Annotated in this window: 48 protein-coding genes; 14 read left to right on the top strand and 34 right to left on the bottom strand. The window is 39.2% G+C overall.

All coding sequences use genetic code 11. The features are described 5' to 3' along the window. The first annotated feature begins 73 nt into the window (after nt 1-73). The 3 genes from DS2_RS04885 (at nt 74) to DS2_RS04875 (ending at nt 1901) form a co-directional block, all read left to right on the top strand. Nucleotides 74-973: a hypothetical protein gene (locus DS2_RS04885; RefSeq protein WP_152537543.1), complete on the top strand. Its 900-nt coding sequence runs from the start codon at nt 74-76 to the stop codon at nt 971-973. Between the two features lie 67 nt (nt 974-1040). Further along, the gene (locus tag DS2_RS04880) at nt 1041-1238 is read left to right on the top strand and encodes a YqaE/Pmp3 family membrane protein (protein WP_035013534.1); all 198 of its coding nucleotides are present in this window, start codon (nt 1041-1043) and stop codon (nt 1236-1238) included. A 15-nt stretch (nt 1239-1253) separates the two neighbouring features. Then, entirely contained in the window at nt 1254-1901 is a 648-nt protein-coding gene (locus tag DS2_RS04875; protein WP_035013533.1) for a DUF2959 domain-containing protein, read from the top strand. Between the two features lie 69 nt (nt 1902-1970). Here the strand turns inward: DS2_RS04875 and DS2_RS04870 are convergent, their stop codons facing one another. The 4 genes from DS2_RS04870 to DS2_RS04855 all read right to left on the bottom strand — a co-directional run bounded on the left by DS2_RS04870 (nt 1971) and on the right by DS2_RS04855 (nt 6872). After that, nucleotides 1971-3629: a hypothetical protein gene (locus DS2_RS04870; RefSeq protein WP_035013532.1), complete on the bottom strand. Its 1659-nt coding sequence runs from the start codon at nt 3627-3629 to the stop codon at nt 1971-1973. Continuing rightward, nucleotides 3607-4548 (bottom strand): XrtA-associated tyrosine autokinase, encoded by a 942-nt coding sequence (locus tag DS2_RS04865; protein WP_035013531.1) that lies wholly within the window; start codon nt 4546-4548, stop codon nt 3607-3609. Before DS2_RS04865 ends, DS2_RS04870 begins: the two co-directional genes overlap by 23 nt. Further along, nucleotides 4548-6167 carry an XrtA system polysaccharide chain length determinant gene (locus DS2_RS04860; RefSeq protein WP_035013530.1) on the bottom strand — a complete coding sequence of 540 codons (1620 nt, stop codon included), beginning with the start codon at nt 6165-6167 and terminating at the stop codon, nt 4548-4550. The genes DS2_RS04865 and DS2_RS04860 overlap by 1 nt, the downstream gene beginning before the upstream one ends. 69 nt (nt 6168-6236) lie before the next feature. Next, the gene (locus DS2_RS04855; protein ID WP_035013529.1) at nt 6237-6872 is read right to left on the bottom strand and encodes an XrtA/PEP-CTERM system exopolysaccharide export protein; all 636 of its coding nucleotides are present in this window, start codon (nt 6870-6872) and stop codon (nt 6237-6239) included. A gap of 262 nt (nt 6873-7134) precedes the next feature. Here DS2_RS04855 and DS2_RS04850 point away from each other — a divergent pair, with 262 nt between their 5' ends. Genes DS2_RS04850 through DS2_RS04835 form a run of 4 tightly spaced genes read left to right on the top strand, consistent with a single transcriptional unit; the run spans nt 7135 to nt 11755 of the window. Then, nucleotides 7135-8550 carry a TIGR03013 family XrtA/PEP-CTERM system glycosyltransferase gene (locus DS2_RS04850; protein ID WP_035013528.1) on the top strand — a complete coding sequence of 472 codons (1416 nt, stop codon included), beginning with the start codon at nt 7135-7137 and terminating at the stop codon, nt 8548-8550. Nucleotides 8551-8603: 53 nt separating this feature from the next. Continuing rightward, nucleotides 8604-9413 carry an XrtA system polysaccharide deacetylase gene (locus DS2_RS04845; RefSeq protein WP_035013635.1) on the top strand — a complete coding sequence of 270 codons (810 nt, stop codon included), beginning with the start codon at nt 8604-8606 and terminating at the stop codon, nt 9411-9413. 13 nt (nt 9414-9426) lie between these two features. Further along, on the top strand, nt 9427-10920 hold the full coding sequence (locus DS2_RS04840) for an EpsI domain-containing exosortase (RefSeq protein ID WP_051479632.1): 1494 nt from the start codon (nt 9427-9429) through the stop codon (nt 10918-10920). Continuing rightward, complete coding sequence (locus DS2_RS04835; protein ID WP_051479631.1) at nt 10907-11755, top strand: FkbM family methyltransferase; 849 nt, start codon at nt 10907-10909, stop codon at nt 11753-11755. The genes DS2_RS04840 and DS2_RS04835 overlap by 14 nt, the downstream gene beginning before the upstream one ends. Here DS2_RS04835 and DS2_RS04830 read toward each other — a convergent pair. From DS2_RS04830 to DS2_RS04820, 3 genes are read right to left on the bottom strand one after another with little or no spacing between them, the layout of a single operon-like run. Then, the gene (locus tag DS2_RS04830; RefSeq protein WP_051479630.1) at nt 11752-12855 is read right to left on the bottom strand and encodes a hypothetical protein; all 1104 of its coding nucleotides are present in this window, start codon (nt 12853-12855) and stop codon (nt 11752-11754) included. The two genes, DS2_RS04835 and DS2_RS04830, sit on opposite strands and share 4 nt — an antisense overlap. Continuing rightward, nucleotides 12852-13436: an acyltransferase gene (locus tag DS2_RS04825; protein WP_035013527.1), complete on the bottom strand. Its 585-nt coding sequence runs from the start codon at nt 13434-13436 to the stop codon at nt 12852-12854. Before DS2_RS04825 ends, DS2_RS04830 begins: the two co-directional genes overlap by 4 nt. Further along, nucleotides 13433-14647, bottom strand: a complete 1215-nt coding sequence (locus DS2_RS04820; RefSeq protein WP_035013526.1) for a TIGR03087 family PEP-CTERM/XrtA system glycosyltransferase — start codon at nt 14645-14647, stop codon at nt 13433-13435. The genes DS2_RS04825 and DS2_RS04820 overlap by 4 nt, the downstream gene beginning before the upstream one ends. Nucleotides 14648-14900: 253 nt before the next feature. Here DS2_RS04820 and DS2_RS04815 point away from each other — a divergent pair, with 253 nt between their 5' ends. The 3 genes from DS2_RS04815 to DS2_RS04805 are packed head-to-tail and all read left to right on the top strand — an operon-like array spanning nt 14901 to nt 18404. Next, nucleotides 14901-16199 carry a DUF5935 domain-containing protein gene (locus tag DS2_RS04815; protein WP_035013525.1) on the top strand — a complete coding sequence of 433 codons (1299 nt, stop codon included), beginning with the start codon at nt 14901-14903 and terminating at the stop codon, nt 16197-16199. Then, entirely contained in the window at nt 16171-17358 is a 1188-nt protein-coding gene (locus tag DS2_RS04810; RefSeq protein WP_081754191.1) for a glycosyltransferase family 4 protein, read from the top strand. Before DS2_RS04815 ends, DS2_RS04810 begins: the two co-directional genes overlap by 29 nt. A gap of 2 nt (nt 17359-17360) precedes the next feature. Continuing rightward, nucleotides 17361-18404 carry a polysaccharide pyruvyl transferase family protein gene (locus DS2_RS04805; protein WP_035013523.1) on the top strand — a complete coding sequence of 348 codons (1044 nt, stop codon included), beginning with the start codon at nt 17361-17363 and terminating at the stop codon, nt 18402-18404. 64 nt (nt 18405-18468) lie between these two features. Here the strand turns inward: DS2_RS04805 and DS2_RS04800 are convergent, their stop codons facing one another. The 14 genes from DS2_RS04800 to DS2_RS04735 form a co-directional block, all read right to left on the bottom strand. Then, nucleotides 18469-19929, bottom strand: coding sequence for an oligosaccharide flippase family protein (locus DS2_RS04800; protein WP_035013522.1), 1461 nt, complete (start codon nt 19927-19929; stop codon nt 18469-18471). A gap of 100 nt (nt 19930-20029) precedes the next feature. Beyond that, entirely contained in the window at nt 20030-20707 is a 678-nt protein-coding gene (locus tag DS2_RS04795; protein ID WP_051479629.1) for a sulfotransferase family 2 domain-containing protein, read from the bottom strand. Between the two features lie 50 nt (nt 20708-20757). Next, nucleotides 20758-21684 carry a polysaccharide pyruvyl transferase family protein gene (locus tag DS2_RS04790; protein WP_152537542.1) on the bottom strand — a complete coding sequence of 309 codons (927 nt, stop codon included), beginning with the start codon at nt 21682-21684 and terminating at the stop codon, nt 20758-20760. A 6-nt stretch (nt 21685-21690) separates the two neighbouring features. After that, complete coding sequence (locus DS2_RS04785) at nt 21691-23013, bottom strand: glycosyltransferase (protein WP_035013520.1); 1323 nt, start codon at nt 23011-23013, stop codon at nt 21691-21693. 24 nt (nt 23014-23037) lie between these two features. After that, nucleotides 23038-23931, bottom strand: a complete 894-nt coding sequence (locus DS2_RS04780; RefSeq protein ID WP_035013519.1) for a glycosyltransferase family 2 protein — start codon at nt 23929-23931, stop codon at nt 23038-23040. Nucleotides 23932-23940: 9 nt separating this feature from the next. After that, complete coding sequence (locus DS2_RS04775) at nt 23941-25314, bottom strand: hypothetical protein (protein ID WP_152537541.1); 1374 nt, start codon at nt 25312-25314, stop codon at nt 23941-23943. Next, nucleotides 25304-26416 carry a glycosyltransferase gene (locus DS2_RS04770; protein ID WP_035013517.1) on the bottom strand — a complete coding sequence of 371 codons (1113 nt, stop codon included), beginning with the start codon at nt 26414-26416 and terminating at the stop codon, nt 25304-25306. The genes DS2_RS04775 and DS2_RS04770 overlap by 11 nt, the downstream gene beginning before the upstream one ends. Then, a complete protein-coding gene (gene asnB, locus DS2_RS04765) occupies nt 26400-28316 on the bottom strand; it encodes an asparagine synthase (glutamine-hydrolyzing) (protein WP_035013516.1) in 1917 nt (638 codons plus the stop codon). Before asnB ends, DS2_RS04770 begins: the two co-directional genes overlap by 17 nt. 20 nt (nt 28317-28336) lie before the next feature. Next, complete coding sequence (locus tag DS2_RS04760) at nt 28337-29425, bottom strand: FemAB family XrtA/PEP-CTERM system-associated protein (RefSeq protein WP_051479628.1); 1089 nt, start codon at nt 29423-29425, stop codon at nt 28337-28339. Continuing rightward, nucleotides 29422-30417 carry a polysaccharide deacetylase family protein gene (locus DS2_RS04755; protein ID WP_035013515.1) on the bottom strand — a complete coding sequence of 332 codons (996 nt, stop codon included), beginning with the start codon at nt 30415-30417 and terminating at the stop codon, nt 29422-29424. Before DS2_RS04755 ends, DS2_RS04760 begins: the two co-directional genes overlap by 4 nt. Then, nucleotides 30417-31550, bottom strand: a complete 1134-nt coding sequence (locus DS2_RS04750) for a glycosyltransferase (RefSeq protein ID WP_035013514.1) — start codon at nt 31548-31550, stop codon at nt 30417-30419. The genes DS2_RS04755 and DS2_RS04750 overlap by 1 nt, the downstream gene beginning before the upstream one ends. Continuing rightward, nucleotides 31547-32503: a glycosyltransferase gene (locus DS2_RS04745; RefSeq protein ID WP_035013513.1), complete on the bottom strand. Its 957-nt coding sequence runs from the start codon at nt 32501-32503 to the stop codon at nt 31547-31549. The genes DS2_RS04750 and DS2_RS04745 overlap by 4 nt, the downstream gene beginning before the upstream one ends. A gap of 3 nt (nt 32504-32506) precedes the next feature. Next, on the bottom strand, nt 32507-34999 hold the full coding sequence (locus DS2_RS04740; protein ID WP_051479627.1) for a hypothetical protein: 2493 nt from the start codon (nt 34997-34999) through the stop codon (nt 32507-32509). 15 nt (nt 35000-35014) lie between these two features. Beyond that, nucleotides 35015-36079, bottom strand: coding sequence for a GNAT family N-acetyltransferase (locus DS2_RS04735; RefSeq protein WP_035013512.1), 1065 nt, complete (start codon nt 36077-36079; stop codon nt 35015-35017). A 104-nt stretch (nt 36080-36183) separates the two neighbouring features. Here DS2_RS04735 and prsT (DS2_RS04730) point away from each other — a divergent pair, with 104 nt between their 5' ends. Continuing rightward, nucleotides 36184-38925: an XrtA/PEP-CTERM system TPR-repeat protein PrsT gene (prsT, locus tag DS2_RS04730; RefSeq protein ID WP_035013511.1), complete on the top strand. Its 2742-nt coding sequence runs from the start codon at nt 36184-36186 to the stop codon at nt 38923-38925. Nucleotides 38926-38944: 19 nt separating this feature from the next. Here prsT (DS2_RS04730) and prsT (DS2_RS04725) read toward each other — a convergent pair whose 3' ends face one another. From prsT (DS2_RS04725) to DS2_RS04690, 8 genes are all read right to left on the bottom strand, one after another. After that, complete coding sequence (prsT, locus tag DS2_RS04725; RefSeq protein WP_081754189.1) at nt 38945-41683, bottom strand: XrtA/PEP-CTERM system TPR-repeat protein PrsT; 2739 nt, start codon at nt 41681-41683, stop codon at nt 38945-38947. Nucleotides 41684-41813: 130 nt separating this feature from the next. Further along, a complete protein-coding gene (locus DS2_RS04720) occupies nt 41814-42800 on the bottom strand; it encodes a PEP-CTERM sorting domain-containing protein (protein WP_035013509.1) in 987 nt (328 codons plus the stop codon). A gap of 166 nt (nt 42801-42966) precedes the next feature. Beyond that, nucleotides 42967-44058, bottom strand: a complete 1092-nt coding sequence (locus tag DS2_RS04715) for a hypothetical protein (RefSeq protein ID WP_035013508.1) — start codon at nt 44056-44058, stop codon at nt 42967-42969. 7 nt (nt 44059-44065) lie between these two features. Beyond that, a complete protein-coding gene (locus tag DS2_RS04710) occupies nt 44066-44920 on the bottom strand; it encodes a ThiF family adenylyltransferase (RefSeq protein WP_035013507.1) in 855 nt (284 codons plus the stop codon). Nucleotides 44921-44932: 12 nt separating this feature from the next. Then, entirely contained in the window at nt 44933-45763 is an 831-nt protein-coding gene (locus DS2_RS04705; RefSeq protein WP_035013506.1) for a PEP-CTERM/exosortase system-associated acyltransferase, read from the bottom strand. 152 nt (nt 45764-45915) lie between these two features. Then, entirely contained in the window at nt 45916-46647 is a 732-nt protein-coding gene (locus DS2_RS04700; protein WP_035013505.1) for a hypothetical protein, read from the bottom strand. A gap of 184 nt (nt 46648-46831) precedes the next feature. After that, complete coding sequence (locus tag DS2_RS04695; protein ID WP_035013628.1) at nt 46832-47674, bottom strand: patatin-like phospholipase family protein; 843 nt, start codon at nt 47672-47674, stop codon at nt 46832-46834. 11 nt (nt 47675-47685) lie between these two features. Then, nucleotides 47686-48474, bottom strand: coding sequence for a YdcF family protein (locus DS2_RS04690; RefSeq protein WP_035013504.1), 789 nt, complete (start codon nt 48472-48474; stop codon nt 47686-47688). A gap of 38 nt (nt 48475-48512) precedes the next feature. On the opposite strand from DS2_RS04690, the gene DS2_RS04685 reads away from it, so the two are divergent. Next, nucleotides 48513-49265: a S1 family peptidase gene (locus tag DS2_RS04685; RefSeq protein WP_035013503.1), complete on the top strand. Its 753-nt coding sequence runs from the start codon at nt 48513-48515 to the stop codon at nt 49263-49265. Between the two features lie 27 nt (nt 49266-49292). Here DS2_RS04685 and DS2_RS04680 read toward each other — a convergent pair whose 3' ends face one another. The 4 genes from DS2_RS04680 to DS2_RS04665 form a co-directional block, all read right to left on the bottom strand. After that, the gene (locus tag DS2_RS04680; RefSeq protein ID WP_051479626.1) at nt 49293-50408 is read right to left on the bottom strand and encodes a nucleotidyltransferase family protein; all 1116 of its coding nucleotides are present in this window, start codon (nt 50406-50408) and stop codon (nt 49293-49295) included. Then, nucleotides 50405-51262: an HprK-related kinase A gene (locus DS2_RS04675; protein WP_081754188.1), complete on the bottom strand. Its 858-nt coding sequence runs from the start codon at nt 51260-51262 to the stop codon at nt 50405-50407. Before DS2_RS04675 ends, DS2_RS04680 begins: the two co-directional genes overlap by 4 nt. After that, a complete protein-coding gene (locus DS2_RS04670) occupies nt 51263-51460 on the bottom strand; it encodes a hypothetical protein (protein WP_035013502.1) in 198 nt (65 codons plus the stop codon). It abuts the gene before it with no gap. 90 nt (nt 51461-51550) lie between these two features. Next, the gene (locus tag DS2_RS04665) at nt 51551-52471 is read right to left on the bottom strand and encodes a hypothetical protein (RefSeq protein ID WP_035013500.1); all 921 of its coding nucleotides are present in this window, start codon (nt 52469-52471) and stop codon (nt 51551-51553) included. A 419-nt stretch (nt 52472-52890) separates the two neighbouring features. On the opposite strand from DS2_RS04665, the gene prsK reads away from it, so the two are divergent. Next, nucleotides 52891-54918, top strand: coding sequence for an XrtA/PEP-CTERM system histidine kinase PrsK (gene prsK, locus DS2_RS04660; RefSeq protein ID WP_051479625.1), 2028 nt, complete (start codon nt 52891-52893; stop codon nt 54916-54918). A gap of 19 nt (nt 54919-54937) precedes the next feature. Continuing rightward, entirely contained in the window at nt 54938-56302 is a 1365-nt protein-coding gene (gene prsR / locus DS2_RS04655; RefSeq protein WP_035013499.1) for a PEP-CTERM-box response regulator transcription factor, read from the top strand. A 42-nt stretch (nt 56303-56344) separates the two neighbouring features. On the opposite strand, the gene DS2_RS04650 is transcribed toward prsR, so the two are convergent. Further along, nucleotides 56345-57547: an XrtA/PEP-CTERM system-associated ATPase gene (locus DS2_RS04650; protein WP_035013498.1), complete on the bottom strand. Its 1203-nt coding sequence runs from the start codon at nt 57545-57547 to the stop codon at nt 56345-56347. Nucleotides 57548-57671: the final 124 nt, after the last annotated feature.

The raw sequence follows: 57671 nt of genomic DNA, 5'->3' as shown, positions 1-57671 counted from the left end.
TAATTTTTTTGCTTATCTTAATGTAACTCGGCTGTCTTTACCACAAAGAATCATTTCGATAGTGGTGCTTTTTTTGACCCAGCACAATGCTTTAGCCAATTCGACCTCTAGTGAACATTCAGTAAAGTGGTACGACACCGTACAAGAAGACGTCACCGAGACGATTACAGATACAGCCAACTGGTTCGATGGTTTTTTTGGCCAAGATCAATTCGACGAAGATAGAGCCAGTGCTTCGGCACGCCTACGTTTAAGCTATATCCCTATTGAAAGCAATGTTGCCCGCTTCGAAAACCAATTCCGAGTCCGTGCGCGCTTGCCCAATTTAGAAGATAAATGGGATGTAATTGTCGCGGACTATAATGACTCTAACGAAGCAAAAGAGTCAGACCGAGTGATAAGTGAAACCGAAGGCCAAGGCAAAAATGAAGATGTCAGCGTCGCCGTGCGCTATATTCACTCGCAAAACAAAAGTAAGTTTATTTCAACCCGAGTGGGGTTTGCAAAAGGTGCGGATATCTATATTCGCACCCGCTATCGCAGACAGTTTGCTATCACCAACAAATTTAATTTTGAAGTTGAACCTGCGCTGTATTACTACCTGTCCAACGGAATTGGCGCACGTTTTAATTTTAAGTTTGATCATCAACTGTCAGATCATAGCTTATGGCGGCAGGACAATAGCTGGGAGTACATTCAAGACGAACAAGACCCTGAGTGGCGCCACAATTTATTGTTATACCATCAACTCAATAGTCAATCTGCGCTGATCAGCGGTATATTTGCCCATGGTTATATAAACCAAGGTTATCATCTCGAAAACAAAGGAATATTCGTTCGCTATCGACTCCAAGCACTGCGTAGCTGGTTATTTTTTGAGATTGAACCATTTATTCACTATCCAGATTATCGTGAGTTTAGCCAAACGCCTGGCATTGCATTAAGGTTAGAAATAAATTTTCAACAGCAATAACATTCGGCTAAACTTAAACACAGTTAAGAAACTATCTGAGTTCTGCAAACCATAGAGGTCTTTTGTTATGATGTATTTGTTAGCCATTCTACTGCCACCTATCGCAGTGTTATTTGTTGGTCGTCCTATTTTGGCACTGCTCAATTTAGTGTTGTGCCTATTTTTCTATGTACCAGGCATAGTTCACGCTTTATTTATGGTCCATAGCTCCAAAAACGACAAGCGCCACAAAGAGTTGATGTCTGCTGTCGACAACAAAGACTAAACAGGACCCACTTAGATGCAAATTTCAAACAAGCTAATTGTGCTATGTTTCGCGTTAACATTAAGTGCGTGTCAATCGGCTTATTATTCGGCAATGGAAAAAGTAGGCTACCATAAACGCGATATATTGGTTGACCGTGTCGAAGATGTGCAAAACGCACAACAAGAAGCTCAACAAGAGTTTAAATCAGCCCTAGAGCAATTCCAAAGTGTTATTGCATTTGATGGTGGTGGGCTACAAGCTCGATACGAACAATTAAATGATGAGTACGAAGCGAGCAAAAGTGCCGCGGAGGCAGTATCAAACCACATTGATAAAGTGGAAGATGTGGCCGAAGACCTCTTTGACGAATGGCAAGATGAATTAGAACAATACTCAAGCGCAAGGCTGCGTTCACAAAGTGCAACTAAGCTGGCTAAGACCAAATCGCGTTATAAAACCTTGTTGCGAGCCATGCGGCAGTCTGAAAGTAAAATGCAGCCGTTTTTATCTGCACTACAAGATAACGTATTATTTTTAAAACATAACTTAAATGCTCAAGCAGTTGGTGCACTTAAAGGCGAACTTGCTGGAATTGAAAGAGATGTTCAAGCAATCATTAAAGAAATTGACCGGTCAATTAAAGAGTCTGAGAAGTTTATTAATAGTTTGAATGCTAACTAATCAAGTTTAGCTGGCCGAAAGAAACTATAGTTAAAATCTAGATGTTTCTTTCGGTTAACTGAAGAGGCTTTAATTAAAAGTATAACTCACACCTAGCTGCAAGCGTTTATCTGTATACGCTTGGCCTAATCTATTGCTCTCTCGCTGACTAAGACTTGCAGTTAAGTTTAACGAAGAAGAACGAGCTGACGTGAGTTTAATTTGCCACATTTTGTTGTCTTCAACTCTGTCGGTTGCAACTCCGTCGGAATTTAAGTAGGTATTGCGACTGAGCGAGTTGCTGAGCGTAACACTGGTCTTAGAAGACATCGCATAATCGGCTGACAAGCTATACCCTTTGCTCTTTCGATTTAAACTTCCACCCACTGCACTATCTTCAAGTGCAACTCGTTCTGAATAGTTAAGGCCAGCGGAAAGCTTTAACTTACGTTGATTATCATAAGCGATAGTCACCTGGCCAGTTTCAAAACGGCTTACTACATCAACCAGTTCAATATCTCGACCAAAGATATTAACTTGCTGTTCGCCCAACGCCGGTTGATAATTTAAATCTTCGGGTACATAACACTGGGATAAATCCAACACATCATCCGGACATATAAATGAGCCAACTTGGGTAGAAATAAAATTATTCCGCGACTGAATGTCTACCCCTTCGCTGTAGGACATTTGCGTACGCACAAATCGGCTTGCTTGGGTCAAACTAAAACCATATTGCTCACCAAATTGATTTCGGTCGGCAGTTAACGACATTTGCGTGCGTGACGATAACACCCAGTTAAATTCACCACCAATAAAACTGCGCGTTTCTTGCTCTCCAGATTGAGAACGATAACCAAGAAGACTTAAATAGCTCTGTTTAGCGAAACTCCAGCGTAAACCCGCGCCGTATTGTTTATAGGTTAAACCGTCAGACAAAGCCTGATCATCAGCTATACTGTTTTTATTAACAGAACCATTGGTTGTTATCGCGAGCTCGGAGGTAACTGGCACGGTTAGTTCGCCCGCAAAGGTAGAGTTTCGGTAATTACTTGTCTGTGAGCGATCTGATTCTGTAGCCTGTCCAGATAAATTCCAAATAACTCGGCTGTTAGCTTGGCTGCTAACTGCGAACCCAGCCGAAGCACTTTTGGTATCGTATCGGCTAATGCCTTGCGAGCCAAAATCGGCTAAGTCTATGTTTTCATCCGCTTTACTGCGTTGCAATTGGACATTTGCCCGAAGCTGCAACATATTGCTATTGGCAGCAGCAAGGTTTAAACCAACACTAGAATTGGTGACACCTACAAGCTCTTCACTGCCAAATATACTGTCATTAAAGCCGCCTATTTGAGAGCTGGCAGAACGAAAACTTTTATTTATTGAACCATCTAAAGTTAACAAGTTTTCAATCAACAAAGCTTGTCCTTGCACCCCATAAGAAACAAACGAGCTGTTATGTGACTTTTGTTCACTATGAGTTGTTTTCTCAGCAACTAAATTACTCGAAACTCGCAACTTTTTACTGTCGTAAGCAGCTGAAAAACTAGGTGCAATTTTATATACAGACTCAGAAATATCGGGCTGGTCCGCTTCATCAACAAAGTCGACTGATAGATTATAATAATCAGCTGCGACAGCAGGTTGCAGGGTTATATCGCCTGCAGATGCAAGACTGCAACTCAATGCAGCGGGCAATAGTAAACAAATATTTTGAACTAACTTTTTACTCGTGGTTTGCATAAGCATAGGCGTATCCATAACCAGTAATGCCAGTATTTTTCTTAGTTTTGTTGACCACAAAACCAACCGCTTTGTCTTTGTCCAACTGTTCGATTGCCTGTTTCAGCCCTTGAATCTTGGTTGACTCTTCTTCTACAACCACTAACACCTGACCAGCGAGATTAGCTAGGACAACAGTTTCGTTAATACCTAATAAAGGCGGTGCATCCATAACCACAACTCGGTCTGGGTAGCGACTGACAAACTCGTGAGCTAGTTGAGCCATACGCTCACTGGCTAATAATTCTGTTGATAAATGGCTAGATTTACCAGCAGGGATAAATCGTAGGTTGTCTATATTAGTGCGATAGATAATATCCCTAACATCGTCCACATCACCTAACAAATAATCCATCAACCCCTGCTCTATTTTATCTTCCACTCCGAGCTTTTTGCTAACCGAAGGTTTTAAAACATCCGCATCCACTAACAACACAGTTTTGTCTTGCTCAAGCGCAATGCTTAACGCTAAATTAATTGAAGTAAAAGATTTCCCTTCCTGTGGCATTGTACTAGTAATGGCAACCAAGTTTGCGGAATCTAGAGTATTAGCCAAAGGTCCGAATGCATTCGCCAATACTTTGCGTTTAATTGCTCTAAGCTCTTCATTAATTAACTTACGTTTACTGCTCAGTGACACATAACCATCATTGTCTAGCGACTCAAGCGGCAAAACCAGTTCTTTGCCAAACTGTTTTCCATCCATATCATCTCTAGCTTTGCCCTGTTGTTTTTCCACAACAGCTGATTCAGCAATAGGTTCAGAAGTTGATTCAGAAGCACTAGGAGTTGCTTGATTGACTTCTATGGCGACGGTCTCATCGAGCTGAGATTCAGCATTCTCTTTAGCCTTTTGTTTGGCCAATGCTTTTTCAATTGTGCTCATTATATAACGCCCCCTAACTTCTCACTCACAAAGGAAAACAGCTTACCGACAAATTCAATATTGAGTTGATGACCGGTAATAGCTAACAATGTAAATCCAGCAAAGCCAGTTAAGATAAAGGCGTTTGACACCCAAAACACCATTAGTTTTTTGTTTTCAACCTTTCTTAACTGCTGGTAGTCAACATGCGATATCGTACCAAACACCGGCAACCCAGTAATCTTTGTGAGTTGCTGGGGACGAAGAATAACAGGATTTATTTGGCTGGTTAAAAACGCTAAGCCTATACCCGCACCAAAGCCGACTATCAGTACCAAGATGTTGTAAATGACTCTCGGTGGACCACTGGGTGATAACGGCACTCTAGGCGGTTCAATTACTCTAAACTGCACATCATCTGATTGTAAATCAGCCTGTTTAGACATCAACACAGACTCACGGCGTACCAGCAGCTCATCATACTTTTTCTTGGTAATGCCATAATCTCGATTCAACCCAGCCATTTCAGCTTCAATTTGCGGAATTAAATCCATTTTATCTTGCAAAGCTTGAATCTTGTTTTCAGCATTTTGTTTACGTACATTTAGTGACGCCAATTCATTTTTGAGCGTCTGCATGGTAATAACCATTTCTTGACCGACTCGACCTTGGATATTAGCGACATCCCCCTCTTCACCTATCAAGCTTTGTTGATATTCGGCAATTTCTTGTTCGCGTTGCTCTTGCAAGCGCTTGAGCATAGAGCGCGCTTCAATGACATCTGGGTGTCGAGCAGTATAACGAATTAACAAATCATCTAGTTTAGTTTGTAAACTCTCAATTCTGGCATCATATTGGGTTTCAAGAACATTGCTAGATGAAGCGGACGACGCTGCACTTTGCTTTGATGCAGATAAGGCAGACTGCACTTGCTCTAAACGAGATTCCGCTTCCTGAATTTGCAAATTAGTTGCTTCCAACTGTGATTTCAACTGTGACAGCTGACCATAAACACCACCAGTTGATTGCACAACCACGTCAGCATGACGACGTTTAAAATCAGACAAGCGAGTTTCTGCGGCAGCTAGACGTTTTTCATATTCAGCGATTTGAGAATCTAAAAATTTAGTTGCGGTATCTGAGTCTTGCCGATTAGACCCCAAAGTGGACTCAACAAATAGCGTTAATGTTTCTTCAACCACACGTTTAGCCACTTGAGGGTCTGAATGCTCAAAGTTTATAGTATAGATATTTTCTCTTCCGGAAGCTTTAAAGTTAATTTCCCGCTTGAGCATGCTGATTAAACTTTCGTACTGGGCTTCTGTTTTAGCGTTAATATCCAAATCAGTGTTACGTGCAATTTTTTCTAAATTGGGGCGAGACAACAAAGTTTTAGTCATCAATTGCAGCTCTTGATCAATATTTGTCTGCAGTGCCAAACCTCGCAATAAAGGTTGGAGAATTGAACGGGTATCGGCAAAAACCCTCGCATTAGATTGATATACATCTTGCATATTAGCGACATATAACCAAGCGATAGGACAAATTAACCAAGTGGTGATAATGATAAAACGCTTTTTTATCCAAATTCCTTTCAGATAGCCAATAATTTCATCAATCGTTTGTTGAAGATTATCCATTAGTGCACATAACTCTTATCTAAAATCTAATTGTTCTTTTACGTTATTAAATGGTTTGCTTGAGCCTAACTAAAACCAAGCTTCAGGAATAATCACTATGTCGCCAGGCAATAAATCAACATTGGCACTAATGTCACCATCATTAATTAAACTATCAATTCGAATATTGTAGGTTTGTTGCTGTCCTGACACCACTCGAACTAACTTTGCGGAATCACCATCAGCAAACTGAGTTAAGCCGCCGACTTGCACCATCAAATCTAGCAGCGTCATATTTTCTCGATAGTTTATCGCCTGTGGTGATGCAGCTTGACCTATTACTCGAACCTGCTCACTGTAAGGACCCACAAAACCACCAACACTTACAGTCACGATAGGGTCTTTTATGTAAGTTGCTAGAATTTGCTCAACATTACGTGCAAGTTCAGTCGGTGTTTTGCCCGAGACGTCAATATCTTCAACTAAAGAAGTGGTAATTTTGCCATCTGGTCGAACAACAAAAGTCCCTGAAATTTCAGGATTACGCCAAACAAAAATGTTCAGCGAATCGCCCGGACCAATTAGGTATTTGTAGTCAGAAATATCAGTTGTTTTAGAGGCATGAATAGTTGCTTGAGGTAACTGATTCGTTGCGCAACCGCCTACGCATAATAAGGCAACCAGTGAGGCCACCTTTGATAGTTTGTTTATTTTGATAAGCTGCATTGTTATTTATTCCTTTGGCCTTTTAGCTTTTCAACCAACTTAAGTCAATTCACTACGTCGACATCATAGAGCAAAGACAAATTAAATCAATCAAGCTTAGATTAATTTTAATCCAGCCGTTTCATATTGTTGTTACTTTACCATCATAGTATACTCGCCGACAATTAAGTAAAATATACTCAATAAATCGCCTACGATTAAGAGCCAGGTGTATGCAGTTACTGGCGAGGCAACTTAACATCAACGGAACACAATTAGACTTATGGCATATACTTACGCGGGGCATACACATCAAAAAATAAAGCCTCTTATTGTAATAGAAACCACCATTTTGTGTATTGCTGGCTACTTAGGTTTATATATAGCTTCTTTCGCAGACTCTTTTGACGACTTTTCTACATTGCAAGTCCATTTATCAAATGTATTAATTTTTGTTGCTTTCTCTCAACTGTCATTGCTGGCTGTTGGTTTGTACGAGCTGCGTCTGCGTGAATCCATCCGCGGGGTCGTGCGTCGAATATTAGTCAGCATAGGTATAGCCTACTTTTTACACGACGGTGTGCTACTCAATTTGTTTCCATCTTTAGAGGTAAACAACTACTTTATTCCATCTGCAGCGGTTGTTGGCATAGTCAGCTTGTCGATTTTCCGTTTTGTCATCATGGAAAACGAATGGTTTGGGTTCTCTCGCAAAGATGTACTGATTATAGGGGCAGGCGAGCGCGCCTCAATTATTGAAAAGCGCATGCGCCGTAAAGCCGACCGCCGCGGTATTAATTTGGTTGGATTTGTTCCACTTGTTGGCGACAAATTTAATGGAATACAAAACGAAACCATTATTAATTTAGAAGTCCAAGAAGAACTGGAAAAGTTTGTCTTAGAAAATGACATTCAAGAAATTGTTATTGCCTGTGACGAGCGACGTGATGCGTTACCTCTACAAGCTTTATTTAACTTTAAAATCCGTGGAGTCGAAATCACCGACATTTTGGACTTTATTGAACGTGAAACAGGTCAAGTCGCAGTTAATTTAATCTACCCAAGCTGGGTTATCTACTCAAATGGTTTTAGAACCACCAACCACCTTAGAGAATCTTTAGATTATTTATTTAATGCTTTTATCGCGGTTTTCGTTTTTGTGTTCGCATGCCCATTTATGTTAATTACTGCCATATTGATTTATCTCGAAGACGGTAGAAAAACAGGCGCCTCGGTTTTTTATAAACAAGAACGTGTAGGATTAGACGGCCGGGTATTTAAAATCATTAAGTTCCGTAGCATGCGTCCTGACGCTGAAAAAGGCGGTGCGCAGTTTGCCCAGAAAAATGATGACCGCACAACAAAAATCGGTGGCTTTTTACGTAAATACCGCATCGACGAATTACCGCAGCTATTTAACGTGTTTAAAGGTGAAATGGGCTTTGTTGGGCCACGACCTGAGCGCCCACAATTTGTAACTGAGTTTATTAAACAAATTCCGTATTACAATCAGCGCCACAACGTCAAACCAGGTTTAACAGGCTGGGCGCAGTTAAAATACCCATATGGTTCTTCAAGCGAAGACACCATAGAAAAACTAAAATTTGACCTTTATTACATCAAACACAGATCAATCTTATTTGATTTGCTTATTTTACTTCGTACTGTTGAAGTCATCTTATTTGGAAAAGGGCGTTAAACGTGCAAACAACTAACCACAACGCCCGAAAAAAATCTTCTATAATCAATGCTATGACGGTTGATGTAGAAGACTATTACCATGTGTCTGCATTTGAAAAACAATTTAGCCGCGACGATTGGGATAAATTGCCGCAACGTGTTGAGCACAACACCTACCGGCTGCTAGATTTATTTGATAACCATGGCTGTAAAGGTACTTTTTTTATTTTAGGCGCGGTTGGTGAGCGTTACCCTCAATTACTTAAAGATATTCATAACCGCGGTCATGAAGTTGCCAGCCATGGTTTTGCACATAAACGAGCAACCACTCAAACACGCGAAGAATTTAAAGCAGACGTTGAACGTTCCAAACTTCATTTGGAAGATACTATTGGTCAAGCGATAACCGGTTATAGGGCCCCAAGCTTTTCTATCGATGAATCAAATGAATGGGCTTTTGAAGTCTTGGCAGAATTGGGTTTTAAATATAGCTCTAGTACCTACCCTGTAAAACATGACCTATATGGAACTCCCCACTGGCCTAGATTCAAATATACTAGGCCAGAAGGTATTATTGAAATTCCTGTACCGACTCTAAAACTAGCGGGCAAACAGATTCCAATTGGTGGAGGGGGCTACTTTCGTTTGTACCCAACTATGCTGGCACACAAACTGGTTGACAAATATTTAGCTAAAGAACAGCAGCCATACTCATTTTATTTCCACCCGTGGGAAATCGACCCCGATCAACCCCGAGTGACTGATGCTCCGTTTAAATCGAAATTTAGGCATTATTTGAATATTAATAAAATGGAAGGTCGATTAGCAACATTGCTTGACCGCTATCATTGGTCGACTATGCAGAACGTATACTTAAAATAGAACTGGATTTCGCATGCAACATACGCTTATAAATCGCAAGGTAGACATAATTCTAGGGTTATCTACCATTTTTTGGGCCGTTGCGTTTAACCAAGGACTCATAACCGCCTATACAGTATGGATCACCTCAGACATTTTTAACCACTGCCTGTTTGTACTGCCAATCAGCCTATATTTGATCTGGCAAAAACGCACTGAATTGCAACTACAAACGATTCAACCACAATTTGTCTGGTTAACTTTGCTAATACCATGCATTTTAGTTTACATCTATGGCTATGCGGGTGATATAGCTCTCTTGATGCATATGGCCACCTTCGCTGCATTACCACTGATAGTTGTTTCTATAATGGGTTTGAAAGCAAGTAAAGTGATCCTATTTCCGCTGGCATTTATGTTGTTTGCTATTCCAGTGGGTGAGGAGCTCATCCCAACTCTACAGCAAGTAGCGGCAAGTATCGCAATATTTCTTCTCAAACTGATAGATATCCCCACCTATATAAACGGTTTGTACATCGAAATTCCTCAAGGGCGCTTCTTAGTTGCCGAAGCCTGCTCAGGTATTAGCTTTTTTATTGTATCTATTGTATTTGGGTGTTTATTTGCTTATGTGAGCTTTTATAGCCTTAAAAGACAGTTAGCTTTTGTACTAGTATCCTTTATTGTCCCCATTCTCGCTAACGGAGTTCGGGTATTTGGCATTATCTATATTGCACATTTAACCGACATGCAATATGCAGCAGGTGCTGACCACCTCATTTATGGTTGGTTTTTCTATTGTTTAGTATTGTTTATGCTGATTATCCTCGGTAACTGGATGCGGGATCTATCGCCAACAACAAATAAGCAAAAACAAGCTACTTTCAAAAAAACTGAAGCAAAACTATCGATTAACTCCCAAAAAACCAACTACCACTTCGCATTTGTCTGTGGATTGCTAATTACACAATGGTTATGGTTGAGTTTAATTGACTCCCCTAAACCTATTGAGGTAAAACAGCTAAACCTGGTGACTGCAAACGACCCTAAAGAATTTGCCGTCAGCCCTAAAATAGCTGATGCAGATAAAATCCAATTTACCCAAACAAACAGATTTGGCCACTCTGTAGAAATATTTATTGCCTATTACGCGGCAAATAGCGATGGAGAACTGGTATCAGGTGTACATAGACGTTACGACCCGACAAGTTGGAGTTTAAAAACCTCACGAACTATACCTCTTAACAATGGCAACGCATACACGGCTCGCCTGAGTGAAATAACTAGCCCACATGGTAACAATCGATTATTGCTTGATATCTATGTAACTAATCAATATACAGGCAACTCAGCAGTCAAAAGTAAATTGCTACAAACATTAGATAAATTTCTTGGCGCCGACAAACAAAGTCATAGGTTGTTGGTCTCAGCAGAATACACTGAATTAAAAGATAAAAAACAAGCTCAACAAGCGCTAATACAGTCAGCAATGAGTTTCGTAAAGCAGCTGCAACATGTTTACCAATAAACTGCTTCAGTGGTTACAACTCAATGAAGTCAGAGGTAAATATGCAATTTACCGCCTAGGTTTAAAACTTGGTTTTGGCAGAAGACTTATCCAACACAAAATCAAAGGCAAGGATTTCTATGTGCCTTGGGATCAATGGTGTTTTTGGCTAGAATATGGACCTGCAAATTATTATCCCGAAGATATCAAGCCTTTGGCCGGTGTCATCCAGCAATTTAAAGGTTCAAGCTGTTTGTTAGATTTAGGCGCAGATATTGGAACCGTAAGTGCACAACTCGATAGCCAATGCCCACTGGATAAAATAATTGCACTAGAGCCTAACCCTAATTCATTTAAGATTTTACAAAAAAATGCCGAATCTATTGGTTTTCTGCCGCTAAATTTCGCAATTTCCGATTTTAATGGTTTGGTTAACTTAAACTTTAATACCGGCTTAGGTTCAGATCACGAAGGCTATATTGACAAAAATGTCCCAGGCTCAACTCAAGTTGTGACAATTGATCATTTGTATGCAGCTTATGCTCTATACGAGTACAAAAACATTGTGATTAAAATTGATGTTGAAGGACAAGAAGTTGCAGCCTTAGCTGGAGCTAAAAGCCTATTAAAACAATGTGAAAATGTAGTCATTATGGTTGAAATACACCCGGATGTACTTAAACGCGAAAACATCACTGCAGAAGATATTTTCATAGAAGCCGAAAAACATCGTGAATTTACTTGGTTTGTTCCAAGTCAATCGAACCAAGTAATTGACCGTAACACGCCATTTTTTAAGCAGTTTACGACACATCAATATGATGTTATTGGGATTGCAGCCCCTCTTACCACCTAATGCAACCTAGGCGCAAGCCTAGCTTTTAGTGGATGTTGTTGAACAAATTGCCAAAGCTGTTGTTGGAAATAATCTTCATCATCTAACTGCTTATTATCAATTAATTGAGCCGAACCAAAATCTCTTTGTTTAATTCTTTTATTCGTTACATTATTGCTGATTAAATTTTTATCTAAGCTCCTGTATCTATATTCAATTGCATTTGCATAACCAGAGTTGAGGTAAACAAAATTCTCTATAACTTTTGTATTCGTTGAACTCTCGAGCACAATACCAACATCAGCAAAGGGTCTTTGAGTCCTTGCGTAATGACCATGGTAAATAAAATTATTGCGAATTTCTCCACCATAATGTTTGCTTTTAGCCATACCAAACCCTATGCCACGATCTGAATCGACAATTAAATTGCCAATGACTCGTGTGCCAATTGAATTACTCCAAAAGTGGATTGCATGCTCAGCAATATGTTTTCTAGGGCTAGCAATGTTAAAAAAAGCATTGTCTTTTATTAGCCAGTTTTGCGCGGTATGAACATCAATACCACCAATATACCAATTTGGACCTATACCTTGAGTATACTCAAAGATAGTATGCTCAATGATGCCGAAATCACTGGTAATTTTACCACTGCGATCTTTGGATACTTTAAATAACTGCTCATAAGCATCTTGCAGGATACAATCTGCCATATAGAAATAGTCAGCGTTTTGTTCACCCGCAACTTGAATCAGGTGATTGCCCGCAGCGCGTAAGGTTAGCGAAAGCAATTTAACATGGCTTGCGCCAATCCAAATTAAATTATCCACTTGTTTTGTCTGCTTCATCCCAGAGCCTTGTAACACAACTTTAGTCGGATCATTAGACTGAGAGCGTATGCTAATGTGAGGACGAGCTATAACTAGAGTGCGGTTTAATCTATAGACACCATCGGCCAAACATATATCTGTCACTTGCTGTGTATTTTGGGTTGATAGAGCTTGATAGAGCTGTTGTGTTGAATTAACTAAGTAACAGTCAGATTGCGCCGCGACTTCTGTACTGGCGACCATTATGCTAACAAGCACAGGAAATAAATACAGTAGCCGACGCAACATAATCATTGTCGTTGCCGAATGACTTTCGCCGGATTACCGACTGCTATTGAGTAATCTGGAATATCTTTTGTCACCACAGAGCCTGCGCCGATAATGCACTTTTTACCTATATTTGCAGTGATGATTGAACCATTGCCAATCCAACTATCCTCACCAATTGTTACTTGTGAAAAAGTGCCACCTTGTTCACGAATGGGCGTGTCTAAATCATCAAAATTGTGCTGACCTTTGCCGCTTAGTACATGCACGCCACTACCTAACAAACAATCTTTTTCGATAATACAAGCACCTATATTACACTGCGGGCCTATGTATACACCCGAACCTATACTGGTTTTTTGCTGAGAAAATAAAGTCGCAAACGATACTACAACTCTAGGATGGCAATTTTGCATCACAAAACGATAAAAATTCGCCCGCGCATAATTGCCTAGTTGACCGGGCAACATGCTATAAAACTGCGCAAAGGCACTAAATACACCATTATTCTTGCCAAACACCAAGCAGATTACAAAATATAAAATTAATAATGGTGCATTGATTAGTATGAATATTAGGTCGACACAGTTTTTTATCAGTGATTTCATGCGATAGATTCCTTACTCAGCACAATGTTTAACGCTGATAGTTTACTCTCCCACGCGTACTCAGCTTGCATCAAATCTACCGCGTTAGTGCCTAAGCCTTGCGCGAGTGTTCCCTCATTTATCAACCGAAGAACTGCATTCGCAAAATCATCTGCTTCATCCGCGACTAATAAATGTTGGCCATCTTGACAGTTTATCCCTTCTGCCCCCATAGAGGTTGCAACCGTCGGCAAACCGCAAGCAAAAGCTTGTAAAACTTTATTTTGCACACCTCTAGCAATACGAAAAGGTGCAACAAAAACATGCGCTTGGTTGTAATACGGCATAATATCATCAACAAAACCAGTGACTTCAATGCCTTGGAATTTAGTGAGCTCTTTAACCTTAGCTGTCGGGCGCATACCCGCAATGATAAATTTTGCATTAGAGCACTCTGCAATAATTTTTGGCCATACCTGCTCAACAAACCAGACAACAGCATCTACATTCGGTGCATAGTCCATCACTCCGGTAAATAACAAATTACAGCCTTGAGGTTTATCTGCCAACAGCACAGGTTTAAACTCTGAGAAATCAATGCCATTGCCAATCGCAATGCTGGTATTTTGACTATTTAACTGTTTGCCAAACAAGGTAACCTCTTGATTTGAAACAAAAAAACACTGGTCAAAATATTCATGGATACGATTCTCGTATTTGGACAATAGCCTTGCTTCACGCTGATATACCCAGCTCATAGGAAATTTAGATTTAACCGCGTATTGACGCCACTTGTCTGAATCTAAATCCATAAAGTCCATCAGTAGCATAAGCTTGTCACGATTCTTGTCCACCATAGGACTTTTGAAGACATATTCAGCGACACTTGATGCTGTACATAATATGCAATCGAATTGCACTGTTGCTAACAAACTGTCCACTTGTACCTGCAAAGCTTTGCCATAAAAATTTGCAACACTTAAACACTGATTAGCTAGCAAACCAGTGAGCAGTTTGAGTTTTCGGTTGCCAATATCCACCAGCTCAACCTTAACATTCAGTTTCTGCTGCAATTTTTGTCCATCTTGCAGATCACTAGTACTTTCGGTAGGGGCAACCACAGTCACACTATGACCTTGGTTCACCAAATATTCTATTTGATAGTAGCTACGAAGTTTTTCACCTTTGTTGGGTGGGTAAGGCAAACGTTGGGCTATTATTATAATTTTCAAAGTCTTTTCTTTATTTTTAAAACCGATTGAGGTACTTTACATCAAAAGAAATTAAATAAAAAATATTGCACCCTTATTAAACAAATCTTTTAACGTTGGAAAACTCCAAAAAATAAACGTAAATTGTTATATGGGACAACTATTTAAGAGCTAGCATAATGGATATTGGTGTCGATTCAGGGGCTTTATTAATTCATGTGTTTGTAATCGTTTATGTCATTCGCAGTTTCCTCTTAGGCGAGGATCAAGATAAATGATTACAGACTTGTTTTACACTATAATAATATGCCTTATGATTTGGTTTGGCTGGTCCAGGCCTTGCGTTGCGTTAGCTGCGGTATTGTGGGTCGATACAGTAAAACCACAAAACACTTCTTTTTCATTCCTCAGTGGAAAGCCGTTGTCTCTAATCTTAACGGCTTTTTTTTTCTTTACACTAATTGTAAACGCTAAAAAACTCAAGAGAGTTGACAACAAGCTATTTTATATTTTATTTCTGGCATTCATGGTTTGGGTGACCCTATCCCACCTAAACGCACAACATCCCACTATGTCAGCTATCAAGTACGATGTTGTAATCAAGACTTTGTTCTTAATGTTTTTCATACCCTTTACTATTTCAAGTAGAAAGGATTTTGAATATGTATTATCAATCTTATTCATGGCTTCCACTCTATTTATAACAATAGCAGGGGTTAAATCCGCTATGGGTGGGGGCGGCTATGGTGTTTCTTTAATTGGGCTTCAGGGATCCGGTTTCATGTACTCCGAGGGCAGCATGCTTGCTACGTTAGCTGTTTGCGTAATCCCGCTCGCATTATACCTAGCAAATTATAGCTATCTGTCGGACAAGAAAATATTCAAATATTATTGTTATTTTGTGATTTTTTGCTCCTTGACGACCCAAATTGGCACACAAGCGAGAACAGGGCTAGTGGTTTTGGGAATCTATCTACTCCTTCACTTGTACTACACACATCAAAAACTAAAAGGAATAGCTTTTTTGTTAATACTAGGCTTGGTTGGCTCACAATTTGTGACCCAAGACTGGTTAGACAGAATGCAAACAATCGATGAAGGAACCACAACAGAAAAATCTGCCGTGGGCCGAATTGTAGTTTGGCGATGGACATTTGACTATGTAGCAAATAAGCCAATTCTTGGAGGCGGGTTTTATGCGTATTTAGACAATGCTGGAAAACTCGATCGATACGGCACGGAAGGAGAGGTTATAATTTCACAAAGAGGAGCTAAAGCCTACCATAATATTTACATAGAGGTTTTAGCTGAAACAGGCTATGGTGGTCTATTAATATTTCTTTTGATAATAGCCCACACTTTAATTTTAAATACTAAGAACTACCCACAGCAAGAAGCTTGGGAAACTCATTCTTCAAGTGCTTTGAAAACGTTCACTTTACTCTATTGTGCTGGTGGGATGTTCATAAATGTTGCCTTTTATCCATGGCTTTACATTCTTTATACTATCTCAATCGCTAAAGACAATTTGATAAAATTAAAAAATGATGAAAACCAAAAGAATAGCTATTGATGCAAGGTTTATCTTACGTAAACAAAGGGGCATGCCTCTTTATACCTTTATGCTTTGTAAGTTATTACCAAAAATCTTATCTGAACATCAATTTTTTATTCTGATAAATAAAGGGTTTGAACACAATGATAGCCCACAAAACTATCAGATTAGGCTTGACGAAATATGTCAATCAAATAATACCACTATAATCAATGCTGATGCTGAAGATGAAATAAGTTGGGAACAAACCATATTACCTAAATTGTTGACTCAACATGCCATTGATTTAATACATATGCCAGGCAACCGTGTTTGTTTAAACACAGATGTCAAACAACTAGTTACATTCCATGATGCGATGGAGTGGACAAGTTTAAATATGTTCTCGCCTGCAATTTTTAAAAAAGGCCTTCGAGATGCCATCTACAGCATCAGGATGAAGTTATATAAGCACGCTATTTATGCTAGGGGCTCTAAAAAAGCAGACCATATACTGACTATCTCACAATACGCGGCCAATTCTTTAACCGAGTGTTTTATTCACATTAAAGACAAAATTGATTTTGTTTACCACGGTATTCCCGAGGGCTTTGAAAATAATGAGCAAGCAGTAACGCCACAAGATAAGCGCAAAGGCATACTAATGCTAGGTGGCGATAGTTATCAGAAAAACCCAGAGAATATGATCCGGGCCTGGGCAATGTTATCTGCGCCATTACGTGAGCAATACCCATTAACTATATCTGGGTTCACCGGTGGTGATGATTCAATCTTAATGAAAACCCTAGTTGCCTGTGGGGTAAAAGATGAAGTAAAAATTCACGGCTGGGTAACTCATGAGCAATTAATCGATTTTTTTGCAAACAGCACCTTGTTACTTTTTGCATCACGTGAAGAAGGTTTCGGTTTTCCTCTATTGCAAGCAATGAGCTTAGGCACTCCTGTTATTTGCTCCAACGCTGGTGTATTAAAAGAGATAGGTCAAAATGCAGTTTTATCAGCTGATGCAGAAGACTATAAAGCGCTTAGTAACAATATTGAACTAGCCCTCACGGCCCCTGCAATATGGCAAAACTTGCAGGATAATGCTGTTAGGCGAGCCAAAGATTTTAGCTGGCAGATTACCGGTGATAAGATCGCAAAGGTTTATAACAAATTATTAATGGAAGATGTGTAAAAATGAAGTTACCTTCTTTTCTCCAGTGGCGATATGACTTATACCTGTCAGAGCATATTGATTTGTATGGCTCGTTACCATTTTACATCAGACAAAAGCTCAATAATGCCAAGCAAATTGAGAATGCCAAGGTTGCTTACATTTATGCAAATAAACGAAATGTTGGTGATTATATTTCGTTTTTAGGGATAAAAAGTTTAGTTAAACAACCTGGTGCTGAATTATTTTGCTCACCCGTATGGAAAAAACACTTTGATAAAAGCATTGCCGAGATTAAACAAAATAACCCTAGTTGCATACTCGTTATAGGCGGTGGTGGTTTATTACAGCCAGTATTTAAGCCTTTTTGGGATACAGTGTTAGCTTCCGGTTTAAGATATGTCCTGTTTGGCATAGGTATCAATAAAATGGCTGGTCGACCTGAATTCGATGATGACTACCTTGCTCAAATAATCAATCAAGCTCAGTTAATTGGTGTTAGAGACACTTATACCGAACAACAAATTCAAAAGGTTGCGCCAAGGGATATTCATATGGGTATCTGCCCTTCAGTGGGCTATGTAAATGAGCTTTATAAAGGAAATTCAGGTCAAACCAACACCCTACTCCATATGTATCATCCATCAGACCTTCGCCTAAAAGGTGTGGAACTCGATGACTTAAGGGTGTCTATGAAACAACTAGCGGATAAAATGGGCCTAGAATATCAAGAACACTCAAATATGACTTCCGATCATCAAGGTATGCTATTGAAGCTATCTAAAGCTAAGGTTGTGGTCAGTTCTCGTTTACATGGATGTATCATGTCTTATTCGACAGGTGTGCCTTTTGTGCCACTTTATTGCGATGAAAAGATTAAGTCTTTTGTCCAAACTCATACCCAGGTATCAGGTGTTGAACCACAACAGATGAATGATATCGAGTTAGCAGTTTCTGTAACTTGCAGAGCCATTTCAGATCACATTGAACAACAATCAATAATAGAACAACAAGTTGCCCACAATCAGTTATTTGCGGACCAAATCAATAATCTAATTAACTCTTAGCACTAAGCTCATCTCAATTAAAAACGCTAAATTGCTTTTAGCGCTTTTTACAGATACCTATTAGCTAATTATCGGCTGACTTTTTAAACTTAGCTCTAATCACTCGGCGAGCGAATGCTATCACTTCTTTTAAAATCCTGTGTTTTTGGAAAATAAATAGTAAAACCAAACATATAAATATATAACTGGCGAAGTAAATACTACTCCCGATAATTAAGTGAGCAATACCTTCACCTTGTATTAATTCAGATAAATAAACCGATAAGTAGCAAGCCGAAGCTAACTGACTAAATATAAATAGCAAACTAAAAATAGGTAGTCTAAATCGAACAAAAGAAAATACGATTAAAATGCCAAGAGTGAGAAATGAAAATGCAATTCTGTAACCAATAAACTCTTCAATATTGCCTGTAAAAAAGAAAGTGAATAAGCTCAGTAAGGCACTAAGTGTGACCATATCATAGATGGACAACAATTTAACATCACCATTGGAAATTAGTCCCTGCTGGATAAAAGTAGAAATTGCAAACGTTATAGTAAAGACCGATAGCAAAGGTAAAAGGTGTGAAAATACTAACCATTGTTCACCTAAAAATATCGACACTAAGTCCTGATTAAAAACGTGCAAATAACCAATTACAGGTGTAATAGCGAATAACAAAATGGTTAACACCATAACTACGTGATCGCCAAGATGATCACCTCGGCGTTTGATTTCAGAAAAGCTCGCTAGAAAAACATTGGAAACAGGGGAGATAATTTCTCGGCTCGGTAAATAAGATAGATTCCTCATTAAGCTAAATCCACCAAGCTGATCTGCACCATACAGCTTACTGACAAAAATGATATCAAACTCTGCTCTGATGTAACCCAAAATAGAACGAAGAAACATCCATAACGAAAAGCTCATTTGTTCTTTTAAACGGATTAACGAAAACTTTATTGGATAAGGCGCGTAATAATGCGACAGCAAAGTCTTACAGGTATACGCGGCCAGAACGCCATAAACCATCGCCCAATACGTCTGCAAATAGAATGCCAAGGCAATGGTCACAGTAAAGCTAACAACTCGATCAATCAATAAAATTTTAGAAATAATGCCATATTCAAGGTCCCGTCGATGCAAGAATAATTTAGGACTTCCAACAGCGGATATCGGCAGAACCAATGCCATCACTCTGATCGCGGCTTCTGCTTCAGGAGCATTTAAAAAATCTGCTAGAACAGGTGCAGAGAAAAGTAAAGCAACAAATAAAACGAGTTTAGATAAGATTGATATGGTCCATGCGGTGATAACATCTAACTCATCTAATGATTTTTTTTGAATGATATATTGCTGTGTCCCTCCTTCTGACAGAGTATCAAACAGGAAAACTAGCATTGTAGCAATAGCCACAATACCAAAGTCTTGAGGTGTTAGTAATCTCGCTAAAATGAGTAAACTAATAATACCAACACTTCGTTGGAATAAGCGAACTGCAAGCACTAAAGACGTACTTTTGGCAACCTTGGAGGCTAATGTCAAATATTAATTACCTTATACACTTTCAAAGTGTACTGAAAAAAATAAATCTAAGTAAAGCTTTTACATCTTTAAATTAACATTACTTAATAGTGATATGTTTTTAGATATCATAACTAAAGAGCTCAATATCTTTTTCGTAAATTTTAGCGATAGCGTCAATAGTTTTAGTTGAATAAAACTCAAGATAGTTCTCGTGTTTAGACTGATTTAAATGATCAATATTGATTACTGTTCGAAGCTTTTCTTGAACATAAGTGATATCCTCACTAATATTTTCTGTTTTTCCAATGAAATTTACAATAATTGCGCCAGTTTTATCACACACATATCTATATTGAGGTTCGAAAATCAAATCCTCTTCGTCAAAATCAATATAGCTCAACCAGTTCAAAACAAAATTATCGAAAGACTCAAAATATTTTGATTTAAAAATAGAATCATTTCTAGGTTGTACTAAATTAGTCCCTCCTTGTTTAGCAAATTGATATGCTGATACTGCTCTGCTCCAAGGGTTTCTAGTGAAAGCAAATGAGAATAGCTCTTCGAATTGAGAACGTGATACTTTTTGATAGAAATCCGCTTTTCGATGCCCAACATTTCTTCCATACAAAGACCTAGCAATACTTGTTCCTGCAGCTTTAGGTATATGGATAAAAAGGCTCCCTGTATCAATAAAATGAGGCCAAAATACCTGAGATTCACCCCGGATTAAATCTATTTTGTGTTGAAAAGAGTTTGGTAAATGTTTTCTATAAACACGGCCTATTAATGATTTCACTTGAAACTATCCTTTAATCTAATAAAACATTTTTTTGTAAGCAGTTATTGCTAATTATCGACCCATTCTACGTTATCGAACTTACCTAGAATTGAATATTCATAAATGGCACGTATTTTAAAGTAATTGTTAGCATGTAATTTTACATTTTTACCTAAACAAGCAGCTCCAATAGCAATGTGTAAGCGATTAGTGTGCACCTCTTCATACGCGTTAATTTCGTTTAAAAAGTGATAGCAAGATAATGCTGCTAAATCTTTTTGACATGAACTCAACTCCAGCACCGCAGACAGATCAACATTTCCCTCAGGGACAACATCTGATGTTCTCTCGACATCAACACGAAATGCCTTAAGCACTTTGTCATTCTTCTTTCGTCTTTCTGGAATGGTCTTTAAGAACGCTTTGTAGCTCAAATACCCCTTAAGGCTCAAACCAAAATCATAATCAGACTGGCCCAACAGACGTGATGTAAACTCTTTAACTAAATATGGCAAAAAGTTTACTTTTGGCTCTTTAGCAATAAATTTGCTGTGATCAGATTGAAAAACAATATCATCGTGAAGATATACATGTGCGTTAGGACTTGTCTTATTAACATGATCGTAAGACACTCTTTCACGACAAATAATATGGGCATTTGACTTTAAAGAGGCTAATAATTGCTCTGCACCAAAAATGGTATGAGGTAAAAACACTAGGTTTTTCGCTGTATCTTTGTACTTTTTGACAAACTGACCGGCACGGCTTTCTTCACCGCCAAAATTACCACCACCGCCATACATGACGGTTTTACCAGTAGCATCAAAAGATGCATCCTTAACTAATTCATAATTCAAACCAATTTTGTCAAAAAATTGAAAAGTGGCGCATGCAATTAGTGAGTCACCTGCATTACCAGGGTTTGGATAAAAATATACGTTCTCTTCAAAAGACTTTAATAACTGCTCTAATGAGTCTAAATTTAATTCCATCATTTATCCCTAAGATTTTAAATTGCTTAATAATGTTTCGTAATCGCGCTTAAACTGCTCTCGATCACTTAAATCCAAATAGTCCATTTGGTGTAATTCATTCACTTTTACAACCATATCTTTTGACCAATTTCTACCAATAGCACGTTCATTATTGGAAATTTCTTTATTCATGATTGCGGCTGCTTCAATACAACTACGGTTGTTGATGACATAATCACGTGGAGAGAAAGATTCATGGCGAGTTAGTAAATCTTTCACTTTAGCTGCTAGTGTATCTTCACCAGCAAAATCACCTGTCTGCGGATTGATAAAGTCATAGTGCTCACCATAATTGTGATTTTCTCTCATCACAACAATAGTGTTACAGAACATCCCCTCGATAATAGCACGGTTATTCCCCTCGAACTTAGACCAAAGTACGTTAACTTTACTGCGGTTTAATAAGGCAGAAACCTCTTGATGAGTGATTGATTCATAGATAGTTAACCAGTCTTTTACCCCATAAAACTCAGCCAGCTCGACAATCTCATCTTGCGTCATATCAACAGGATAACCAACGAGAGTGATCTTAGGTGTCACCCCTAAGCCCTTTAATTTTGAGATGGCTTTAAAAAAAGCACCATGACGTTTAAATTTCGCCCAAGCGGCTACCATGATAATGTCAATATCACGCTCAACATTATGAGGTTGGAAGTTCGTATGGTTAACAAACCAACTCGGACCGATTTTTAACGGTTTAATTTTACAATCCAGCGCTTGGATAAAATCGAGATCACGCTTCTCATAACACATTAGATAAACACTATCAGAGGTGTTTGCGTATGAGAGAATACTCACTTCACAAAAACCAGCCCAGCTTGGTTCTAGGATAATGATGTAATCCTGACTGATTTTCTCAATATCGTAAAACTTTCTGAAAAGTAAAAAGTAGTAGCTGTAGTTAAGTAAAATCACCCCTTTTTCATTATTACTTGGACTTTTAAGTACAGTCACAATGCCATCTAACATGCGGTCGGGATGTTCAATAAATTGCGCAGTATTGGATAGAGGCTGAATATCATCAATGGCTAGTTGCACCAATTGCTTAGCATTATCAGTGTCGTTAAACGCCTTTTTTGCCCAATAAACACCAAAACTAAAACTGCCCTTCCAACCAGTGCGATAAACACTTGAGACAATATTAAAAGCATTAAGGCGTTTTCCCATAAGTGAGTGTGCAAATACGGCTAAATGAGCAACTAAAACAAACGGAAATTTCCATTGATTATGATCATATTTGATCAATTCAATTAACTTCTCTTTCAGAATTTTTATTTTTAATTTATTCATTTCAAGTTTCTAATAACTGGATTTTTAAAAGGTTATATTAGGTTTATTTTTTACTGAATTAAGTAGCGTTCTTACAAAGCGCTTAACTAAAAGCAATTTAAATCGACCAATATTCATAGCATGCCATGCACAATGTAATGCAAAACGACTATCGCCGGCATCTTCGGCTAAGTAAGAACAAATGGTGTAAGATTTTTCTTGGGCTAGTTTTTTTAACGAATGGTTGTTCGATACATTCTTAGTAAATGCATGTTCAATTACCGCTAAATGAAGTGGCAACATTTTTCTTGCTTTGCGGGAAGTTGACCCCTGGTAAACACGATATTTAGCAACTGGCTGTTCTACGTATGAAATCGGGTGTTTAAAAGCAATATCGAGCCAGAGCTTCCAATCTTCAAGCGCGGCTAACTTCTCGTCAAAGCCTCCCGCATCAATAAAGGTTTGTTTATCAATCAGAATTGTCGAAGTCGTGATAAAATTTTCAAGAATTAACTTTTCAAAAATTGAACCACCTGATTGTTCAGAAAGATCCAATCGAGTCACCTTACCCGATTGCTCTTCACCAATGTAATACGAATTACAATGAGACCACAAATGGCCATTCAACTGCTCATATTGCTTTGACAGTTTATCTGGATTCCAAAGGTCATCAGCATCTATAAAAGCTAACCAATCACCTTTTGCATGTTTAACTGCATAGTTTCGGGCATATGAGACGCCAGAGTTAGTAATATCAAAAACCGTAATTTTATCTTGGTAATTATTTAAGATTTTTAACGTATTATCAGTCGAACCGTCGTTAACAACGATTATTTCTAGGTTGCTATAATCTTGTTCTAGTACACTTTCCAGTGTTTCTTCTATATATGCTTCCGCGTTGTATGCTGGAATAATTACGGAAATAAGTGGCAGGCTCATTATATTACTCTATATGTTCAGCTTGTAAGTGAGTATTAGCGGAGGTCTAGCAAATCGCCGCAACGTATCCCCGCTTCGAAAAGATAAAAATAATCTTTTATTTTCAGTATCATAAGCTCCACTTGACGCTAATAGGTCATTACCAACTGGTACTTCGAAGTATCCATAATCGTAAGGCCTAACTTCAAAAGGTTCCATTAGCCCCAACCTCACTTTAAACAAGTCATAAGCATCCCACATCCAATAATAGGAGCCATGGTCATTAAAGTCCCTTGCGCAAGACCCACCACAAGTGTTTGTAGAGCCTGAATTGAGTTGCTTAATTTTGTAGCCGACTCCCGATTTATGCCCCCCTGACTTCCCAATAGTTACATAAGCCCTTGTATTTGGGGCAATAAATCCAATTGCCGCACCACTCAAAACAGTCCATAAGTCATTATTTAACATTTCATTATTTAAAATAGCGCGCGTGCTAACATCATCCCCATAAAGTTGGTCTAACTTTAAAAAATTCTTTAGTGGGAAATCTAATAGACGCACAGATGGAACGTGCCTAGCTTCACTGTAAACCATATCTGGTCTTGGATAAAATGCAAACGCACTTGGGCCTACGGATAACCGCGAAATTATAGAAGCATAAGGTTGATTACCCAATATGTGACTGCCTCCAAGCAAGTCCTGCCAAATTTCAGGTATTGGCGTAATCCAACCGGAAGCCCTAGCTGCCCCTTCTATTTGATATGGGCCTTTAATTTCACTTGCAACCATGTTGTGAGCATCCGTGATCACAATAGACGTATCAGCTTCATTAGCATTAGCATCATACCAATTTATATAATTTACTATTAGCGATCGGCCTAATTTACCAATGCCTGTAATCCTGAAAAATCCGTCTATACCAGTTATTTTTTTTGATGCTACATCGTTAGGATTATAAAACCGAAAATAAGGTTGCCTTGAGGTTTCTACAATTACGAAGTCTTGAATATTTTTTGACTTTACAATCTCAGGCACTGCAAACTCGATAATGGAGCCATATTTAGGATTTCCACTAATAAATATGGAGTTGCGTATTGAATCATAGGTCATTACGCCATAAGAAAAGTCAACGTTACTAAAATTATCACTTTGAATGAGATTTTTCGGAGAAAGTCTAAACCCCCCTTCATATTCAAACATTTTAATATCAATTAAAGGTAGCTTCTTAGCTGTTGCAACTTTTTTAAGTGTGTCACAAACATCACGCCCATAGATAGTCTTGATTTTTTCATAAACTTCAAGTTCAATTGCATTGTTTTCAATAATACACGCGAATGCTTGAGTTGATAGTATACCCAGAAATAAGAACACGGTGAATACAAAATTATTTAGGCTAATCATCATATTTTTGCTTGTAATTAGAACACATCTTTGCTGAAAAAAATCTATTTTCGAAGTCTACATATGCGTTTCGTGAAAATATTAAGTATCTTTCAAATGAAAGCAAGTATTGAATTCTATTCCGAAATTCCGCAGGCTCATTGCTTGGAGATACCTCTCCATTAAAACCCTGCTTGATAACTTCAGGGTTGCCGCCTACATCCGTAACAACGCAAGACTTTCCCAAACTCATCGCTTCTAACAAAGTCATTGAAGTTCCTTCAGACAAAGAAGACAGTAAAAATATATCCATCAATGCAAGATATTTCGCTGGTTTAGGATCATAGCCTGGCATTATTACTTTATCTTGAATGCCCAACTTAGCAATTTGTTTTTCAATATTATCTCTTTCTTCACCATCACCGACAATAATTAAAACTGTGTCGGGATGTTCTTTTAACACCATTGCAAACGCATCCAACATCATTTTATGGTTTTTTATGGGATCTAGCCTTGCGATTGTCCCTAATACTTTAGTACCTGGTAAAATAGCCAACTTTTTACGTAAAACTGTAACTTCTTCTTCGTTTACTTCTACTGGCTTAATACCATTGTAAATAACTTCAATTCTGCCTCTTGGTATATTTTCATGCTCTACTAGCGCTTCTTTAGTCGCTTTAGAAATTGCTGTTATATGATTCGTAAATTTACATAAAATAGGGTTAACAAGCTTACGCTTCCATGTGCCAAAATCTGGGTAAAAGCGCCCATGTTCAGTAAATATCACTTTGGTTTTAGTAAACATAGCGGCAATACAGCCGTAAACCCATGGTGTATATTGATGGCAATGCAATACGTCAATTTTATGCTGTTTAAGGTGCTTTCTGATTTCGCCAATCAAATTGCTATCAAAACCAGGTTGACGATTACAACTAGTAATTTGAACGCCATTCTGTTGTAGCTCTTGCCCCCAAGGACCTAAAGGCTCTTCAATGCAATAAATGCTGTGAATTAAGGATTCGCTAGCACTACCTTCAATTATATTTTTAATCACCATTTCAGTACCACCTATGCGCATATCATAGGTTAGGTGCATTACTCTTGTCGGTTTATTCTGCTGTGACATACTCATCCCACCACATTTGGAACATCAACAAGCTCCAAAGCACTGCACCATGGTCATGTTTGGTTGATTGATGTTCATCCCATAATTTTTTAATTGCGTCGGCTTTAAAATACTTAACTAAACCTGCATTATTGGTCAATAGTTTATCTTCTGCTATCTGTTTAATTTCATTTCTAAACCAATCTGCCAGCGGCACACTGAAGCCCATTTTTTTTCGATATAAAATTTCATCTGGCAATAAAGGTTTAAATATATTCTTTAAAATATGTTTTTTATCGCCTTGATTAAACTTGTATTCGGACGGTATGTTAGCCGCTTGTTCAACCACAGTATAGTCAAGCAATGGCGCGCGCACTTCTAACGAATTCGCCATACTCATGCGGTCGGCTTTAACTAAAATGCCACCCGGTAAAAAGGTTTTTAAATCAGTGTACAGCACTTTAGCTAAATGATCTGGGCCATCCGCTTGGCTATATTTGTCTAAAGTAATTTTACTCGGGTGATAACCAGCTAGCTCTGCTGAGGTTTGTTCATTAACCAGACTTAACCAAGTTTTATCCGTTATAAATGCATTGGAGTAATAAAAGCCCATAGCAGGGTCTACGGCTAAAGTATTTAACAATGAACAAGCTTTTCTTCCCACAGTACTTCTATTAAGCAGTGGAGTAACACTGATAATTTTCGCTAAACTTGGTGCTATGTTTTTGTTAAACCAGCTAGGAAAGGCATCACGAATTTTATTCTCTTGGGCGTCTACCGCGTATTTTTCATAACCGGCAAAAATTTCGTCGCCACCATCACCAGCCACGGCAACTGTTACTTGTTGGCGTGCAAGCTCAGATACAAAATAAGTTGGAACAAGCGAAGGGTCAGCAAATGGCTCGTCAAAATAGCGCACAATTTTGGCTAAGTTGTCTTTAACGTTTTGATGAACAATAAATTCATGGTGGTCGGTTTGGTATTTGTCTGCAACAACTTGCGCGAATTCGGTTTCATTAAATGCTTTAACATCAAAACCGATTGAACAGGTAGTCACTGGTTTCGCTTTGTCGCCGTCTTGCTCCTTGGCAACACTAGACATCAAAGCAACTATGCCACTTGAGTCGACACCACCACTCAAAAATGCGCCCAAAGGTACATCTGCTACCATACGTGTTTTAGTACATTCAGTAACTGTTTTAATCAGTTCCTGTTCGTGTTGTTTGATGTCAGCATTATCTGTATTGGCAAAACTAACGTCCCAATATTGGCGTTTATCTAACTTACCTTGCTGAAAACTAATGCAATGACCAGGTTCCAACTTGTAGATATTTTGATATATGGTTTTTGGATCTGGAATATACTGGTAAGCAAAAAAGTCATAAACAGCGTCAGTTCTAATTTCTGTTGGTATTTGTGGGATTTGTTTCAGCGCTTTAAGCTCTGAAGCAAAAAAGATGTCTGTACCATCAAAATAATAATATAAAGGTTTTTTGCCAAGCCTATCACGCGCAATAAACAGCTTTTGTTGAGCCTGGTCCCATATTGCAAAAGCAAACATCCCATTTAAATGGGCTAAACAGTCTTCACCATATTCTTTGTATGCAGCAATGATAACCGCAGTATCGGTTTGATTAGCAAACTCATGGCCTTTTTCGATCAGTTCAGCACGTACCGATTGATAGTTATAAATTTCACCGTTAAAGACGATAGATACTTGCCCATCTGCAGAATGCATTGGTTGTTTACCCGCTTCAGACAAGTCGATAATAGATAAACGTCTATGGCACAAACCAACATTGTCATTGACATATTCGCCATGCGCATCAGGCCCGCGGTGTGCGATTGTATTGCCCATTTGCACTAATAGCTCTGTATCACCAGAGAAATTAACTCGACTAAACCCTGCTATTCCACACATGCTAATTCCTACAAAAAAGGCTACAAACTAATATATTTTCTAACTTTTGGGCCGACAGTTTCTGTAACTGAGAGCGGCAACTTGCGCCAAATGTTTTCGACCCGCGCGCGCATTTTACCTTTGCCTGTTGCGGTTGTTTCCGTATTAATACGCTGACCACTTGCGTTAAGCTGACACCAGTCTAATAATTCAGGCTGTGCGCCCCACTGAGACTTAAACCGATAAGTGCCTTCATTAAACGTTGAGCGACCAAAATCAAAACTACCTATATTGTGATCGGAAACGTGCTTTAACAAAGTCCAATACAACAACATATTCGGCGCAAGACGGTTGTATTCAGCCACAGTAGAAGCCCAAGGGATACAAGCTTTATTGCCGCAGGTTAGTACTATGCCTGCGCCAACCACTATGTCATCTTTATACACAAGGGCGATAACTGCATTTTCCCCATAAAAATTCAATATACTGTCAAACCAAGCTTTACTATGCACAGGTGAGCCTAAATCACGCATGTTTCGGCTAATCACTTGATAAAAACCATCAATAAATTTTTGTTCTTTATTGTTGGCAGCTGATATTTCAGCAGTTAAACCGTTTTTTTCCGCTTTGCGAATTTGGCTACGCAGTTTGCTTTTAAAACCATCCCATAAAGCCTGCGAACTTTCTGGTAGTTGCAGCAGCATTCTGACTTTTTTGTTATCTAAATCAATTTGCTCTGAAACTGCACTGTCGTAATTCACTTCTGTCGCACGATAGTCAATGAATTGCTGGTTATTTTGCATTAACCATTTGCCTGCTTCAGCCAACAAAGCTTGTTCAACCTGTTTGTTGTCGGCTAATACCCCACCTAAATCACAAAAAGGTAAGCTGCATAATTGTTGTTTTGTAAAAGGCTTTTTAAACTGAACCAGAGGTAACACACCAACAATAGTATTTTGTTGAGTTGCGATTAGATAATAAGCTTTATGCAGGTATGCCTGCTCAACCGCTAATCCCCAAGCAAACATATGGTAAGGTGTAGCATTTTTATGCTGCTTAACATATTCATCCCAAGCAACTTGTTGCAGATTGGTCGCTAGGTTAATTTCTATTTGTCCAAGGCTGCTCATGCCTGCTCCTGTTTAAACCAATCTGCGACCTGTGAAATTGTCATGCACTCCACATCAGCATTTTGTTGCAAATACTCAAACACAGGTTGAATGCGCTCAACTATCGTGTGCGCACCTTCTCCATCACGCATAAAGCCTGTTGAGCTTGTCAGTAAGCTCGAACTGTGCAAATACATATGAAACACTTTTTCATTACGCTTCAGCATACTTTTAACTAAACAAATCATATCCTTGGCTGTAGACAGCTCTGGGCATAAATAATGTTTGCGCAATAAACGACTGTGCCACGCTACACCTACAGGCCTCAGCCATTGCAAAGCAGGCGTTTCTATCCAGTTGTGAATTTTATTGCTCAAGGCAAAGTTTGCATGATTAAACCCAACCGACACAGGAATTTGTAAAATATCCCGCTGCTCTCCCGTATTAACCACATTGTCAAAGTCAGGAAAGTAAGGGTAAATAGGCGCTCCTTGGCAGGTAAAAAATTTATGCCTATAGTAGGGATAAACACTGGAGTCTATGTCATATCCAAACTTCACCAGCAACTTTAATACATCGCCAGAAATACCCCAGCGACCGGTACGAAATGCTCGTGGATGTGTATTAAATACAGTTTTCAGTTTGTCAGTTAACTGTTTTAGCTTGGCTTCAACTTGCCCTATTGGCAGGTTAATCACATGCGATTCAAATTCAGTGGTTTGAGCATAATATGGGGGATTGCACCAAGGATGAAGATGTGCAGCGATTTCACCTTTTCCGCCTGCAACTGCACTGTTCAATAAATCAACACTGTTAGGATCATTTGCAACAGCATAATCTACAAAGTAACTTGGTTTAATGCCCAAACCTTGGCAAAAATTTTGAAATGCTGGGATTTGTTGTACGTTGTCGACCGAAAAGTCTTTTTGTGGAAAAGGCCCTGACCAGTCCCACTCTTCTTCCGTGTCTACAGAGATAACAAATTTAACTTTTGGTTTGTGCAACGGCGCCATTAATCAAACTGTCCATTTTCCATGTTTACAAACAGCTGATAATATTCATCAGCCATACGTTTACCAGAATAGTTTTGGTATACATATTCACGCGCAACATCGGCATATTTTGTGGCTAACACGTCGTCGAATAACAAGTTTTCCCAGTATTGGGTTAATGTTTGTTTGTCACCAAGTGTCGCCAGTAAACCTGATTTTTGATGCTGAATCAGTTGATCAATACCCGCTATATTATATGCAGCAACCGGAATGCCCATTGCCGTAGCTTCCATTAAACAGCGCGGGATGCCTTCTAAAGTAGAAGTCATCACAAACAGGTCAAAACTTTGTAATAGCTCTAACCTGTCATCACGAAAGCCTAAAAATTCGATTCTATCTTTATATTGTAGGTTCTGTGTATAAGCTTCAAGTTCAGCACGCTGATCGCCGTCACCTAATAGCGATAAAGTAATTTCTGGATATTTTGCGGCTAAATCATTAAAAATATCTAAAATATCAAAAATATTCTTACGGCTGATCATTTGGCCAATAAAACCAATGCGCTTAGCATGACCACTAGACTTGAGCGGGTTTTCTCGCTGCCGCTGAGCTTCAACTTCAGATAAATCAACGCCGTTTTGAATATATTGCAACTTATTTGGTTTGACCCCCATGCGCAATACATCATCACATAAAGCTTTAGACAAAGGCGCCACCACATGCGCAAACTTCATTGCTTGGCAACCTAGCCAAATAAAAGCTCTTAATTTAAAATCTTTTGCATTTTCAAAACCATGTGGCGTTACCACACAGCGGATCCCCGCCTTTTTTGCAACTCGAACACCTATAATATCTGACTTATAGCCATGCGTATGGATAACCGTATAACCTTCGCGTTTAACCAATTCAACCATGCGGTCAATCACCGCTAAATCAAATTTGTTTTTCATTGGTACTTCAAAGGTCTTTAAGCCAAGCTTTTTATATTGTTTAACCAGTTCTAAATCATGCGTGTTCGATTCAAGCGTTACGGCTAAATCACATTGCACTTGTTCAGGCTGCAAATAACGAGCAAGCGCTAAAATCCAGCGTTCGGCGCCATAAAACCCTGTTGGGCAGATAAATTGTAAAACTTTGATGGGTTGGCTTGTCATTGTTGTTTTAACTCCACCGCTTTAATCACCCCACCAAACGTACCTACAATCCTTGCGGGGAAATAAACTAGATAAAATTTTAATATTTGCCAATAGGATACCGTATTTGACGGCAATTTGTATAACCTAAATGCGTAGATAACAATTGGTAATAGCGCAGCGGCTATACACCCAACAGCTGCATTTACAGAAATAAACAATAGGCTTACGACTGCCATCAATGCAAAAAAAGCAATCCATACAGGTACAATGAAGCTCGGAATTTCACTGAATGGGATATTACGGCCTTTAATCGATTGAATATTCGATTGACCTCGCCAAATTTCCTTTTTGTACATTTCGCCGAGAATTTTATCTTCACCCAAGTGGATATACGTTGCGGCCGACGAGTAAAACAATTTGCCATGTTTGTGCACTTGGTCGGTAAAGTAGTAGTCTTCACAAGTAATCAAATGTTCGGGGAATTGCCCTGCTGCAAAAAACGTTTCACGCGCCAACAATAAGTTACGGCCAGGCAAAAACCTGAGGTTGCAATCTACATCCGCATTACTTAATGCGGTTCTAATTTTTTCTAGCGGTGGCGCGCTGTCATTGCACTGCTGCATAGCACTCACGAGCACTCTATCGGGTGCAGAATTAAGCTCTGCGAGCATTGCTTTAATCCAATTACTCGAAAGCTCAACATCCGCATCTAAAAAAGCGAGATAATCACCTTTTGCATGGCGTACCCCCAAATTGCGCGATGCTGATATAGTTTTATCTGGCGTTTGAAAAACCAACTTGGCAGTACGTCCATCACCTGCCGTCAATAGGCCATTGTCCAAGTCCTGATTTTGTGTCACCACTATGACTTCAAATTGATCGCCTGCAAAATCTTGCTGCCAAATGGAAGCAACGGTTTGAGCTAACATCTCAGTTCGCCCTTTATGCGGAATAATAAATGATACTTGCATAAACTAGCACGCCTCCTTAGATGACTTTCCAAGTAGTTTCGCAACTTTAGCCGAGCGTTTGGCCAACCAATTTAATTCACGCTTAACCGATATTTTAACTAACCTAGTTACAGATAATTTCAAAAGTCGAACAATTTTAGTTGAGGTTTTATGCCAGTTTGGCTGTTTATAACTGCGGACCGCTGCAAATTTTTGCTCTGGTTTATGCAGACTAAAATATTCAATCACACCATGATTTTGCATTAACAACACTAAAATACGCGTATATTCTTGGTTGTCATCTTGACTCAGCGTATCTGCAACATATTGGTAAAAATACAAAGCTTTGTGCCAAAATTTGTTTGCCATATCAGACTCTGGCGCATAATAAGCCGCCAAAGCGAAAATATTGGCTTTACGCATATCTTGTGCTGTCCATGTCTGATTTGGGTATTCTAATATTTCAGGTTTTTCTAGATACGGATATTCGTTTTGCTCCATCCACAACACATAGTGCAACAAAGCATCCCGCACATAATAAAAACTTGTGTCGAGTTCTTGCGCTTGCTCTTTTATTTGCAAATAACGGCAAGCGGCTTGCAATAAAACAGTATAAAACCAAGAATACTCTACATTGCTTAGCTCTCTAATGGATAGGTCTTCGTTCGGGTGAATGGTGTTTTGTAATACGTCAAATGCCTTGGTTAAGTATGATGAGTCATTTGTCAGTTGATATGAGTCCAATAACGCATTAACAAAATTGCCAACCCCTCGGTCTAAAGGATATTGACCTGTAACTAAATTCGTATAACCTGCCTGCCCTGCATTTTTAACCGCTAACAAAGCTTCTAATAACCCACCTTCACCATCGTAAATATGGCCAATCCATTGGGTTAAATTCAACACGGCTTGTTTAGAGCTTTCATCACCCGTTAAAAAGTAATGATACATAAGCCCTGTCGTATAGCAGTGCTGTCCCCCTGGGCCACCGCCACCGGCATGGTCCATGTATGCGCCCTGTTCATGATGTTTGGAGTAAGTCCTGTGCGTTGCAGTTTTAGCAGGCAGATAATGATCAGTGTGCCAAAACAGTCCATGGTTATATTCGGCTTTATCTAATTCCGTATGGTAGATGTCAATATCTTTTACATGCTTAGCTAAATCTTGCGCCAGCTCTAAATAACGTGAATCTTGTGTTAGTGTCCATTGGCGGAGAAAACCATAAATGGGATCGTACTGATTGTTATAATGTGAAACAAAGATGTCATCTCCAGTATAACCATCCGTTTCATGGTCTGCGTATAAATCTCCGAAATTTCGCCAACCATACTCATCGACGACTTCACGCTTGGCAAAGAAATTACTTTCACCAGCCACACTCAATTGAATAATTTTTTCAATTGCTGAAGGTTTATCTGGTCGAGCTAAATTTGGCCACACCTGACAGTTTTGAATATGTTCAAAATCAACTTTAACTGCAAGACCTTGACTGGCAAAATCAGTAGTGTTTTGCTGGTTGTAACAGCTAATAAACAAACTGGTTTGCTCACCAGCTTGCAGTTCATGTAAATATTCACATTTTGGCAATAGTTCAACTATTACCTTGTTTTGTTCAACCGCCAGCCCTTTCGGGAAATGCTGCCAAAATTGCTGCGGCTTAATGGTAAATTGCTCAGCGCAAGCCACTTGTGGATTAACCCTTGCGTTTGCGAGGTTTTGTATATCACCATTAGCATAAATCAGCTGTGCACCATTTAGTTTATAGGGTATTTGTAGGTTTTTATCCAAGTGAACTGGGCTTGACCAATTTTCACCGCCACTTGCCACCTGCACAAGCCTCAGCAAATTGTGTGGTGTTTGCTCTATTGAGTTTTCCGTCAAACTCAATTGACTCGGCAACTGTGCAAATTCGACGTGACAAAATTCAATATCGAGTGATGCGCTGTCACCTAAGTCCCATAAACCACCTGAGTGGGTTGCCGCTCGAGCATTAAGTAACTTAACCGCATACAAACTATCACCCGTTTCCAAATAACTTGTTCGCAGTAATTCAATTTGTATATTTTCATCGCCCGGCCATTGAAACTTTGCTTGTTGGGTAGACGTTAACTCTGTACTTTCAATTAGTTGCCACTGTGCAGACGATTCAAACAAAGGCTGTTTGCTCACTTGCAACTTTATGCCGACAGCAACGTCAGCCTTATCTACAGTTGTGATTTTTTGTTGCTGTCTTTCTTTTTTAGGTTCACAAATGACTACATTGAGTTGCTGTTTTTGATTAGCATCCACGTTGGCTAAAAATGCAATCTGCAACCATTTAATACTGCCGTCCGGCCAGTAACCCAAAATCCGCTTGCTGCACCGAATCGATCTTCCTGTTTGTGATACCAAGTCAACGTATTCAGCGTTGGGGGTTTGACCTTGAATAAATGGGATTGAAAATTGGCAGGGTTGTGCTATTCGACTCACCCCGAGGTTTTCTTCGATTGAAATAGCAATATTAAAGCTCGGGCTCATGAAACTGATCCATATTTATTTTCTAGTTATTATCTGCTTTATCGACTTCAGTGCGTTTATGACTGCTAGCTTAAGTTTAGGCTTAGACACAACATACATATGCTGCTCAGTTTGGATATTGGACAACGACGCTTTATACCTAGCCTCTCCAGCTAAAAAGTCATAAATCTTGTAACCTAATCCAGCAAAATAACTCATCGCATAACAGTGTGCAACTAAGCCAATTTTGTGCTTATCGTCAAAACTGTCGTAATTAACTGCACCTAGGTAAAAATATACACGTTTATTCTGTAAAAAGTAATAATAAACCGCTGCAACTTGCTCTCCGACACTGAACTGTAGCAGTCGCACACTATCATTAACGACACCAAAACGAATAACCCTCTGATGGAATTCGACAAAGGTAGGATTTAAAAACCCGCTGTCGTGCCAGCGTTTTTGGTGATGCAACGCTGCCCAATCAAGCATATCAAACGCATGTTGCGAATTTTTGGCATTAGCTAGCTCAACGCCCCTAGGTAATTTTTTAATCGCTCTTTTGATTTGTGAGCGGGTATTTCGAGAAAAAGCTGCGAGCAAATTATCAATATTTGCATAACTTGCTTCTAGCGTTCGAGCATAACTTGGTGAAGTAAGCTCTTGCTCTAGCTTAAAGCCGGTATAATCAATGTCAGCGAGTTCATAACTCATTGCCACAATCAATTCGTCACTGCTCGATTGTTTGAAACTCGCTAGCAACGCTTGCCAAACTTGCTTGCGATACTCTGGCAAACAGATGACATCATTCTCTTCAATCCAAACTTGGTCACGTACTTGCTGACCAGCACGGTGTAAAAAAAGCTGACATTTGTATATACCATAACGAACCGTTTTAGTTTGCCGCAGAGCAAACCCACCTATCGCTTCATCACGAATATATACACAATAATAAATTGCGTCTGGCACCATTTGGCTCCACGCATGCATCCAATTTACCGACAGAAATGGGCTGATTGGCGTAGTTTCTGTTATGCGTTTAACCATATTTATAAATTCGTTGCAGCTAACAGTACGAATCTGCGGTAGAGAAGTTTTATCCATTTAAAGTGCAAGTCGCTTGGTGTTTTTCTGCTCGGTTTTAGCTTCAATCAAATTGCTTAACCTCGTATACTGATGAACATTATTACATAAATCAAAGAATGTGTATGAAATTCAATAAATTTGTCCCTGCAATTATCTCTGCTGTACTATTGACTGGCTGCTTTGAAAAGTCTGCCAACGAGCATTATCAACAGGCACAGGCACATTTGGCGGCTCAGAATGATGACACTGCCATTATAGAATTTAAAAATGCAGTTTCTAAAGCACCAGAAAACGCCCAATATCGATACGCTTTAGGCGAAGCTTATTTTTACACTGGCGCATTTGCCCAAGCAGAAAAAGAATTAAAAAAAGCACTTGAGCTAGGTTATAACCGAACCGAAGCCTCTAACTATTTAGTACAACTTAGCTATTACAACTATAATTTTGCTAATGTTATTAAAAGCTTTAGTGACGCCCCAACACCAACCAATCGTTACTTTTCAGCGATTATCGACCTTCAAGAAAACAAATCTAACGCAGCGATAGAGAAGTTTTCCGAATTATCTAAATCGCCAACAGAATGGCAAAGATTATCCAAAGCCTATATAGCATTATCAAACCAAGACTATAATAGGGCCTTGCATTTGGTAAACGAAGAGCTTCAAGCACATCCAAACAAGCTTGCCGCGCTAGCGCTAAAACCACAAATATTACTATTGCAGCAAGCCAACCTAAAGGCGGCTGATGCTATGGCAATCTTGAGTCAACAATACTCACAACACCTGCCGTTCAAGATGCAATCAGCAGCAGCTTATATCAACGCACAGCAAATAGATAAAGCTGAAAAAATCACTAAAAAATTATTCTCCCAATACAATTCGCACCCCTATATTAATTTTTTACACAGTCAGGTAAGCATTGCTAATAAAGACTTTATCAACGCAAAACAACTGTCAGAATATGCAATTCAAAACCGCATTGATAACTCTACAGCTAGGCTTATTGCAGGCTATAGTAATTATCAGCTAGGAAAATACGAACAAGCCTACGAGCATTTAAAAGCCTTGGATGGCCAGCTTGCCCCAGACCATTTTGCCAACAAACTGCTAGTAGATTTGCAGTTAAGATTAGGTTATCAAACTGAAGCATTAGCGACGTTAGAGACGTTAACAACTAGCGAGCAAGCAGATAGTCAGTTGCTAAGCACCGCAAGCTTGCATATGTTGCGTACAGGCAATAGAGCCGAAGCAGAATCCTTGTTAGCATCGGCTATGGAAGTCTCAGACAACACCAGTGACGAACTCACTCGTCAAGGTATTTTAATGTTGCAGATGGAGAATTTTGAGCAAGGCACGGCCACATTAGAAAAAGCACTATCATTAACGCCTGAGCTTGAAGTAGCCGAGAGGGGATTAGCGTCTGCCTACTTGGCACAAGATAAACTAGAGAAAGCACAAGGTATTGCGCTTAGATGGCAACAAAGTGATACTCCTGAACAAAAAGCGCAAGGCTGGTTGTTACAAAGCGCCATAAACCAGCAAGCAAACAAACCTGAGCTTGCAAAAAAAGCGCTCGAGCGCGTACTAGAAATTGATAAAAATAATATCGCTGCACTTTTCCAGCTTGGTGTAGTAGCCCACAAAGCCGATGAGTTTGCTCAAGCCTACGATAACTACACTAGAGTGGTACAGCACAATGATCAACATTTAGGCGCGCTACAAGCTTTGCTAACGTTAAGCAAACAGCAGCAATACCAACGCAAAGTTACAGATTTTTTGCGCCAACAATACGACAAAGATAATTCAAGTGCTCTCATCGCTATCCATTACGCGTACGCTCACGCATTGCAAAGCAAATTCGATGAGTCGGTAGCAATCCTAGAAAGAACCCGACGTATAAATTTATCAGATAATCAGCAACTAGCGGTAATTGATGGTGTTTTAGGCGATGTCTATTTGAAATCCAATAAAACAGATAAAGCTATTTTTTATTATAAGTCGTCACTTGAAAGTGCAGCCAATCGACAAATAGAACAAAAATTGCTAAAGGTTTATGAATTAAATGGAGACTTCCAGCAAGCATTGAGTTTTGTTAATGATAAAATAGCGAGTGATCCTAATATCCTAGGTTTTCAACTATTAAAAGTGTATTACCAGTCTGTGTTAGGCTTGATTGTAGATAAACCTATATTAGAAAAACTGCATTCAGAAACTAACATTAATTCGAACTGGTTATATCACAAAACACTTGGAAACATAGCTTTGCAAAGTAAAGAATTTGCCAAAGCAAGTGAGCACTTTTCCAATTCTTTTGAATTATTCCCTTCTGAAAGCAATTTGTTTGCTTTAGTACAGGCTACAGCTGCTAGTGGCCAACACCAAGACGTTATTAAGCGCCTAGACAAGTCCAAATGGTTAAAAAACAGCCAACCATTAAACCTTGCGCTAGCAAATGCTTACTTGGCAACTAACCAACATAAGCAAGCTTACGATACTTACTTATACATTAATGAAAAGTTTAACCCAAATTATCTAGTGCTAAATAACTTAGCCTATCTAGCGCTTCAACAGGGTGATAGTAGCCATGCACTAGAGCTCGCTCAAAAGGCCTATGAGTTGGCCCCAAATAACCCAGGTGTGATAGATACGCTAGCTAGCGCCCTATCCGCCAACGGTAAAAAAATGCAGGCGCTTGAGTATTTTGATAAAGCTTTAGAAGCAGCCCCAGACAGTGCTGAAATAAAAATAAACAAAGCCGAAGCACTGATGGATTTAAAGTTTAGAGATGAAGCCAGAGAACTGTTGAATAGTCTAATTAATCTAACACCACAGCAGCAACACAAGGTCAATCAGCTACTTAACTAGCTGATTGACAGGTTAAACGTTAGATGGCGTTAATTTTAGCTATTCTTGCGTTCAATTTTGATAATTCGCTTGGGTCTAACTTTGCCTTTAGCGGTTCCAACGAGTCGATATACTGGGCAGCTAATGACTTTTGGCCGACTTTAGCTAAACTCTCAATATAATTGAGCATAACCTCTAAGCTACCAGCGTTTAGTTTAAACGCAGTTTCGTAAGCCTTGTGAGCTTTATCAAATTGCTCCTGAGCTTTGTATACACTGCCGAGGGTATCAAAACCAGCTGCCATCTCAGGATGGTGTTTGGTTACTCGTAAAGCTAAAGTCTCTGCTTGTTGAAGCTTACCTTTAGCTAAATGCAAATTAGCCAAATTATTGAGTGCCAATGGATTATTCGGTTGCTGCTGCAACACTGACTCAAACAACTTGGAAGCATCATTGAGCGAGTTTTGGCTGGAGAGGTAGTTAGCTAAATATGATTTGCTGACGACGTCTTGTTCATTCGCTTGAATATGCTTTTTCAGAAAGTCAACAGCATCGCTATTCTGTTTTGCCCCAATATAAGCCTTAGCAACTCGAATTGCATGTTGCGCTCTAGAATCAGTATTATAATAAGCCGTTAACGGCGCTACGGCTTTGTTGTATTGCTCAGTATAAAGCCATATACGCCCCTGCAGAGCTTGTACCAATTCATTGCTTGGCATATTTAAGTCGGTTAAAACTTGCTGCGCTTTCGATAGCTGCCTTACTTCAACCAAATATCTTGCTTTCATTAACTTTAGGCGCAAGTCGTTTGGAAAATAGTCAAGCGCAGTTTCGGTTTCACGTAACGCTCGATTAAAATCATTCGTTAGTTCAATGGTAGAAATTAAACTTAACCTTGCGACTAAGTTATTAGGGGCAAGGGTCGACCACTGTTTATATGCGTATTCTGCAGCAGATAAGTTGTTTTGATTAATATAAGCATTGGCAAGTAGGTGCCAATACAAATCAGGCAAATTTAATTGTTTTTCAACTGGTTTTAATAAAGAAATAACCTCAGGGTACTTACCTTCACTTGATAAGGCCTTACCATACGCTAACCTATAAGCCAATGACTCATTGCTTAATTCAAACGCTTTACGATATGCATTTAAACCTTTCGCAGCATTTCCTTGCTGCTTTTGGTAGATCATGTTGAGTGACAAGCCTCTTATATGAGTCGGGTGCTCATCAAGCAATTGCTTTAAGTATTTACCAACACTATCAAAGTCATTGTTTTGTGCACTTTGTCCAATAAAATACAACAAAGCCGCTGCATTGCTTGGCTCAACTTCAATCGCTTTAGAGAAAGCTTGATCAACCTTGTCAATCTCACCCATGCGCTCGTAGATAACGGCCGTGTAATTATGCCCCTCTGCTTTAGACGGATATTGCTCAATCAATTTATTGGCTAAATCAATTGCTTTATCAAACTCACCTTTATCTAAATACCGAATTAATAACAAGCGTTTCGCTATTTCTATATCAGAATCGAGTGCAAATACTTTTTCAAGTTCATCCACCCCACCATTGCCATCTTGGTCTAGCGTCAGTTTCAATGCACCGATACGTGCCAACGTTTGTGGGTTGTCGATAGATTTGCCTTCGACCTTTTTCAGCAGAGACTGCAGACCTTCAGTTTGCTGCTTGCTATGTAATTGATACCCTAGAGCCGCGACTAAATCAGGGTCTACTTCTGTATCGCTTTCCAGCACGTTGATCAAGGCTTCATCTGTGTAACCCAAAGATATTTGCAACGCTGCCAATAAACGCTTCAGATCATGCCCTTCTGGTATATCGTCGGCCACGGGCTGCAAGTGATTGTAGGCTTGTTCTAAATTGTTTAATCGAAATGAACTTACGCCCGCAATAATACGGGCGATTTTATTTTCAAAGCCTGCTTGTAGCGCCCGCTCTGCAGAAAGTTTAGCGGATTCAAATTCTTGCGCTTCAAAATCAACAATTGCATTTAAATAGTTTAGATAGGCATGATGTTTAGCAAATTTAAGCAATTCTTTAATGTTTGGGCTAGCAGCCTTATAGTTACCACTTTTTACCTGCGCATCAGCTAAAAATAACTTTAATTGAATAAAACTAGGTGATTGGTTGACCAAATCTTGGTAAACACTAACTGCTTTTTTATACTCACCGCTTATAGCCAACGAACGCGCATATATTTGTTGAACATACCTGTGCTCAGGGTAAGCGAGCGCGACTTCCGATAGATGTGCTAACGAATTTTGTTGCTGATTAAAGATTTTGACAAACTCGCTAGACAATTTATAAATTGCCCCGTCACCAGCTTGGCGTGACACTTGTGTAAACAACTCAACTGCCTTGCTTTCTAAACCTTGGTTTAAGTGGTAGGCAGCCAAATAAAACTTTGCATCGTCGTTCTTATCACTGTATTTATCTAAGCTGCCACTATCTTCTAAGTATAACCATACCTCAGCAAGTACAGGTAAGACTTGGCTCTCTTTGGCGCCTAACTCAATTGCTTTGGTAAGTTCTTTTTCTGCGGCACTAAATAAACCTTGCCGAGCATAAACTGAACCGAGTAAAACACGAGCTTCCGATTGATTTGGATCTTGTTGAATTGCGTTTTTAAGGGAAATAACAGCAGCTTGCTCTTGCTCTTTACTTAATTGCTGCTGAGCTTGTTCTAAATTAGATTGGTAGCTTTGTTGACCACACCCGGCCATCAATGCGGAGCCAAGTAGTATTGCTAAGTACTTTTTATTCATATCCCTTCTCTGTTCTGTATTTTTATTGTAGTTACCAGTATATATGCTACTGCACTTTTTTACAGCCGCACAAACGCAAAAAGGTAGCCGAAGCTACCTTTTTTAAACATTAAATTAACTAATATAGCGATTAAGCTTGGCGGCGACGCATTGCACCAGCTAAACCTAATAGACCCATACCAAATACAGCTAAAGAAGCAGGCTCTGGTACAACAAATTCAAGACCACCGCCATCGCCTTGAGCTTCAACAATCATATAAACTCCATCTTGGTCAGCGCCAGCCCCAGTGATTTGCTCCGGAGTAGCATTACCCACACCTAATAACTCAAGCGTACCAACAACTAGTTCATTTACATCATCCCATTCTACCAAAGGATTACCGCCAGCATCTTTATAAACAGAAGAAACTAGAGTTTCATTATTTTCTACAAAATCTTCGTTAATAGCCAAATCAAGCGCGAATTTAGAGGATTGACGTGTGCCAGTACCTGGAGTAGATACACTATCAGCACCACCACCTACAACGTCGAATTGACCGATAACAGTCGTTGAGCCATCTTCCATATATACCCCACTACCAGGAAACAATTCGTTCATGTTGTAAGCACTTAGAGTTGCCAAACCTGTTTGGAATATGATTTCAAATGACGTAAATTTATACGCTAATTCATTAAAATCAGTTACACCATCGGCATCACTATCAGTTGGATCAAGAGGACCAGATAATCCAGCAGTACTTGCGGCGGCAGATAAACTGGCGAAATCAGTGTTTACATTCTGTACAACACCTTGGATATCTACAGAAATATTAATGCGAGGGTAATCAGGAGTACCACTTATTGGTGAGCTAACTGTAGTTGACATATTTGAACCATCAATATATGAAGCAGTATCATACACAACAGTTTCTTTAAACACATCACCATCACTAAAAACACCATCGGTACCTAAATAGATGTATACATCAGTTAAATCACTACCGCCATTAGGAGCAGTGAGTTTGAAGCCTTGAGTCTCTACTGCCGTTCCATTTTGATCAGGGTCAAAATATACAACGCCTGCGTTTGCAGATGCACTACCTAATGCTATTAAAGCTGCTAAAGTTAATTTTTTCATCGCTATCTCTCCATTAAGAATTCTGTACGTATTCGACAAGTTTTTTTCGAATCTACAAACAACAATGCTAAGTGCGTGCCAACTACTTTAACTTATTGTTTTTATTAAAATTCACCCAATAACACTCTTTAACAACAACGTTGAGTGTAAAAAAAAATGACAGTATTTATAGCAATAATTCTGTAAGTGGTTTGCGCACAGATCTTGAGGTTGGTAATTCGCTGCGTCCAACTCTTCCCATATATACAGAGCGCTGCACCTTGTCTTCGCCAATCAGTTGCTTGAACACTTGATCCATTTTGTCAGCATTTTGATTCGTGTAAGGATTTTCACTGAACTCAACACCATTACGAATATACTCCGAAAAAATAACTGGGGTTTGCTCTGGTTGAAAACCTAAATTGAGCTGAGCAGCAGTTAGCCAAAACCGATAAACAGCTCTGCCGGCGTTATGATAGTCCCATTGTGATTTTGCAGTTTTATCGCCCACAATGACGAAGTGCGCTGAACATTTGATTGAGGTGCGGTAGTCCATTAGTAACCTTGGCAATACAGTGCCAGCAAGGTATTTTTCTAGAAAATGAAAACGCGACCAGCTTTTTAACGACCACTTTGTCAATGCTATATTGATAGCATCGAGCCCCAGCGCTAACGGCGGTATAAGATCTGGGCTATACCGCCGACATTCAGGCCGCCAATCGATTATTTTAGAGTGTACCTCATACCCCTCTTTCATCGAGTACCGAGTATCAGCATTGCCGTACATAAATTTAGCAACTTGCTGCTTAACTCGATCACCTTCTAACCATATTACCTCAAATCCATTGGGTAAGGATTGCTCAAACGCTTTTTTCTCCGCACTGCTAAGCGGGGTTGTGCCCATTGGTTTTCTTTGAACGCAACGACGAATAATTTGTGAATATAATGGGTCTTGCGCAATACCAGGCCGCTCGCTTAATTCTACACCAATGCGAATTTCCTGAGGCAATTCGCAATCAATATGTTGAAAAACTGCTTCATAACCTTCATGTGCAGCAGATAAATCAATCGCTTCGAGCAAACAACCGACAGCTAACCAGCTTGCGTGCCCCTCTAAATCGTATACAACATGATCAGAAGTATCTTTACCGTGAATAACAAATGTGTGCTCGCCGGTTATTTCAAAGCGCCAACACTGAACGTTGTCACCACTAGGTGCCCAGCGTGCGGAATCTAAGACTTTGGTTAATAAAGGGGAAATTGTGACTGAAGGTTTCATAATATCTCTACTTGAGTACCAGCTTTTTAGCTATTTGAAACTTAATGCGCTGTAACAGACCATTATTACCAAAGGGCAGATAGGTCTTTTTAACAACATTTTTGTATGCATCAAATTGAATGCCCCAAGGTGCAGCAAGAATTGGCCCTCGGTTTAAAAGAATTTTAAGCACATAAGTGCCAGCTGCACCACCACACATTTTTACCGCCATTGGTGTAGACGGGCCTTTGCGTGCGGCAAAATCTGCTGCGGTTTTATCCACTAGATAGGAATTTTGTGCCAGAGAAGGCGCTAAGCCAATCAAAAACTTAATATATTGCTCTTCTTCGTTTTTACAGTTTTCAAAACGAAAGTATTCTTCATAATTCATTTTGCCTGGCATAAAACACAACAAAGCAGTACCCATACCTAACGGAGCCGCTGTAACTAACGGGATCTTTTTTTCATAACATTTTCGGTAAACTAGCTTTCTAGCCTGCAATGCAAAAAAGTCTAAGCTGTCCACGTATATGTCAACGTCTGCTAGAAACTCATCCACATTGCTTTCATTTATACCTTCAGGGAATGATTTAATCTCAAGTTCTGGATTGATATCACTTGCAATTTCTTCCATCACTTCTACTTTAGGTCGATTGATAGTCGACATAAAAGCGCCCGCTTGACGGTTAAAGTTGTGCACCTCGTATTCATCAAAATCTGAAATATTAAACTTGCCAATGCCTAACCGCGCAAGCGTAACAATGTGCTCACTGCCAACCCCACCAGCACCAGCGGTTGCAACCCGTTTTCCCCGTAAAACCTGCTGCTCTTCTTTGGTAACCCAACCAATGTTACGCGAAAAAGCGCTGTTATAATCAAACATTAGGATCTCCTTCTAGATTTCGCGACCTAAACCTTGGCGTTTTAGTTCTTTTTCAATATTTTTCATCAACATTTTGTAACCAGGTGATAAAGTCTTCAACAGTACTCTGGGGTCAATATGAAAAGGCGCACGTTTACCATGATATTCAACAACAGGACCAATTTGGGTAAAAGGAATACCAACAAAACGTAAACTCCTAGCTAACCTAGGTTCCATCATGACGTATATGTGGTCAATGCCTTTGGCAATCGTGATGTTGGCTGCACACAAATACAAACCAATCGCAATAAATGGGAAACAGCGCAACTCCATCTCAGAATATGATTGCTCATTGATAACACCTGTCGCTGCACCATCGTACTTATCGACGTTACGGCGTCTAAACTCAGCTGGTACAGCCAATCTAGATGCTTCACAAATCGAAGTACGCTCTTGATTGGCTGGATGCATTTCATGAGAGTCAACTGCGTCTGGGCAATAGGCTTCCAATGGCAATTTTTGCTGCTCGTTTTCTGAGGTAACTATACGCACTGTACCTGCAATTGCATTGGTTGATTTGTGCTTAATCACCACATGAATTGAGTGTTCATCAAAGTGGTCTTTCTCAAGTTTAAGGTCATTTTCTTCTAGAAAGTGCAATTCATGACAATAGACGTTGTAGCGCACTTTATATGATTCTTGTTGCAACTCGTCTGTGATAGCGAGTTGCGGCTGCAAAAATTGGCTAAAGTGATGGGCTATGCTTTTGGCTGTTTTGTTAGCGGCATAACCCAAAATGAATTTGAAGATGCCGCCTATGATGGGCTTTTTGGACAGCGAGGACAGTGTTTTTTGTAGGTTCATAACCAGCCTAATTAATCTGTTAGCTATTTAATTATTCTTATTCCGTAAAGCGAGCTTATAAAAGTAACTCGCTATTTAGATCAGAAGCTTTTGTTAGATTAAATATAGCCTGTTTTTACTTCAAGTGTAAGCCTAGTGGCAACTATAGCTGTTTATCTCTGGCGTTTCTTAGTTTTGAACATCAAAACAAAAGCTGCAAGCATAAATGCAATATAAGATGTTCCAGGTTCAGGAACCTCGACTATATTGAAAGAAAGCAATGCGTTTCCAGTAAAATCAACAGTTTGGCCGTCAACTTCCGCACCTTGAATTAAGCTAAATTCAACCTCACGCCCTGAAAACCCGAATGGGTCTAAAGCGCTATTAACGTTATTTACTAAGCCTGTATAAAGTAAATCATCACCATCGCCATAGTTAGTGACTTGCGACGAGATGTTAAGCTGAAAGAGTTCAGTATCAATTAACAAGTCGCCGAATGAGCATGGATCAAACAAACTAAACTCACAGTACCAATTGCTTTTCAAGCTAATGCTGACGCCATCACCGATTTGTGGGTTGCTAAAATCGGCTTGTAAAAACCAATCTTTAGTTCCCCCGTCAGGGTCAGATGAAACAAAAAGAGTCTCTCCTTTCTGCTGAGAAACACCATAATCAGACGGGTCTGCTACACCATCAAACTGAGATACCTGCGAAACTCCCGATATATCACCGTTGAATTCGAATACTTCGACATTATTTAAATTTTGCAGGTGAATTGGAGAAGTGCCATTGCCCTCGTAAGGTGTACCTGTCCAGTCGATACTGATAGGTGTAGCCATTAATGGAGCACATGCTAACGCACCACCCAAAACAATAGCTTTCACCGCTGAAACAAAACTATTCATAAATCACCTACTTAATAAATTCATTACATCGGGCTAGTATTGCCCTTTCTCCAACCCAATGCAAATAATGCACCACAAAACAAAAAACCTTTTAAAACAGAAGCATAAAAACACTAAACTACTAGCTTCTATTTAATTATTTTAATAATGTAAAAAATGCTGACTAAATACAAGTTTAACTTGGCTAATTTGCGACTGGTTGCACAAGCTTTTTAGGTATAATCGATAATGCTGTTAAATAACCTGCTTTGTACAGCTCTTCTTTTTGTTCATTTGATATTGTAAAATCGACTGGCGATATATTGCCAGTATCAACAATAATCGTACTATGCCAGTGGTTTGCTTGCACATATTCTCTGGATACAGCCGTCATAAAAGTGCGTACTAACATCAGCACATAACGCTTTAGTGGGAATATACTGTGCTTCTGTTGTTGTTTTTTGACAGGTTTGCTTTTTAAGCGAAAACAAATTGTAGGCGTGCCATCTCCAGCCCAATCGTTAAACAAAGCATCTTCCGATAAAATTGCGCCATCGGTTAAAATATATTCTTCAAATTTTTGAAATGAAAACACCAACGGAATAGACATTGAAAAACGCACGGCTTTGGATACTTTTAACTCAGGGGTGTTTCTACGATTGAAGACCACAGGACCGCCGCCATTCACATCTGTCGCAAGTATATTTAAATCATGCGGCAGGTCAGCAAAGGTTTTACCGCTTAATTGTTTATCCATCCACTTTTCAAACTTATCTCCTGAGCTTAATCCACCATCTTTTAGTAAACGAATTAGGCTGTAGCCTCGAAATTTTCTAAAATCAGTTTCAAGTGCAAGCGCTTTTATATCCTCAATCGACATACCTGAGCAATACAATGAAGCAATAATGCTACCACCGGAAACGCCAACTAAACACGAGAAAGAAATTTTCAGCTCTTTAAGTGCCTGTAAAATACCAATATGCGCAGCAAGCCGCGTACCGCCTCCTGAAAATACTGGAACAATTTTAATACTATTTTGCGCTTCCATTGTAATCTCGTTTAACTGCTGGCAAACATTTGTTTTATGGATTCCCATGAATTCCCCAAATATTCATACCAAGCGCGTTGACTTGTATATAACGCGTTTGCTTGTGGTAAAAACAACTGCCAATGCCAGTGCACTTTATCTTTTGTTAAATATTCGGTAGGAACCGGAGTAAAATCAAGTTTTTGCTGAGCAAATATTTTATTAATTCGCTTAAAATGACTCGCTGAACTGACAATCAAATTATTTTTACCACGCATATGTTTCGCTAATGCGTTTGCTTCATCTACTGTATCACGGTTGCCAACCGACAATGTTATTCGCTGTGGCGGTAGCCCTAAGCGAATTAAGTAGTTCGCTAGATATTCTGGGTGACTGTATGTTCTGTCATCTCCTTTATCCCAACCAGACAATATAACGGCAGCTTGTGGATAAACTTTACTTAAACGATAAGCTTCTACAATGCGATATAACGAGCATTCATGTATATTAGCTATTTGCGGTAATGCTTTATCTTCGGTACTGTAGCAACCTAACACCACAATGTTATCTGCTACTGGCATTTTTGAGGCGTCGAATTTTTTTACACTAAACTCTATTGGTTTTATCAAAACGTGGGAAAAAATAGGTAATGAAGACAAGAATAAAATAAATAAGCCACTACCGATAAATGACTTTGCCCATAATACCTTTACGCTTTGCTTGAATAAAAATACGTATCCGATAACAATCAAGATTAACGATAACGGAAGCGGTGATAACACCAAACCAATAATTTTTTTGAGGGCGAATAAAAAGTCCATCTTACCTAACTGTGACGTCAATTAAGGAAATAATCACTATGGTTAAACAATGTACCTGTTACGCGTTATTTATACTAGGATTTTTATCATTTAATGCCCTTAGCCAGCCATTAGTACAAACAATTAAGAGCATTAAACCTTCGATTGTAGCGATTGGTGTTTATAGCCCGACCAGCTCGCCGCGAGCACAAGTGCGCGGTACTGGTTTTGCCATTGGAGATGGCAGATTAGTTGCAACTAATCACCATGTTATCCCTGAAATAATTTCTGGAGATAAAAGCTCGATTGTGGTTTTTATTGGTACAGGAAAAACACCTAAGTTAGATTTTGCCAAGCTGGTAAAAACAGACAAAGAGCATGATTTAGCAATTCTCCAATTAACCACTCACAAACTGCCGCCACTCAACTTTGTTGAAGGAGACAACCTTGTTGAAGAGGGTCACGAAATTGCTTTTACAGGCTACCCAATTGGCAGCGTGCTAGGTTTATACCCAGTCACCCACAGAGGGATAATTAGTGCTGTAACCCCAGTAGCAGTACCAGCAGCAACAAGTACACAACTCAATATTGCGAGGTTAAAGCGTTTAAAAGCGCCATGGATGACTTACCAATTAGACGCAACTGCTTACCCTGGCAATAGTGGAAGCCCGTTATATCTGCAATCAACAGGTGAAGTTATCGGGGTTATCAACAAGGTTTTGGTTAAACAAAGCAAAGAAAACGTGCTATCCGCCCCTAGCGCGATTACTTACGCTATACCCGTTAAATATTTACGGGCGCTGTTGGAATAGCCCCGTGCATTAAACCTAACGGGGGTGTTAAGAGTTTGATTTTTCAAAAAATGCTTTACCTAGCAAAGACTCGACAGCAGAACGGTAAACTTTATACGCAGTATGATAAAGTAAGATTTTGATTGGCATTTTTTTAAGGTGAGCGCGGGTAATGATAACAAGCTCAGCAAAGTTAGCTGATGCCCTTTTAACCAGATAGTGTTTTGGTGACAAGGCAAGTGCATAGAACCTATCTAACAGCTTGATCTCCGATTGATTCATGTTTTGCATATTAGCTAACTTGGTTAGGTATTCCGTCGATATGGAGGTTTTAAAAAAGTGCCTACAATATCTACAAGCTAAAAACAGCTCATTTTCAAATCCGGATTTGTGAGCTAAATCTAATAAATCTTCCCAAAACGCTTGCTTGCTAAATTCAGTCATCATCAAATGTAAGTCATTTAGATCACGAAATGCATGTTTTAAGTCATCATTTAACATTAAGTGGATAATTGCATGTAAAGTCATTGCGGCCGGCCGTAATATATGAAAGCCATCTGTCTCAATCGCACCTTCTAAAAACAGTTCAACTTTAGGTGCTCGTCCTGATACAGGCAAATATAGATTGTGATGAAGGTCGATAACAGTGCCCCGCCCCGAATGCTTCATTGGTGGTACTTCATGCGCCCACTCTCTATAATACGCCTCATCGTATTTGGACAATGGTTCGGATAACCAACCATGAAGTTTAAGCGACGTCTCAGTTTGTGCTAGCACATCTTTAGTCACCAGCAAATCAATATCAGAGAAAGTTCTCCCTTTCGAAACAGGCAAACTAGCCAAGCAGTATGCAGCACCTTTTAGTAAATAAAGTTTTTCACATGTATTTTTTGCAATATGAAGGATTTCTGCACACTCGAACCGAACAGATGATACTTGACGCTGCGCAACCAACTTTGCATTCGCCAAATGCTTAGTCGCATAACTCGGTAATTGGGTGATAACGCCTGATTCTTCAAGTTGGCAAGCAAATCGAGCGAGAACACTTTCTGAACGGAAGATCCTAATAACATCAACCCAATCACTATCACTCAAATCTAACGCGTTCTGACTGTCGGCTAACAAGTCAAATAATTGTTGTGAAGAAATCTTATGTTTGCTCAAAGCAGGTCCTGCTCAATAAAATCTTTAACTTCATTTACATCACTGTAGAGTATTTCAAATTGCTCAGTATTTTCAATCAAGTGCGTCAATGTGTTGAAGCCTCTCTCTCCCTGCAGCGACAAGTTAATTACATTTTCAGCTAACTGCATAAACCCTTGATTTTTATCAAGCTTATATATTTCCATTTTTTTGTTTGGGGTATATTTAGGAAAAATGATCGCCTTTGCTTTAGCAACCCGGTCACGTTGTTGCCAACTGGACGCTGGCGGGGATAGATGAGCAACGTCACCTTTTGCTGTTGCTGATGCTATTGACGAAAATTTACCATCTGGAAACCACTTTTTTGCAATATCAATTGAATTATTTTTTAAGCACACCGGTTTGATAAGTGGCTGGATATAGCTTGTTTCAGGCAACATCAGAGCCATTTCATCAGAAAGTAAACGCCAGCCAGGCAACCCCATTAAATAGGTGGTTAACGTACTTTTTCCAGAACCAGGTGGGGCTGGGAAAATAACAGCCTTGTCGTTGTTTGCAACAACACCTGAATGAATCGTTAAAAATTCTTGTGCATAATTCGATACCACATAATTTAACCCCCATTCAAACGAAGCATAAGCATGATTTTCGGGAACAGGCTTAAAGTGAGATTTGCTATCTTGTTCAAATAACACTTGCTTACGAACAAATCGGCGAATGCCACCGCCATACTTTAATGAAACAAAGTAGTCTGGAGGTACAGTGTTATCTTCAAGAACATATGATGGGTACAGATGATTTATATTTCGCTCAGCCAACTTGACAGAGCAATCAATATAGATTTTTACTGCACCAAAATCGATTAATGACTTCAATTAGCTAACCTTAACTGCTTGTAAAAAACCTTGTTTTATCAGGTCATTAATTAACGATTCCGGTACATCTTTATTTTGTGGCACTAACTGCTCGATCGAATATCGAATACCAATAACAGCTCCGTTAGTGGGATTAAATAAAACGACACCACTTCCATCTGAAAACTCATTAAACAGGATATGCTGCTTTAAAAACAAGAATCACACGCCACTAAAACGAAAAGTAATAAAAAAACTCACCTATTTCACATAATAGGTGAGCAAAATAGCTTTATCAGTTGACAACAACTAACTGCATGAATCACCAAAGTTGTCTACACCATATTCGGCAAATATTGCACCAAGCTGGCTCTTTGTTTGGGTATCTTTTATGCTTGTAATCAAATTATTGACGTCTGTATAAGTCGCTGGATATCGCAATATAGGATAAAAAATATTATGTTCTCCCTGCCACGCTCTAGGGTCTGAGCTCCCTCTGAATTCATAATCCAATACAGCGTTTAAATATATTGTAGCCATAAGGACAGTTGTTTCATCGCAAGTATTGTTTGCAAAGCCACCTGCTTCATAGCTCGGATTTTTTAGTTCTGTTATACCAGAGTAGCCTTTATACCACCCGTTATACCCTGTTGAATTTATTGTTGAATCACCTGTGATATAACCATCGGTTGAATGATAGAAAAACCCTCTTTTAGCTGGATTGCTATGATAGGGGTTACCTGCCTTGATAACATATTCTTGGACAGTCCAACCTGAACCACCCGCAGCTGCTTCTACAGCAGCGTAATATCCAATAGGATGAGTCGAGACCCGAGTAGTTACTGTATAGTCAATTTTAATTTGCTTTTGGGATGTACCATTTACAACTAAAAAAACAACGTTACTAATATCCTTATTCAGAGTCACTGGATCAATTGGACAACAATAACAATCTAAAATCTCAGAGAATTTTTTATTAGGTCCTTCGTTAAACGTCTCATAAAAGTTCAAATCATAAGACCCTAAACCAAGTGATGGGTCTTCTAATACATTTTTAATTGAACACGGCCTCAATAATCTAATGTCGCGGTGATAAGTGAAATCCGAACCGTGTCCTGAAGCCACAATTGAATTCAACATCCCGTTTGCCGCCCAAACAGACTTAGCTGGAATAGACCCAACAACAGCGGCAGCTGATGTACGTGCTAAAAATTGTCTTCTGCCTTTCACGCCAAGAACTCCTAAATTAATTTAAATGGTACTTAACGAGTCGCTCAAATACCATTTACTAGTAATAGTATACCTTATCCACCAAATATGCAAAAAACAAACCAACAATTAAACACCTGATTTAAAACACCTTTTTCAAGCTCGACAAAAGCACTGTAAAGGATCCCGACACAACCAACCAGATATAAACTCGTGTTCTGTGGGTAGAAATCAAAAAAGCAATACTAACCTAACTATCTCATAACCCCTTCAGCACTCAAACAGCAAAATTAAATTCAATCAGGCTATTGTACGTCTAATGTAGCCATACCGCGCCCTTATCGAAAAACAATGTCAAAATATTCGACACTATGATTGAGCTTTGGTTTTAATTAATTAATATTGTGACCGAAGCAAATTATTTATCAAGCACTTAATTTATGGAAATTATTAACTGGCTAGGTTTTGCCACAGCCTTATTCGCTTACTTCACATTAATTCTGTTGGGTATTGTAAATAAGCAAAAATCATCTGCATATGTTTTGTTCGTCTTATTTGCCCTATGCGGATTTATTTGGTCGCTGGGGCATTTAGTAGAGCAGACAAGTGACTTATCCACATCCAGCATTATCTGGGTTGAAAGCTTACGTTTGGGTAGCACAGGGCTGTTATTGCTCAGCTTACTGAATAATGGCTGGAATTTTAACAAACTTCTATTGTCTCGTTATTCGATTATCATTTTACTTGTCACTATTTTCACCCCAACTCTAGGGCAACTTAAGCTTATTGGTGAAGCTTGGTTTTATATTGGTTACTTGTCGTTAACTGTGTTGTCACTGATTTTGCTTGAAATACTCTACCGCAAAGCAGATCGTAAGCTATGGGGGTTAAAACCACTGATTCTTGCTCTCGGCACCCTATTAATATTTGATTTTATTATTTTTGCCAATGCTAGTTTAGTTCTGCAAGTAAACCCAGATATGTGGTTAGCCAGAGGTTATTTGCACACAGCACTGGTTCCTTTGTTGCTTTGGTCAATCAAACGCTCTAAGACATTAGGCATCAAGGTATACATTTCTCGCGAAATGGTTTTTCAAAGTAGTTTACTGTTAGCAGCTGGCGTCTACCTCACCCTGATGGCACTAGCTGGCTACTATATCAAAAGTATCGAGTCGCAATGGACGGGCATGGTACAAAGCATATTTGTTGCGCTTGCTTTTACTTTATTGTTTGCCTTATTTATCTCTGAGTCTCTTAAAAAAAATCTTAAAGTATTTTTAGAAAAACATTTTTTTGCAAACCAATTCGACTACCGTGTGCAGTGGCTAAATCTAACTAACTTACTCAATTCACCACTGCAAAATCAAGACGATTATTACAACCGCGCGCTGACGGTATTTCTGTTTTCAATCGAATACGATGTCGGTGCTTTATACAAAAATAGATTAGGAAAGTTGCAAGCAGTTGCTGATAAAAACTTACAGCAACAGAATCAGCCTAACAGCTGTGAGCAAATTTTAGCTTTAGTCCTACCTTTTATTGAAAAAACGAATTGGATCGTTGATCTCAAAGACTATCAAAGTAATAGCCAACACTACCCCGGTTTATCCATTCCATATAACCTGATAGATAATAGTCCCTTTCATGTTGTGGTCCCTATTTATCATCAAGAAAAACTCTGGGGTGTTGTGTGCCTCAATCACAGCGGCGGTGAATACTTGAATTTTAACTGGGAGATAAGAGATTATATGTCAGTTGTCACCACTCAGGTCGGGCATTACCTCTTTCAGCACGAAGCGAATAAACAAATTACCGAAAATGCTCAATTTGCCGCATTTAGCCGGATGTCAGCGTTTGTTATTCACGATTTGAAAAACGTGTTAGCTCAAGTCGACATGATTTTGGCTAACGCAGAAAAACATAAACACAACCCAGAGTTTATTGACGACACTTTTGAAACATTAGGCTACAGCAAAGAAAGAATGGAAAAAATGCTCGCGCAACTTATGAATAAATCAACGGAAGAGAATAATGCATTATCCACAATTAATTTAACCGATGAAGTGGCCAAGTTAATTCAACAAAGGTGCCAAAACATTCATCCCTTGCCTAATTTAATCAGTGAAACACCAATTGAAGTGAAAGTCGATATAGAAAAACTGACAAATGTTTTATACCATCTTATCGACAATGCACAACAAGCAACAGCCAACGATGGTTATGTCAACGTCGAGTTAGTCGAGTTGGTTGATACAATTAAAATAAAGATAAAAGACACTGGCATTGGCATGTCAGCCGACTTTATAAAAAACAAACTGTTTAAACCGTTTGTGACTACAAAAGGGAATGCGGGTATGGGTATAGGCGCGTATGATGCAAAACTTTATGCTGAACAAGCCGGTGGCAGCTTGTTGGTCTCGTCTGTTGAAAACCAAGGCACCGAATTTATTTTAGAATTACCAAAATAATAAATATTAGGAAAGTTAAATGTCCAGATTACTGGTAGTAGATGACGATAAAGGCATTCAAAAACAATTAAAATGGGGCCTTTCTGATTACGAGATTGTATTTGCTGATGATAGAGCAAGTGCAATTGCCCAGCTTAGACGATACGAGCCAGAAGTTGTGACGTTAGATTTAGGTTTGCCGCCCGATCCTGCCAACGCATCGGAGGGCTTAGCCGCACTAACTGAAATACTTTCACTTGCCCCATCAACTAAAGTAATTGTATTGACTGGCAATACAGACAAAGAACATGCGTTAAAATCAATTGAACTTGGCGCGTATGATTTCTATCAAAAACCTGTCGATGTTGACACGCTAAATACCATAATTCACCGAGCGTTTAATTTAGTTGATTTAGAAAATGAGAACCGACGACTGAGTAAAGTGAGCGCGTCGATGGGCTCAATCATTGGCAATAGTCCTTCAATTTTAGCGGCAACCAAGCGTGCGGAAAAAATTGCCAAAACCGAAATCACCACGCTACTTTTAGGTGAAAGTGGCACAGGTAAAGAAGTGTTTGCACGCTCTATTCATAACCATAGTGACCGTTCCGACAAAGCATTTATCGCGATAAATTGTGCTTCAATTCCAGAAAATTTACTCGAAAGTGAGTTATTCGGTTATGAAAAAGGTGCATTTACTGGTGCAGCGAAAACCACTAAAGGTAAGATTGAAATGGCCCAAGGCGGCACACTGTTTTTAGATGAAATCGGTGATATGCCATTACCATTGCAAGCCAAAATGCTGCGTTTTTTACAAGAACGTGTGATCGAACGCGTTGGTGGTAGAGAAGAAATTTCAGTCGATATCCGCGTAATATGTGCAACACACAGAAATTTACAACAAATGTCTACGGAACAAACTTTTAGGGAAGATTTGTTTTATCGTGTCAGTGAGTTAATTATAAACATTCCGCCGCTAAGAGAGCGCGAAAACGATGTGCTCCTACTGGCAAAATCATTTATAGATAGTTACAACGAACAATACAATAAAAGCATTAAAGGTTTTAGTGACGATGCTAAACAAGCAATGTTACAGCATAAATGGCCAGGTAATATTCGAGAGTTGCAAAACAAACTCAAATCAGCTGTGGTAATGGCCGATACGCCTTTTATAACAGCGGAAGACCTCGGTCTATTTGTTAGTGGTGACAATAACAGCAGCGAGCTTAAGTCATTAAACCTTAGGGAAGTTCGTGAAATTGCCGAGTCAAACGCGATTAGACAAGCTTATAATCTCGCTGAACAAAATATGTCAAAAACCGCGGAAATGCTTGGCGTTACCCGGCCAACCTTATACTCGCTTATAGAAAAGTATCAACTGACTGATCTAAAAACCAACAGTTAGCTTTTTCCACGAGTCGTCACGAGCAAGGTTGACGACTCTTAATCAATCTTTAGCGGTAACATCTTCGTCAGTAATGTCTGAATCAGCTTTTTGGCTGCCTTCTTCCATCTCGACACTCGCCAATTGTTTAAGCTGCTTCAACTTTCGATTAATCGCATTATCAATATAACGGCTCACTTTGAGTTTATATTCAATGGAAGTTTCAAGTGTTGCGCGAATTTCTTGGATCATATTACGCAGGTGGGTAATGTCTTGGGTCACATCTGGTGGAACTTGATAGTTACCTTTAGCACTGTTACTTTGGGGTGGCGCTAAATCCTCCAGCAAGGTTTCTTTGCTGATATCCAATTCTTTTTGACTAGAGCGACTCTCTTTAACCTCATCTTTGTTATTACTAGCAGATTGAGTTGGCACAGAAGGTTGAGCTTGTTCGACTGATTCTTCAACGATTTCGTCGATTACTGTTTTTGCTTCAACTTCAGTTAAGTAATTCTTTTCTTCCAAAAATCCATATAACAAAATTCGATCACAGACTGTATTAATTCTACGCGGTATACCCGTGGTAAAATGATAGATCGCCTCTATCGCTTCATCAGAAAACAACTTCAGTTCTTTACCTGCTGCAGCATTAACCCTAAATTCTATGTACTCATGCGTTTCGATTGCATTAAGCGGCTTTAAATCGCATGATGCAACAATTCTTTGTCGGAATTGTTCCATTGACGGTAATTGCAATAAATCTCTTAATTCTGGCTGACCTAGTAAAAAGCTTTGTAATAATGGTTTACCATTTACCTGAAAGTTGGATAGCATACGCAATTCTTCGACCGACTCAAGCGGAAGATTTTGCGCTTCATCAACAATTAATAGCGCTCGTTGATTGGAATTGACTAACTGGGTTAATTCTTTTTCAATTCCTTGCAACAACTCGCCCTTGCTGCGGTTTTCTGTGACTAACCCCAATTTAGCAGCTGTCACGGTAATGAGGTCGTCAGGGTTTAATTTAGGTGTGACAATTTGAATCGCCTTGACATTTTGTTGGTCTAAATCAGATAACAAACTATTCGCAATAGTCGTTTTACCCGTACCAATTGCGCCAGTGATCACGATAAAACCTTCACCCTGACCGATACCGTACTTCAAATAAGATAGTGCTCGTGTATGCAGTTTACTTGCAAAGAAAAAAGTGGGATCTGGCGTTAGATGAAATGGCTTATCTTTTAAGCCATAAAAAGATTCGTACATGTCTGGTGTTGTCCGTTTTGCACATCAAATTAGCTTGGGCAAAAGTTTACATGCTTTTAAACAAACTTTCAGCAGCTCGTTTAATATAAATCGATAAACGAAAAAAGGCCTACTGATAACAGTA

It is taken from the genome of Catenovulum agarivorans DS-2 (assembly GCF_000568405.1).
Classification (GTDB): domain Bacteria; phylum Pseudomonadota; class Gammaproteobacteria; order Enterobacterales; family Alteromonadaceae; genus Catenovulum; species Catenovulum agarivorans_A.
Note: the sequence above shows the minus strand (reverse complement) of the source record. Positions and strands in the feature narration are given on the sequence as shown.

Excerpts from the sequence above, each read along its gene's own strand:
- DS2_RS04880 (WP_035013534.1), top strand. The coding sequence starts at position 1,041 with ATGATGTATTTGTTAGCCATTCTACTGCCACCTATCGCAGTGTTATTT.
- DS2_RS04875 (WP_035013533.1), top strand. The coding sequence starts at position 1,254 with ATGCAAATTTCAAACAAGCTAATTGTGCTATGTTTCGCGTTAACATTA.
- DS2_RS04870 (WP_035013532.1), bottom strand. The coding sequence starts at position 3,629 with ATGCTTATGCAAACCACGAGTAAAAAGTTAGTTCAAAATATTTGTTTA.
- DS2_RS04865 (WP_035013531.1), bottom strand. The coding sequence starts at position 4,548 with ATGAGCACAATTGAAAAAGCATTGGCCAAACAAAAGGCTAAAGAGAAT.
- DS2_RS04860 (WP_035013530.1), bottom strand. The coding sequence starts at position 6,167 with ATGGATAATCTTCAACAAACGATTGATGAAATTATTGGCTATCTGAAA.
- DS2_RS04855 (WP_035013529.1), bottom strand. The coding sequence starts at position 6,872 with ATGCAGCTTATCAAAATAAACAAACTATCAAAGGTGGCCTCACTGGTT.
- DS2_RS04850 (WP_035013528.1), top strand. The coding sequence starts at position 7,135 with ATGGCATATACTTACGCGGGGCATACACATCAAAAAATAAAGCCTCTT.
- DS2_RS04845 (WP_035013635.1), top strand. The coding sequence starts at position 8,604 with ATGACGGTTGATGTAGAAGACTATTACCATGTGTCTGCATTTGAAAAA.
- DS2_RS04840 (WP_051479632.1), top strand. The coding sequence starts at position 9,427 with ATGCAACATACGCTTATAAATCGCAAGGTAGACATAATTCTAGGGTTA.
- DS2_RS04835 (WP_051479631.1), top strand. The coding sequence starts at position 10,907 with ATGTTTACCAATAAACTGCTTCAGTGGTTACAACTCAATGAAGTCAGA.
- DS2_RS04830 (WP_051479630.1), bottom strand. The coding sequence starts at position 12,855 with ATGATTATGTTGCGTCGGCTACTGTATTTATTTCCTGTGCTTGTTAGC.
- DS2_RS04825 (WP_035013527.1), bottom strand. The coding sequence starts at position 13,436 with ATGAAATCACTGATAAAAAACTGTGTCGACCTAATATTCATACTAATC.
- DS2_RS04815 (WP_035013525.1), top strand. The coding sequence starts at position 14,901 with ATGATTACAGACTTGTTTTACACTATAATAATATGCCTTATGATTTGG.
- DS2_RS04810 (WP_081754191.1), top strand. The coding sequence starts at position 16,171 with ATGATGAAAACCAAAAGAATAGCTATTGATGCAAGGTTTATCTTACGT.
- DS2_RS04805 (WP_035013523.1), top strand. The coding sequence starts at position 17,361 with ATGAAGTTACCTTCTTTTCTCCAGTGGCGATATGACTTATACCTGTCA.
- DS2_RS04790 (WP_152537542.1), bottom strand. The coding sequence starts at position 21,684 with ATGATGGAATTAAATTTAGACTCATTAGAGCAGTTATTAAAGTCTTTT.
- DS2_RS04785 (WP_035013520.1), bottom strand. The coding sequence starts at position 23,013 with ATGAATAAATTAAAAATAAAAATTCTGAAAGAGAAGTTAATTGAATTG.
- DS2_RS04780 (WP_035013519.1), bottom strand. The coding sequence starts at position 23,931 with ATGAGCCTGCCACTTATTTCCGTAATTATTCCAGCATACAACGCGGAA.
- DS2_RS04775 (WP_152537541.1), bottom strand. The coding sequence starts at position 25,314 with ATGATGATTAGCCTAAATAATTTTGTATTCACCGTGTTCTTATTTCTG.
- DS2_RS04770 (WP_035013517.1), bottom strand. The coding sequence starts at position 26,416 with ATGTCACAGCAGAATAAACCGACAAGAGTAATGCACCTAACCTATGAT.
- asnB (WP_035013516.1), bottom strand. The coding sequence starts at position 28,316 with ATGTGTGGAATAGCAGGGTTTAGTCGAGTTAATTTCTCTGGTGATACA.
- DS2_RS04760 (WP_051479628.1), bottom strand. The coding sequence starts at position 29,425 with ATGAGCAGCCTTGGACAAATAGAAATTAACCTAGCGACCAATCTGCAA.
- DS2_RS04755 (WP_035013515.1), bottom strand. The coding sequence starts at position 30,417 with ATGGCGCCGTTGCACAAACCAAAAGTTAAATTTGTTATCTCTGTAGAC.
- DS2_RS04750 (WP_035013514.1), bottom strand. The coding sequence starts at position 31,550 with ATGACAAGCCAACCCATCAAAGTTTTACAATTTATCTGCCCAACAGGG.
- DS2_RS04745 (WP_035013513.1), bottom strand. The coding sequence starts at position 32,503 with ATGCAAGTATCATTTATTATTCCGCATAAAGGGCGAACTGAGATGTTA.
- DS2_RS04740 (WP_051479627.1), bottom strand. The coding sequence starts at position 34,999 with ATGAGCCCGAGCTTTAATATTGCTATTTCAATCGAAGAAAACCTCGGG.
- DS2_RS04735 (WP_035013512.1), bottom strand. The coding sequence starts at position 36,079 with ATGGATAAAACTTCTCTACCGCAGATTCGTACTGTTAGCTGCAACGAA.
- prsT (WP_035013511.1), top strand. The coding sequence starts at position 36,184 with ATGAAATTCAATAAATTTGTCCCTGCAATTATCTCTGCTGTACTATTG.
- prsT (WP_081754189.1), bottom strand. The coding sequence starts at position 41,683 with ATGAATAAAAAGTACTTAGCAATACTACTTGGCTCCGCATTGATGGCC.
- DS2_RS04720 (WP_035013509.1), bottom strand. The coding sequence starts at position 42,800 with ATGAAAAAATTAACTTTAGCAGCTTTAATAGCATTAGGTAGTGCATCT.
- DS2_RS04715 (WP_035013508.1), bottom strand. The coding sequence starts at position 44,058 with ATGAAACCTTCAGTCACAATTTCCCCTTTATTAACCAAAGTCTTAGAT.
- DS2_RS04710 (WP_035013507.1), bottom strand. The coding sequence starts at position 44,920 with ATGTTTGATTATAACAGCGCTTTTTCGCGTAACATTGGTTGGGTTACC.
- DS2_RS04705 (WP_035013506.1), bottom strand. The coding sequence starts at position 45,763 with ATGAACCTACAAAAAACACTGTCCTCGCTGTCCAAAAAGCCCATCATA.
- DS2_RS04700 (WP_035013505.1), bottom strand. The coding sequence starts at position 46,647 with ATGAATAGTTTTGTTTCAGCGGTGAAAGCTATTGTTTTGGGTGGTGCG.
- DS2_RS04695 (WP_035013628.1), bottom strand. The coding sequence starts at position 47,674 with ATGGAAGCGCAAAATAGTATTAAAATTGTTCCAGTATTTTCAGGAGGC.
- DS2_RS04690 (WP_035013504.1), bottom strand. The coding sequence starts at position 48,474 with ATGGACTTTTTATTCGCCCTCAAAAAAATTATTGGTTTGGTGTTATCA.
- DS2_RS04685 (WP_035013503.1), top strand. The coding sequence starts at position 48,513 with ATGGTTAAACAATGTACCTGTTACGCGTTATTTATACTAGGATTTTTA.
- prsK (WP_051479625.1), top strand. The coding sequence starts at position 52,891 with ATGGAAATTATTAACTGGCTAGGTTTTGCCACAGCCTTATTCGCTTAC.
- prsR (WP_035013499.1), top strand. The coding sequence starts at position 54,938 with ATGTCCAGATTACTGGTAGTAGATGACGATAAAGGCATTCAAAAACAA.
- DS2_RS04650 (WP_035013498.1), bottom strand. The coding sequence starts at position 57,547 with ATGTACGAATCTTTTTATGGCTTAAAAGATAAGCCATTTCATCTAACG.